Here is a 46603-nt window from a genome sequence, read left to right as displayed (position 1 = left end):
ACCCGTTGATGGGACGAACCTCCGTGGGTGGTGGGCTGGCCGCGCAGTTCCCCGCGCCCCTGAGGGGCCCTGGCGGGCCCCACGGGCTAGAGGCTGGCGACGACGCGATCCGCGAGGACGTAGACGGTTTCGTCGCCGAGGGCGAAGGTCAGGGCGTGGGCGCCGGGCAGGCGCGAGGAACCGAGCAGCCGCACGTCCTCGCCGCGGTCCACCGCCTCACGGATCTTCGCGCCGGTCGCCGGGTCCCCCGGCGCTATGCACAGGGTGGTCTCGTCCTCGAAGACGTAGACGTCCAGCGTGCCCATCGGGCCCGGGCGCACGTCGCGCAGCGCCGTGCCGACGTCGACCAGTTCCATCAGCCGCAGGTCGGTCCACTCCGGGGTGGGCGTGGGCTGGGGGACGAACCCGGGCTGCGCGGGGTGCGGAGCGGTGGTGCGGCGGTCGCCCTCGGTGATCATGTCCTCGAGCGCGGACTTCAGCGCGTCCGCGAACTCCGGGTCCAGCGTGCCCTCTTCGTCCACGTAGCCACGCGGGGCGGGGAGGAACAGGGTGTTCCGGTCGAAGAGGGATTCGCCCGGCGGCTCGACGGTGTCGGCCTCGGCGCGGGCCTCCTGCTCCGCCCAGAAGGCCCGGGCCTCGGCGATCTCCCGCTCGCGCTCGTCGGCCAGGGCCGCGGAGACGGCCGAGCGCACGGTTGACTCGAGGCGGCGCGCAAGGGCGCGCTGGCCGATGAACGCGGCGCACGCCACGGCGGCCACGAACAGCAGCAGGACGAGAAGCAGGACGGTCACGGGAGGCACCCCTTGCGGGAGTCGTTCAGGCGGTCACCCCAACAGTGCCGCACCGGGGGGATTCCCGGCACAGGGAAATGTCCCTCTCATATGTGACCTGTGACAATCCCGGGCGGAATTTGGCAACGCTGCGGAATCATGCGGTCGCGGAACGTATAAAAACCTGCTCGAATATCACCGAGAATGGCCGGATCCTCGCGCAACGTGATCCGGCCATTCCCCGACGGCAGTACCGCCAAACGGGTAATGCTGAAGTTTCTATGAGAGCCGCTCGATGACCATGGCCATGCCCTGCCCGCCGCCGACGCACATGGTTTCCAGGCCGAACTGCTTGTCGTGCCACTGCAGCGAGTTGATCAGCGTGCCGGTGATCCGGGCGCCGGTCATGCCGAAGGGGTGGCCGACCGCGATCGCGCCGCCGTTCACGTTGACCTTGTCGAGGTCGAAGCCGAGGTCGCGGTAGGAGGGGATCACCTGGGCCGCGAAGGCCTCGTTGATCTCGACCAGGTCGATGTCCGCGGCCGTCAGGCCCGCCCGGCGCAGGGCCTGCTGGGATGCCTCGACCGGGCCGTAGCCCATGATCTCGGGGGAGAGGCCGGAGACGCCGGTGGAGACGATCCGGGCCAGCGGGGTCAGGCCCAGCTCGCGCGCCTTGGTGTCGGACATGATCACCAACGCCGCCGCGCCGTCGTTCAGCGGGCAGCAGTTGCCCGCGGTGACCCGGCCGTCCGGGCGGAAGACCGGCTTGAGACCGGAGACCGCCTCCAGCGTCACGCCCGCGCGCGGGCCGTCGTCGGTGGCCACGACCGTGCCGTCCGGCAGCGTGACCGGGGTGATCTCGCGGGCCCAGAAGCCGTCCTGGATCGCCTTCTCGGCCAGGTTCTGCGAGCGGACGCCGAACTCGTCCATCTCCTCGCGGGTGATCCCCTTGAGCCGGGCCAGGTTCTCCGCGGTCTGGCCCATGGCGATGTAGGCGTCCGGGACCAGGCCGTCCTCACGCGGGTCGTGCCAGGAGTCCGCGCCCTGCTCGGCGACGCGGGCCGTGCGCGCCTCGGCCTCGGCGAACAGGGGGTTGTGGGTGTCCGGCAGCGAGTCCGAGTTGCCCTTGACGAAGCGGGAGACCATCTCGACGCCGGCCGAGATGAAGACGTCGCCCTCGCCCGCCTTGATGGCGTGCAGGGCCATCCGCGAGGTCTGCAGCGAGGAGGAGCAGTAGCGGGTGATCGTGCAGCCCGGCAGGTGGTCCATGCCCATCTGCACGGCCACGATGCGGCCCAGGTTGTTGCCCTGCTCGCCGCCGGGCAGGCCGCAGCCGAGCATCAGGTCGTCGATGTCCTTCGGGTCCAGCTCGGGGACCTTGGCCAGGGCGGCCTGGATGATCGTCGCGGTCAGGTCGTCCGGCCGCAGGTCCTTGAGCGAGCCCTTGAAGGCCCGGCCGATGGGGGACCGGGCGGTGCTGACGATGACGGCTTCGGGCATCGGAACTCCTCGGGGCGCGTGTGCGGGACAGGGACCTGCGCCAGAAGCTACCGTCAGGTAGCACCCAGATCGGCGCCGACCCCGTGTGAGTTGTCTGACGTAGACAGCTGACGCTCCGCCAGATTCCGTCCGCGGCGCTGCAGCAGGGACGCCCAGCGGCCGCGCGGGCCGGAGCCCGCTCCCTGGACCTCGGCGCCGGACACCTCGGTGCCGGCCTGCCGGGCGGCCGCGGCCGCGGCCTGGGCGACCGGGAGCACTGCGGACTGCTCGGCCGCGTCCGCCGCCGGGACCGGCCACAGGTCGAGTGCCGCGCAGAGCGTGGGCAGCAGCGCCATGCTGGCGGTGGCGTAGCCCTGGGCCGAGGGGTGGTACCGGTCCGAGGCGAACATCTCCGGCCGGCCGCGGAACTCCGGCCCCAGCAGGTCGCCCAGCGAGACGCTGCGCGCGCCCGCCTCCACCACGGCGATCGTCTGCGCGGCGGCCAGCTGGCGGCTGGCCCGCCGGGCCAGCCAGCGCAGCGGCGGCCGGACCGGCTCGATGGTGCCCAGGTCCGGGCAGGTGCCGACGACGACCTCGGTGCCCGCCGCCCTCAGCCGCCGCAGCGCGTCGCCGAGCAGCCGGACCGACTCGGCCGGCTTGAGCCGCTGGGTGACGTCGTTGGCGCCGATCATCAGCAGCGCCAGATCGGGCACGCGCTCGCCGCCGAGGACCTCGGTGACCTGGCTGTCCAGATCCGCGGAGGTGGCCCCGTTGAACGCGGACACCTGCAGTCTGACGGGCCGTTCGGCGATGGAGGAGATGCCGCCCGCGAGCAGCGCGCCCGGCGTCTCCCGGCCGCGGTTGACGCCGAACCCCGCCGCGGTGGAGTCGCCGAGGACGGCGAGCAGCAGCGGCGGCTCGCCGTTGTCGGCGAACTCGGGGCCGTAGAGGCCGTCCGCGCGCGGCGGCTCGCCCTGGAGCGTGTTCAGCGTGTGCTCGGCCAGCTTGGCCTCGGTCAGCAGCAGACCCGCCAGGCCGACGCCCAGCAGACCGATGCCGCCGCCGCCGTAGGCGGCGGCTGCGGCGATCCGGCGGGCAACGCGTGCTCTTGACATGACCACCCCCGGTGAAGGACTCCGGTGACGTCCTGTAAGGGACGTACCCATTGAGCATGCCCCACTACGCTGGCAGGTACGGGGCCGACAGACCGTGCAGCTCCGTGTATTTCCGGCGAACCGCGGAGGAACCCGTGCGGTACCACGACTCGATCATCGACCTGGTCGGCAACACCCCTCTGGTGAAACTGAACAAGGTCACCGAAGGCATCCAGGCCACTGTTCTCGCGAAGGTCGAGTACTTCAATCCCGGCGGCTCGGTCAAGGACCGCATCGCCATGCGGATGATCGAGGCGGCCGAGGCCTCGGGCGAGCTCAAGCCCGGCGGCACGATCGTCGAGCCGACCAGTGGCAACACCGGCGTCGGCCTGGCGATCGTGGCCCAGCAGAAGGGCTACAAGTGCATCTTCGTCTGCCCGGACAAGGTGTCCACTGACAAGATCAACGTGCTCCGGGCCTACGGCGCCGAGGTCGTCGTCTGCCCGACCGCCGTCGCCCCCGAGCACCCGGACTCCTACTACAACGTCTCGGACCGCCTGGTCCGTGAGACGCCGGGCGCGTGGAAGCCGGACCAGTACTCCAACCCGAACAACCCGGCCTCGCACTACCACTCCACCGGCCCCGAGCTGTGGGAGCAGACGGACGGCCGGATCACCCACTTCGTCGCGGGCGTCGGCACCGGCGGCACGATCTCCGGCACCGGCAACTACCTCAAGGACGTCTCGAAGGGGAAGGTCCAGGTCGTCGGCGCGGACCCGGAGGGCTCCGTCTACTCGGGCGGCACCGGCCGCCCGTACCTGGTCGAGGGCGTCGGCGAGGACTTCTGGCCGACCGCCTACGACCCCAAGGTGGCCGACCGGATCGTCGCCGTCTCCGACAAGGACTCCTTCCAGATGACCCGCCGCCTGGCCAAGGAGGAGGGCCTGCTGGTCGGCGGCTCCTGCGGCATGGCCGTGGTCGCCGCGCTGGAGGTCGCCAAGGAGCTCGGCCCGGACGACGTGGTCGTCGTCCTGCTGCCGGACTCCGGCCGCGGTTACCTCAGCAAGATCTTCAACGACGACTGGATGCAGGACTACGGCTTCCTGGAGGAGGCCGGCGACGAGGCCACCGCCGGGGACGTGCTGCAGCGCAAGGACGCCCTGGAGCACGAGGGCATCCCGCAGTTCGTCCACATGCACCCGAACGAGACCGTGGGCGAGGCCGTCCAGGTGCTGCGCGACTTCGGCGTCTCGCAGATGCCGGTGGTCTCCCCGGGCGCCGGCCACCCCGACGTCATGGCCGGCGAGGTGATCGGCTCGATCGTCGAACGCGAGCTGCTGGACGGCCTGTTCGCCAAGCGCTTCTCCCTGGAGGAGCCGCTGGGGCAGCACATGTCCGCGCCGCTGCCGGTGGTCGGCTCCAAGGAGTCGGTCAGCTCGCTGATGGCCGCGCTGGAGAAGTCCGACGCCGCCGTGGTCCTGGTGGACGGCAAGCCGCAGGGCATCGTGACCCGGCAGGACCTGCTCTCGTTCCTGGCTGACCGCAAGTAGCCCGCCGGGGCGGTCCGGGGGCCGCGCTCCGGGCCCGGCAGACGACGCGCAGGTGGCGAGCGGTAGTTCGACTGCTCACTGTGCTGTCGCGCAATCGGTACACCCGCGTCACGCACCGGCAGCACGGGCTTAACACGGCTCCGGCATCGTAGTGGTCACGGCAAGAAGCCGAGCGTGGTGACAGCAGCAGTCCGGAGCGGCTCCCGGGCACCGCGGTCACCTCGGGCGCGTCGGTCCGGCCCTGACCCGGCCGGCCGCGTCCCGCCCGTGGGGACGCCGTCGTCCCGCCCCCGTCGACAGACGGGGTGCGGCGGCCCCACGGCGCCAGCTCCGCGTTCCCGGGTGGGGGAATCCGTCGGAGACAGCAGGGCCGGCCCTTCGGGGCCGGCCCTGACTGGTTTTCAGCGGCCGTCCGTCAGAAGGCGGTTGGCTCCCAGAGCGCGTTGCGACGGCGCAGCACCACGAACAGGCCCGCGCCCGCGAGCAGGCAGCCCGCCCCGCCGATCGCGTAGGAGGCGACGTCCGGCTGCTGGTGGGGTTCCTGGGCCACCGCCTGGGTGACCCGGCCGGAGTCCTGGCTGACCGGGTGGGGCAGCGCGGCCGCGGTGGGCCGGCTGTCGGCGGGGCCGATCGCCAGCGAGCCGACGGCGGCGAGGCCGGCCGCGGCGGCGATCATCGGCAGTCGAGAGGGCAAGGCGCGCTCCTGTGGTCCGAACGTCCGACCGGGGGCGGAGGGTTTCGACGATGCTAATCAGCCGTGGCCGCTTTGGATAGGCTCCGCCTCATGAGTACTGAGAGCAGCGAGGCCGCGCCCCGCTACGTCCGTCTGCAGATCGAGCTTGTCGCCGAGGTGGTGGACGAGAAGGCGCTGCAGGTCGCCGCACTTGAGCAGGTCAACAACGACGAGTTCCTCGAGCCCGAGGAGCGCGCCGAGGCCATCGAGGCCATCAACGTCGACCCCGCCGGGGCCGTCGCCCACTTCATCGACCCCGTCGCCCTGCTGGAGGGCATCCCCGGCGTCGAGCTCGCCGAGGCCAGCTGGGAGACCCAGCCGGTCGACTACGACCCCGACAACGAGGACTGGGAGGTCTACGAGGAGGAGTGACTCCTCCTCGTAGACCCCGCGCAGCACCAGGGCCTGTCCGGCGGATCACTCCGGACCGGCCCGCGTCGTCCTCCCCGCCTTCGCGCGGGAGGCGCCCCCTGGTGCGGCCGGCTCCGAGGCGGCGGAGCGCCCTCGTACGGGACGTACCCGGGCGTTCCGCCGACGCGGGATGGCGGCACCTCCCGGCCGGAGGCCGGGGGAGGGGCGCCTGGCGGTGCGGGCCGGGAAGATCCGCCGCACAGGCCCCAGGAGACCCGTCCCGCCCCGGCCCCGGGGTGAGGCGGGTCTCCTTCTCGTTCCGGCACGGGCTCCGCTCGTGGAATCCGTGTTATGTCTGATTGGTCGGGATCCGACGGACAGGACGGTCGAGCGAGGAGCGGGGCGATGGCGGCAGCGGGGCAGTGGAGTCGACGGGCCGTGGTCGCGGGCCTGGCCAGTGCGCCGGTGCTGCTCACGGCGGCCTGCTCGAGCAAGTCCTCCGGCAGCCCCAAGGGCGGTGCCGGCGACGGCGGTTCGAGCCCCACCACCTCCACGGCGCAGCTGACGGTCACCCCGGCGGACGGCGCCCGCGGCGTCGACATGGGCTCCGTCGTCAAGCTGGTCGTCCGCGGCGGCACGGTCCAGTCCGCGACCCTGACGGCGGTGCCGTCTCCGGCGGGCAGACCAGCTGGGCCAGCACCGGGAGGCTCGCCTCCGGCACCTCCTACACGCTGACCGCGAAGATCCTGGACAGCAAGGGGACGCCCTCGACCAGCACCACCCGTTTCACCACCGGCAAGCCGGCCAGGACCTTCGTCGGCTACTACACGCCGGAGGACGGCAGCACGGTCGGTGTGGGGATGCCGGTCTCGATCACCTTCGACCACCCCGTCAGCAGCGCCCACCGGGGCGCGGTGGAGAAGGCGATATCCGTGACGGCCTCCCCCGCGGTGGAGGTCGTCGGCCACTGGTTCAGCCCGACCCGCCTCGACTTCCGTCCGGAGGAGTACTGGGCGGCGGGGACGAGGGTGACCGTCAGGCTCCGGCTCAAGGACGTCGAGGGCGCGGACGGCCGCTACGGCGTCCAGTCCAAGGACGTCGTCTTCACCATCGGGCGCAGCCAGACCAGCGTGGTGGACCTGGGCACCCGGACCATGACGGTCACCCGCGACGGCAAGGTCACCCAGCGCTGGAAGGTCTCCGGCGGCAGTCCCCAGCACACCACCTGGGGCGGGAAGATGGTGATCTCCGAGAAGTTCCTGCAGACCCGGATGAACTCGCAGACCGTCGGCCTCGGCGGCGAGTACGACATCAAGGACGTGCCGCACGCCCAGCGGCTGACCACCTCGGGCACCTTCATCCACGGCAACTACTGGTCGCCCGCCTCGGTCTTCGGCAACGAGAACGTCAGCCACGGCTGCGTGGGCCTGCACGACGTCAAGGGCGCGGGGGACCCGTCCACGCCGGCCGCGCGGTTCTACAACAGCTCGATCACCGGGGACGTGGTCGAGGTGCGCAACTCCGGGGACCGGACCGTCGACCCGGCCAACGGCCTCAACGGCTGGAACCTGTCCTGGGCCGACTGGAAGGCCGGCAGCGCCCTCTGACGCGCCGTCAGCCTCGTCGGCCCCGTCGCTTCGTGGTCACAGCCCGATCGCGTGGTGCAGGTCCTGGTAGCTGGGCCAAGGGCCCCAGCCCGAGGTGAAACCCCGCTCCGCGTCGGACCAGGTGCCCGCGTCCGAGGCCGACGCGAGCTGCTGGGCCGCGGGGATCTCCTCCCGGAGCGCGGACGCGAGCGCGGCGGCGCTGTCCCGCACCGCCATGCCGCCGGTGGTCACCCGGTCCAGGAAGGCCGCCTCGGTGCCGTCCACCGTGACCAGTTCCTCGGCCAGGGCCACCCCGGCCTGCCACTTCTCCGGCGGCAGCGCGGCGATCTTGCGGTGCAGCAGCACCGACTCCGACGTCGGCCGCAGCAGCGCCAGCTGCGCGGAGGTGTAGCCGGAGAGGCTGCGGGCGTCGCCGCTCCACGGCTGCCCGGTGGCGTCGGCCAGCACGCAGAGGCTGTCGCGGATGCCATGGCCCCAGTCGTCCCTGGTCGGCGGGTAGGCGTAGAAGACGACGTCCGGGGAGAGCGCCCCCGGGTCCGGCACGGCCGCGGCGACGGCCCGGGCGCAGTCCACGACCGAACGCCGCATGGTGGCCCCGTCGCCCGGGTAGCCCCCGTGCCCGCCGTCCAGCTGCGGCCGGGCCACGATCTGCCCGTCGTGCTGCCCGGCGCAGCCGACGACGTCCACCTGGCCGGTGGCGTTGTCCGGCTCGTTGTAGCAGACGCCGGTCCGCATGGCCGTGATCAGGCCGTGCCGGGTGCCGACGTAGGCGGCCGCGCCGATCACCGCGACCATCGCCACCAGCGTCCAGCCCGCGCAGACCGAGAGCGCGACGACCGCCAGCCGCTTCCCGCGCTGGTCCCGCCTGGGTATGCGGAACAGCGCGACGATCCCGAGGACCACCCCGACCGGGACCAGTGCCAGCACCGCTGCGACCAGGCTGGTGACGGCGGCCGCGCTCGTTTTCTTCACCGCGCGAGCGTATCGAACGCCCACCCCGGGGCCGGTCACGTTTCCGCGTCCCCGTGGTGACGACTCGTCACCCGGGCGCGCGGCAGGGCGCTCCGCGCAAATCGGACTACGCTCAGGCCCCATGAGCGACCAGCACAGCACACACGGCGCACACGGCTTCGAGACCCTGGCCATCCATGCCGGGCAGGAGGCCGACCCGCAGACGGGCGCCGTGGTCACCCCGATCTACCAGGTGTCCACCTTCAAGCAGGACGGCGTCGGCGGCCTGCGCGGCGGATACGAGTACAGCCGGTCGGCGAACCCGACCCGCACCGCCCTGGAGGAGAACCTCGCCGCGCTGGACGGCGGCCGCCGCGGCCTCGCCTTCGCCTCCGGCCTGGCCGCCGAGGACACCCTGCTGCGCACGGTGACCAAGCCCGGCGACCACATCGTCATCCCCAATGACGCCTATGGCGGCACCTTCCGCCTCTTCTCGAAGGTGCTGTCCCGCTGGGGAGTTGAGTGGTCCGTGGCCGACACGCACCACGCCGAGCAGGTGCGGGCGGCGATCCGCCCGAACACCAAGGTCGTCTGGGTGGAGACGCCCAGCAACCCGCTGCTCGGCATCGCGGACATCTCCGCCCTCGCGCACATCGCCCACGAGGCGGGGGCGATCCTGGTCGTCGACAACACCTTCGCCAGCCCCTACCTGCAGCAGCCGCTGGCGCTGGGGGCGGACGTGGTCGTCTACTCCACGACGAAGTACATGGGCGGCCACAGCGACGTGGTCGGCGGCGCGCTGGTGACCGACGACGCCGCGCTGGGCGAGGAGTTGGCGTACCACCAGAACGCGATCGGCGGCGTGGCCGGGCCCTTCGACGCGTGGCTGGTGATGCGCGGCATCAAGACGCTGGGCGTCCGGATGGACCGCCACAGCAGCAACGCCGCGAGGGTCGCGGAGTTCCTGCAGAGCCACCCGAAGGTGGCGCAGGTGCTCTACCCCGGACTTCCCGAGCACCCGGGCCACGAGATCGCGGCGAAGCAGATGCGGGCCTTCGGCGGCATGGTGTCGTTCCGTCACAAGGACGGCGAAGAGGCGGCGGTGCAGGTCTGCAACCGCGCCAGGCTGTTCACCCTCGGCGAGTCGCTGGGCGGCGTCGAGTCCCTGATCGAGCACCCGGGCCGGATGACGCACGCCTCCGCGGCGGGCTCCGCGCTGGAGGTCCCGGCGGACCTGGTCCGGCTGTCGGTGGGCATCGAGTCGATCGACGACCTGCTGGCGGACCTTTCCGAAGCGCTCAAGTAGCCGGTGGCAACGCCCCGTCAGGGGCGCGGGGCTGCAGCTGACTCGCGGCTCCGCCGCGCGGGCGCGAGCAACACACCACTCGGGGAGGTTCGGCCCCATCTGCGGGTCGAGCCTCCGTGGGGTGGGGGCTGGTCGTGCGGTGTCCTCGCGCCCCTGCGGGGGGTTGCTCAGGGCTTGAAGAGTTTGATGGCGTCGTTGAAGCGCGTCAGCAACTCGCAGAACTGCTCGCGGTCCTGGGGCGTCCAGCCCTCCGTCAGGCGACCGATCATCTCCTGGCGCGACGCCCGGACCTCCTCCAGCCGCTTCCGCCCCAACGGCGACAGTTCCAGCAGCACGGCCCGGCCGTCGTCCGGGTTGGGGACGCGTTCCACCAGGCCCGCCTCGACCAATGGAGCGACCTGCCGGGTCACCGTGGAGGAGTCCACCCCCATCGACTCCGCCAGGCCCTTGACCCCGATCGGCGCCGTCCAGTCCAGGCGGTTGAGCACCAGGAACGCCGCCCGGTCCATGGAGTTGCGCTGGTCGCCCACCCCGCCCATACGGGCCTGCTCCGCGCGCCGGGCGAAGACGGCCACCTGGTACTGGAGACGGTCGTAGACGTCGGTGTCTGCTGTGGTCATCGTGGTCACGATCTGCTGGGGAATGCCTGACGACTGCGGTGCAACGAGAGTAGCCGCCGCAGGCCCTAGGCTGAACCCATGGACGCCACGGCCATCACCCTGGACGACGTGCGCGGAGCGCAGAAGATGCTGGCCGGGGTGGCCCGTGCCACCGAGATGCACGGCAGCCGGCACCTCTCCTCGCTCGCGGGCGCGCCCGTGCACCTCAAGTGCGAGAACCTGCAGCGCACCGGCTCGTTCAAGCTGCGCGGCGCGTACATCCGCATCGCCGGGCTCTCGCCCGTCGAGCGCGCCGCGGGTGTCGTCGCCGCGAGCGCGGGCAACCACGCGCAGGGGGTCGCGCTGGCGGCGAGCATCCTCGGGGTCCGCTCCACCGTCTTCATGCCCGCCGCGGCACCGCTGCCGAAGGTGGCCGCCACCCGCGAGTACGGGGCCGAAGTCCGGCTGGTGGGCGAGAACTTCGACGCCACGCTGGCCGCGGCGCTGGAGTACGCCGAGACCACCGGGGCCGTCTTCATCCACCCCTTCGACCACCCGGACGTCATCGCCGGGCAGGGCACCGTGGGGCTGGAGATCCTGGAGCAGTGCCCGGAGGTGGGCACCATCCTGGTCGCCGTCGGCGGTGGCGGGCTGCTCGCCGGGATCGCCGCCGCGGTCAAGCCGCTGCGGCCCGGTGTCCGGGTCCTCGGCGTGCAGGCCGCCGGGGCCGCCGCGTTCCCGCCCTCGCTCCGCGCGGGGCGTCCGGTCGCCCTGGAGCGCTTCGGGACGATGGCCGACGGCATCCAGGTCGGCCGCCCCGGGGACGTCCCGTTCGACGTGGTCAGCAGGCTGGCCGATGGCGTCCTGACGGTCAGTGAGGACGCCATCGCCGCCGCCCTGTTGCTCTGCCTGGAGCGCGCCAAGCTCGTCGTCGAGCCGGCCGGCGCGGCCACCGTCGCGGCGCTGCTGGAGCACCGCGAGGAGCTGCGCGGGCCGGTCGTCGCGGTGCTCTCCGGGGGCAACATCGACCCGCTGCTGATGCAGCGCGTGCTCGCCCACGGCATGGCCGCCGCCGGCCGCTACCTGTCGCTGCGGGTGCGCATCCCGGACCGCCCCGGCGTCCTGGCCGGGCTGCTCGGCGCGGTCTCCCGCGCGGACGCCAACGTCGTCGACGTGGCCCACGTGCGCACCGACCCGAAGCTGGGGCTCGGCGAGGTCGAGGTGGACCTGCAGCTGGAGACCAAGGGCCCCGACCACTGCGCGGCCGTGAGGGGCGCGCTGCGCGGCGAGGGCTACGCGGTGGTGTCCGGGAGCTGACGCTCCCTCAGTTGCCGGATTCCGGTCGCATGATGCGTCTGTTCGGGGGAGGCTGGGGCGCATGACGCTGGCTGTGGAGGCAGAAGGACTGGTCAGGACCTTCGGTGACGTGCGCGCGTTGGACGGGGTGGACCTGACTATCCCCGAGGGGACGGTGCTGGGGCTGCTCGGCCCGAACGGGGCCGGCAAGACGACCGCGGTGCGGGTGCTCACCACGCTGCTGCGGCCCGACTCCGGGCGGGCCGTGGTCGCCGGGATCGACGTGCTCAAGCACCCTGACCAGGTGCGCAGCAGGATCGGGCTGTCGGGCCAGTACGCGGCGGTGGACGAGTACCTGACCGGTCTGGAGAACCTGCAGATGGTCGGGGAGCTGTACCAGATGAGCGCCCGTCAGGCGAAGGCGCGGGCCCGGGAGCTGCTGGAGCAGTTCAACCTCACCGACGCGGCCGGGCGCACCGCCAAGACCTACTCCGGCGGCATGCGCCGCCGCCTCGACCTCGCCGCCGCCCTGGTGGTCCGGCCGCCGGTGATGTTCCTGGACGAGCCGACGACCGGGCTCGACCCGCGCAACCGGATGGCGCTGTGGGAGGTCATCGAGACGCTGGTGGCCGAGGGCACCACGCTGCTGCTGACCACGCAGTACCTGGAGGAGGCGGACCGGCTGGCCCACGACATCGCGGTGGTCGACCACGGCAAGGTGATCGCCCGCGGCAGCGCCGACGAGCTCAAGGCGCAGACCGGCGGCGAGCGGGTCGAGGTGGTCATCGCGGACGGATCCCAACTGTCGCGTGCCGTCCAGGTGTTGAGCCCCTACGCGAAGGGCGAGCCCTCGGTCGAACCGCACACCCGCCGGATCACCGTCCCGGTCAGCGGCGGCGCGGCGGTGCTCGCCGACGTGATCCGCGAACTGGACGCCGGCGGCATGGAGATCCAGGACATCGGCCTGCGCCGGCCCACCCTGGACGACGTGTTCCTCTCGCTCACCGGCCACGCCACCGAACAGGCCGAGGCCGAGCCCGAGGCGGAGGAGGTCGAGGCATGACCGCGACGACCACGCCCCCGCTCGTCGGGGCCCCGGCCCCGACCCGCCGCGGCGCGGGCCGGATGCTGCGCGACTCCTGGGTGGTTGCCAAGCGGAACCTGCGCCGGATGCTGCGCATCCCCGAGATCGTCGTCTTCGGGCTGATGCAGCCGGTGATGTTCGTCCTGCTGTTCACCTATGTGATGGGCGGCGCGATCCGGGTGCCGGGCATGAGCACCGACCCGGATGCCTACAAGCAGTACCTGATGGCCGGCATCTTCGCGCAGACCGTCACCTTCGCGGTGGCGGGCGCGTCCGCGGGCATCGCGGAGGACATGACCAAGGGCCTGGTGGACCGGTTCCGCTCGCTGCCGATGGCCCGCTCGGCGGTCCTGGTCGGCCGGACGCTGGCGGACCTGGTGCAGACCGCGTTGACGGTGGTCGTGCTGGCCCTGGTGGCCGCGGCGATCGGCTGGCGCTTCCACAACGGCGTGCCGAAGGCCCTGGCCGCGTTCGCGCTGCTGTTGCTGCTGGGCTACGCCTTCTCCTGGATCGGCGCGCTGATCGGCCTCTCCGTGCGCAGCCCGGAGGCGGCGACGTCGGCGGGCCTGATCTGGCTCTTTCCGCTGACCTTCATCTCGAACGCGTTCGCCCCGGTCCCGAGCATGCCCGGCTGGCTGCAGGCGGTGGCCTACTGGAACCCGTTCAGCGCGACGGTGCAGGCGTGCCGGGAGCTCTTCGGCAATCCGACTGGCGTCGCCACCGACCAGTGGCCCATGCAGCACGCCATTCCGGTGAGCATCGGGTGGTCGCTGCTGATCCTGGCGGTCTTCTCCTGGCTCTCCGTCAGGAAGTACCGCTCGGCGACCGCCTGAGCCCCCGCCCCGCCAGGGGCGCGGGGATCCCCCACCCTTGGGGCGGGAGGTGCCCCCACCCTTCGGGCGGGAGGTGCCCCCACCGCGACAAGCCCACCACTCACGGAGGTCCGGCCCCGTGTGGCGGGTCGAACCTCCGTGAGTGGTGGGCTGGTCGCGCAGTTCCCCGCGCCCCTGAGGGGGCTGCAACGGAACGAAGTCAGCCGGTGTACGGCTTGGCCGAGAGGATGCGGACGGACGCCTTGCGTCCGTTCGGCAGCTCGTAGGTCGCGTCGTCCCCGACGCTCCTGCCGTCGATGGCCCGGCCGAGCGGGCTCTGGGGGGAGTAGGTCTCCAGGTCCCCGGAGGCCGCCTCCCGCGAGCCCAGCAGGAAGGTGGCGGTGTCGTCCTCGTCGCCGTCGAACGCGATGGTCACGACCATGCCCGGGCCGACCACGCCGTTGTCGGCGGGGGCCTCGCCCACCTTCGCGCGCTCCAGGAGCTGGGTGAGCTGACGGATGCGCAGCTCCATCTTGCCCTGCTCCTCGCGGGCCGCGTGGTAGCCGGCGTTCTCCTTCAGGTCGCCCTCCTCACGTGCCTGCTCGATCTTCTGGGCGATCTCGGCGCGTGCAGGACCCGACAGATGCTCCAGCTCGGCGCGGAGCTGGTTGTACGCCTCCTGCGTGAGCCAGGTGACGTTGTCGCTGGTCTGGGTCACAGGGTGCTCCTCGTAGGTACTGGTTCGGAATAAAGCACATCGCCCGCTCCCGGTCTTCCGTCTCCGAGAGGGGCGAAACCCCGAGGGTAACAATTTCTCGGCGTCAGGAGCAGCCCACGAGCTCGCCCGTCGTGCCGCGGGCCGTCGTGCGCAGGTGGACGACGGTGGTCACGTCCCCGCTCCCGGGCGCCAGGGTGACCGTGGTGCGGCCCACCTCGGAGCCGTCCTCCGCCCGTGAGCGGACGGTGCAGCTGGCGCTGCGGCCGGCGTCCTTGCTGACGCTGATGCGGATGTCCATCTGCGTGTCGGACACCGCGTGGAAGGACACGACCTCGCCGGAGACCGTGGACCGGGACACGTACAGGTAGCCGATCACGGCGATGAGCGCGAGGAAGACGCCGACCACGGCCAGGTAGACCACCCGTCCGCGGCCCGGCGCCGAGCGCGCGCGGCCGTAGCGGTCGGCCGGGGGGCGTACGCCTTCGGTCGTCGTGGTCATCGGTCTTTCGCCTCCTTCGGGGCAGCGCGGAATTACCGGGCTGCCTCCGTCCGTCACTATAGGTGCCGAGACCGACGAGGAAGGGCACTGGGTTGTGACTGAGCAACTGCGCATGATGGCCGTGCACGCGCATCCGGACGACGAGTCCAGCAAGGGCGCGGCGAGCATGGCGATGTACGTGGACCGCGGCGTCGACGTGCTCGTGGCCACCTGCACGGGCGGGGAGCGGGGCTCCGTGCTCAACCCGAAGCTGCAGGGCGACCCGTGGATCGAGGAGCACATCCACGAGGTCCGGGCGAAGGAGATGGACGCGGCCCGGGAGATCCTGGGCGTCAGGCAGGCGTGGCTGGGCTACGTGGACTCGGGCCTGCCCGAGGGAGACCCGCTGCCGCCGCTGCCCGAGGGCTGCTTCGCGCTGCAGCCGGTGGAGGAGGCCGCGGGCACGCTGGTGAGGCTGATCCGCGAGTTCCGCCCGCACGTGATCACCACGTACGACGAGAACGGCGGCTACCCGCACCCCGACCACATCATGACCCACAAGATCACCATGGTGGCCTTCGAGGCGGCCGGCGACCCGGACGCCTACCCGGAGGCGGGGGAGCCCTGGCAGCCGCTCAAGCTCTACTACAACCACGGCTTCTCGCTGGAGCGGATCAAGGCGCTGCACGAGGCCATGGAGCAGCGCGGCCTGGAGTCCCCCTACAAGGAGTGGATCGCCCGCTGGGAGGAGTCGGACCGCAAGCCGCGGGAGATCACCACCAAGGTGCCCTGCGGGGACTGGTTCGAGGTCCGCGACCGTGCGCTGATCGCCCACGCCACCCAGATCGACCCCGACGGGCCGTGGTTCCGCGTCCCGCTGGAGATCCAGCGGGACGCCTGGCCGACGGAGGACTACGAGCTGGTCCGCTCGCTGGTGGACACCACCCTGCCGGAGGCCGACCTGTTCGCCGGGATCGCCGACGCGGTGGGTGCCGCCAAGATCTCCGAGCGCGCCTGAGACGATGGAACGGTGAACACCGCCATGCACTCCGCCGTGGTCCAGCTCGCCGCGGACACGGCCAACGACAAGGTCACGCCGGGCATCCTCGGCTTCATCGTCTTCGCCGCGCTGGGCGTGGGCACCTGGTGGCTGCTCAAGGCCATGAACCGCTCCCTGGGGAAGGTCGACTTCGCCGAGGAGCCGGAGGAGCCCACCGACGCGAAGTGAGCCCCTGGGCAGCGCACGACCGCGCGCTGCGGCGCACGCCGTACTGCCCAGGGCTCGTTATTGCGCATAACTTGCAACTGCGTGATCGCTGCCTCTAGCGTGTCCCCGGTAAGGGTGACGAGGAGGGGCGGCGGCATGACCACGATCGCGCGGATCAAGGGCTCACTCACCGGTCCCGAATGGGCACGTGTCGGCGGCATGGCCGCCTTCGTGCTCGCCCTGCACGTCGTCGGCTGGGGCGTGCTGGTGCTGATGGTCGCGCCGCAGCACTACCAGGTCGGCACCCAGGTCTTCGGCGTCGGCATGGGCCTGACCGCCTACACCCTCGGCATGCGGCACGCGTTCGACGCCGACCACATCGCGGCGATCGACAACACCACCCGCAAGCTCATGACGGGCGGTCAGCGGCCGCTGTCCGTCGGCTTCTGGTTCTCCCTGGGCCACTCGTCCGTCGTCTTCGGGCTCTGCCTGCTGCTGTCGCTCGGCGTCCGCGCGCTCGCCGGGCAGGTCGAGCGGGACGACTCCTCGCTGCACAACACCCTCGGCATGGTCGGCACCTCGGTGTCCGGCCTCTTCCTGCTGCTGATCGGCCTGCTGAACCTCGCCGTGTTCTGGGCCATCGTCAAGGTCTTCCGGCGGATGCGCTCCGGCGACTACAGCGAGACGGAGCTGGAGGAGCACCTGAACCGGCGGGGCTTCATGAACCGGCTGCTGGGCCGGGTCACCCGGGGCGTCAGCAAGTCCTGGCACATGTACCCGGTCGGGCTGCTCTTCGGCCTCGGCTTCGACACCGCCACGGAGATCTCGCTGATGGTGCTGGCCGGCGGCGCCGCGGCCTTCGCGCTGCCGTGGTACGCGATCCTCACGCTGCCGATCATCTTCGCGGCGGGCATGTCGCTGCTGGACGCGATCGACGGCTGCTTCATGAACTTCGCCTACGAGTGGGCCTTCTCGCAGCCGGTCCGGAAGGTCTACTACAACCTGGTCGTCACCGGGCTCAGCGTCACGGTGGCCCTGGTGATCGGCGGGATCGAGATCGTGTCGCTGCTGTCGGAGAAGCTCGACATCACCTCCGGGCCGCTGGCGTGGATCGGCGGGATCAGCCTGGACAACGTCGGCTACTGGATCGTCGGCCTCTTCGTGCTCACCTGGGCCGTGGCGCTGGCGGTCTGGCGGCTGGGCCGGGTCGAGGAGAAGTGGACCGCCGGACTCCAGGGCAGCGAGGCGAACTGACGCCCCGTCGGCCCGCGCCGCCCGCACCGGGCGAAACGAACATGTCACAGTGCCTTCACGACCGGTGGTGGCACACCTCTTGACGCCGGGTCAGCGGACCCACTTCTCTTGCGTTCTGTATCGCCTCCCCCGTTGTCAGATCAGCACCCCCGATCTGAAAGGCGTCAGATGCAGAACACCGGTCCACGACGCCGCGCGCTTCTCGTCGCGGCAGCGACCCTCCCCCTCATAGCAGCCGCCGTGGCCGCCGGAGCGCCCGCGCAGGCGGCCGCGGGCGGGCACCGCTCGGCTCTCGCCGGCACCCGTCCCGCCTGGGCCGAGCCCGGCGCCGACCAGGGACGGACACCCTCCGGCGCCCAGGTCACCGCCCGCGTCTACCTCGCCGGCCGCGACAGCGCCGGGCTGCAGGCCCTCGCCCGCAGCGTCTCCGACCCCGCCTCCCCCTCCTACGGTCGCTTCCTGACGCCTGCTCAGGTCGACCAGCGGTTCGGCGCGACACCGCAGCAGGTCGCCGCCGTCCGGTCCTGGCTGACCTCCGCCGGCCTCACCGTCTTCGCGGCCGACCGGCACAGCCTCACCGTCCACGGCACCGTGGCCGCCGTGCAACGGGCCTTCGCCGTCCAGCTGCGCAACTTCCGCAAGGGCGGCCACACCTACCGTGCCCCCGACCGGGACGCCTCCGTGCCCGCGTCGGTCGCCTCCGCGGTGCTCTCCGTCACCGGCCTGAGCAACGCCCCGCACAAGGCGGGGCACGACGACACCCTGCCGCCGCCGGACGCCGCCTTCGTCAACGCCGGTCCGCTGTCCGCCTACTACGGCGAGAAGACGGCGACCACCCTGCCGCAGTTCGGTGGCGTGGCCGCCCCCTACGCCGTCAAGGGCTACACCGGCCGCCAGCTGCGCTCCGCCTACGGCGCCGCCGCCACCGGACTGACCGGCAAGGGCGTGCGGGTCGCGATCGTCGACGCCTACGACTCGCCGACCATCGCCTCCGACATCGCCACCTACGCCGCCCGCAACGGCGACCAGGCGTACCGCGCCGGGCAGTTCAGGGATCAGCCGATGGGCGACTGGACCCACACCGACACCTCGGACACCGGCTGCGGCGCGGCCGGCTGGTACGGCGAGCAGTCGCTGGACATCGAGGCGGTCCACGCCATGGCCCCCGACGCCGGGATCACCTACGTCGGCGCCAGCTCCTGCTACGACGACGACCTGATCGCCGCCCTCGACACCATCGTCGACCAGCGCTCGGCCACCATCGTCAGCAACTCCTGGGGCGAGCCCGAGCTCGCCTCCGACCCCTCGCTGGACGCCGTCTACAACCAGCTGTTCCAGCGCGGGGCGGTCGAGGGCATCGGCTTCTACTTCTCCAGCGGCGACAACGGCGACGAGGTCGCCAACACCGGCACCAAGCAGAGCGACATGCCCGCCTCGCTGCCCTGGGTCACCGCGGTCGGCGGCACCTCGCTGGCGGTGGGCCGGAACGGGCGCTACGAGTTCGAGAGCGGCTGGGGCACCGACAAGTTCACCCTGTCGGCGGACGGGAAGTCGTGGACCCCGGTCGGCTACCTCTACGGCGCGGGTGGCGGGACCAGCGCGCGTTCGGCGCAGCCCTGGTACCAGCGCGGGATCGTCCCCCGCTCCCTCTCCGGGGCCACGGCCGGCGCCGTCGACCGCGTCGTCCCGGACATCGCCGCGGACGGCGACCCGACGACGGGCTTCCTGGTCGGCCAGAGCGAGACCTGGCCGGACGGCTCCATCGCCTACGGCGAGTACCGCATCGGCGGCACCTCGCTGGCCAGCCCGCTGATCGCGGGCGTCCAGGCGCTGGCCCAGCAGGCCGCCGGGCACCCGCTCGGCTTCGCCAACCCCGCCATCTACGCCCGCTACGGAACGGCGGCGTACCACGACGTGGTCGATCCCAAGGGCCAACTGGGCAACGTCCGGGTGGACTTCGTCAACGGACTGGACGCGAGCGGCGGCCTGAAGTACTCGGTGCGCAGCTTCGGCGACGACTCCTCGCTGAAGGCGACGACCGGCTACGACGACGTCACCGGCGTCGGCTCGCCGACGGCGTTCTACCTGCTGTCGTACCTGAACTCCCGCCGCTGAGGCGGCTGTCCGCCGCGGGCCCCCTGATGCAGGGGCCCGCGGCGGACCCGTTCAGCCCAGGCTGTCCCGAAGGCGGCGCAACGTCGCTGCCGCGTCCGGGAGTTCGGCGGCGTCGGCCTCGGCGGCGGCCTTGTCCAGCCGCGCCCGGGCCGCGTCCGCACGGTCCAGGCCCCGGCCTTCGACCAGAGCGGCCATCCGCAGCGCCTCGAAGCGCGGCGGCGCGTCCGAGTAACCGGCGCGCTCGTAGACGGCCACGGCCTGCTCGAAGGCGTCGAGCGCGGCGGCCGGCTCCCCGGTGGCGGCGTGCACGCGGCCGCGGGTGTACCAGCACTGCGCCTCGTCCACCTCCACGCTGACGAACTGCGCGCGGGCGGCCTCGGCGAACTCCTCGCGGAGCGCGTCGGCCCGGTCGAGGTAGCCGAGCGCCTCGGTGACCGCGTCGTTCCCGCGCGCGTCCACGGCCTCGACGGCGAGGGTGCGCAGCGTGTCCGTCAGATCCGGGAGGTCCGGCGCCTCGGCGTTGGACGCGAGTGCCCGGTCGAGGGCGGCGCGGGCGCCGTCCCAGTTCCCGGCCAGCGCGAGGGCTCCGGCCGCTCCGGCCGCGGCGCTGGTCAGCGGCGCCTTGTCGGGCCAGCGGCTGACGGCGTCCGCCAACTGCAGGAACTCCGCGGCGGCCGCCCGGTGCTCCCCCAGCGACAGCAGCGCGTTCGCCAGATCCACCCGTATCTGCGCCGTCAACTGCGCCTCCGTGTCCGGCGCCTCCGCCGTCCGGGCGGGTTCGGCCGTGCCCCCCAGGGCTGCCCCCGCCGGACCCGCTGCGCGCGCCACGGGGGCGGACCGGGGGTCGGAATCCGTGCCCCGCTCCGGGGAGGCAGAGGGGTCCTGCGCCGCAGGCGCGGATGCGCTCGCGGCGGCAGCGGAGTCGGCCTGGCTGGGGGCGGTGCCGCTCGGCTCCTCCGTGGGAGCGGGGCCCCCGACGCCGGGCGCGGTGGGCGGGTGCGGCCGGACGGTCGCCGAATCGGCTGTCCCCTCTCCGACGGCCGCCGCCGGAGCCGGAGTCGGGGCCACTGCCAGGCCGTGGGAGGTCGCCGGAGCGGGCGGGAGCAGGGACTCCAGGACGGCGACGGCGTCGCCGAGGGAGCCCTGGGCGCGGAGGGCGCGGCTGAGTTCCCAGCGGGTCTCGCGGGCCTGTTCGGGCCGGCCCTCGCGGTCCAGGCGGGCCGCCGCCTCGGAGAAGGCGCGCACCGCCGTACGGTACTGGCGGGTGCGCAGCGCCATGCCGCCCAGCATCCGGTGCAGCGGCGTCAACTCCTGCGGCTCCGTCTCGGGGTGCGCCTCCGCCAGGCCGCGTTCCAGCTCCGCCATCGCCTCGGCCTCGCGGCCCTGGCTGCCCAGCGCGAGCGCGAGCAGCAGCCGGCCCCGGGGGACCCGCCAGCCCCACCCGTGCTCGGCGAACAGCTCCAGCGCCCGCCGCGCCGACGCCTCGCCCTCCGCGGGCTCGCCGTGCAGGGCCTGGAACTCGGCCAGCACCTCGTACGCCACCGACGCCTGAAGCGGACGTTCGGCCGCCGCGCCCTCGGCGATCAGCGCCCGGGCCTCCGCCTGGAAGACCCCCGCCCAATGGGCGTGCTCCTCCGGGCCGTTGGCTCGCCGCGCGGCGTGCCGGGCGGTGAAGACGCGGCTCTGACGCACCACCAGCTTCCGGCTCAGCAGCTCCTGCGCCGCCTCCGGGTCGTCCTCACCCGCACCCGCCAGCGCGGCGAAAGCCGCCAGCTGGGCGTCGAACGCGGGCCACGCCGCCTCGACGGCGGCCATCGGGTCCGGGGCGTCGTCGCGGGTGGCTTCGGCCCAGGTGAGCCGGGCCTCGGCGGCGAGACGGCGGGCGGGCCGGCCGGCCCGCCGGTAGTGCTCGGCGGCTTCCCGCAGCCGGGCCGTGCAGGTGTCGGTGTCCTCCGCGTTGGCCGCCCGCTGGGCCAGCTCCGAGGCGATCTCGCCGCGCAGCAGCTCGTCGACGACGGGGGAGTCCGCGTCGGACCCGGCCGCCCGTTCCAGCACCGCGTCCCACACCACCCGGGCGCGGGGATGCCCGCTGCGGTCCAACCGCCGTGCCTCCGCCACGAGTTCCGCGAAGTCCTCCGGCAGGGCGGCGGCGCCTCCGGTCGCTGCCGTCTGCGCCGGGACCGCGGGGACAGCGGCGGAGGAGACGGCGGCCAGCGCCTGCGTCTGCACGCCCAGGTTCAGCCGGTCGGTCAGCGGGGCCCTGGTCAGCTGCCCGCGCCGCCGCGACGACACCCCGTCGTTCCCGTTGCGGGCGTCGAACCGGGCGGCCAGGGCGTCCGCCTCGGCGGCCACCGTGGCGCGCAGCTCCGCCACCGTCCACTCGCGGCCCAGCGGCCCGGCGCACGGCAGCTCGCCGTGCCCGGTCGCGACCAGGCGGGCCAGCAGCACCTCCACACCCGTCAGGAACTCCAGCCGGCTGGACGGAGCCGCGGTGAAGCCGAACAGCCCCCGGTTCTCCGCCAGCAGTTCGAGACCGCGCGCCTCGTTGCCGGTCAGCGCGCAGAACTCCAGGTGCTGCCCGACCGTGCTCAGCTCCGCCTCCCTGCCGCGCACCTTGCGGTACCCGGTCAGGTGCGCGGCCCGGGCCTCGTCCAGGCGGCCCAGCCGCAGCAGCGGGAGCAGGGCCAGCGCCTGGCTGCTGTGCGGCTCCTCGTCGCAGCCGCTCTCGCCCTCGAAGGTCGGCCGCAATTCGGCGAGACCGCGCTCGTCCTCACCGCGCCCGAAGTGGTACCCGGCCCGGGCCCGGGCCTCGCAGGCCGCGCAGTCGCTGAACCGCGAGCGACCGCGCGTCGCCCACAGCTCGTACGCCGTGTCCTCGTTCTCGCCCAACTGGCGTGCCACGAAGTAGTCCAGGCCGTAGACCGGGCCCAGGTCGTGACCAGCCTCCCGGTACCGGCGGCGCATCTCCGCGATCCAGCCGCGGACCGAGCTCAGCGGCACGTCCGGGGTCGACAGCAGCCCGGTGCCGACCCACTTGAAGAACCAGAAGAGCTGGTACGACTCGTACTCGTCGAAGGACTCCGGGCTCTCGTCCCACAGCCGCAGCAGCCGGGCGAAGGCGACCGGGTACTTCACCGCCTCGCCGCTGCCGTGGTACGCCCGCATCAGCTCCACCAGGGCCGAGACGGTGACCTCCGGATCGCCGAACGCCTCGGCGGCGTCGACCAGTTCCTCCGCGACGGCGGCCGTGGCCCGGCCCTTCGGGCGGTCCCGGTTCTCCCGCAGCGCCTGGAAGAACTCCTCCTTGGTGGTGGGTGCGCTCATGCCCCGGCCTCCCCCTGAGCCGTGCCGGCGGCCTGGGTCGCGTACTCCAGCAGGCCCATGAAGGAACGGTTGAGCAGCGCGTGGTCGGCCGGCCGCAGCGGACGCCGCGACAGCAGCAGCGCCTGCCCGTAGAGGGCCTCGATCGCCGTCTCGGCCAGCTGCGCGTCGGCCGTCCGGGAGACGTCGGCCAGCTTGCGGATCAGCGGGTTGAGGTGGTTGAGGATCAGCTGCGCCCGGGGCGCGGAGGAGCTCAGCGAGCCGAGGATGCCGGCCCACAACTCGTCTGCCCCTGCGGACAGTTCGGCGCGGCGGCGTTCGTGCCGGGCCTCGCGGTTGTCCACCAGCATGGCCGGCACGCCGACCGGCTGGAAGGACCGCAGCGCCACGTCCGTCTCGAAGCGGTCCGCGACCGCGCGGGCGCGGGCCAGGAAGGGTGCCGCCGCCAGCTCGGCGGCGGGATCGACCGCGTCCAGGTGGGCGCTGACGGTCTCCGGGTCCAGGTCGGCCACCGTGCTGCCGGGCCGCACCTCCGGGAGCCGGTGCACCAGCTCCCGGTCGTAGACGTAGCCGCCGTTGACCACGCCGAGCCCGGCCGCGGCGGCGATCGGCGCGACCTGGCGGAACTCCTCGACGGTCTGGGTGACCAGCACCACCGGGTGGCTGCGGGCGAACTCGTCGAGGCTCACCGTGCCGTCCGTCGTCTCGAACGGCAGCCAGGGCAGCAGCAGTTGCAGCAGCTTGTCGTCGTACCGGGCGAGCGCCTTGACGGCGAGGTGGTGCACGTCCAGGAAACGGCGCAGCAGCGCCAGGTCGGACGCGGCCAGACCGGTCAGCCACTCACGGATCCGCTCGCCGATGGCGTCGCGCACCGCCGCCAGGGTCTCGTCCTCGTACAGCGCCTCGCGCGAGGCGGTGGGCCGCAGGCCGGTGGTGTCCACCACGCAGGCGACGAAGAAGGCCCAGTCCGGGACGAGTTCGGTGGCCTGGTCGGACAGCAGCATGCCCTTGAGGTGCACCCGGTTGCCGGACCGCCGGGTCGGATGCGCGGGCGTGGGCAGCACGAAGGCCACGCCCTTGAGGCCGACCAGCGGGATGTCCAGGTCGATGGTGTCCAGCGGGGCGAAGTCGAAGACCGCCTTGCCGTACCCGGCCAGCGCCTCGCGTCGGGCCAGCGGCGAACCGTACTGCCGCTCCCACACCGGCGGGGTGTCGTTGACCCGGCTCTCGGTGCCGTCCCGGTCCACCACGGTGACGTCGTAGCGCAGCAGCGAGCCGAAGTGGCGGGCGAGTTGCAGCACCCGGCCGGGCTCCAGCCACTCGCTGCCCTCGGCGCGCGGCGTCAGCGTCACGGTGGTCCCCGGCTCCGGCACGCTGCCGGCCGGCAGCCGGCGGATGCCGTACGTGCCGTCGCTGCGGCCACGCCACTCGACGGCGGGCGCGCCCGGCTCGCGGGCGCTGCGGGACACGACGGTGATCTCGTCCGCGACGACGAAGCAGGCGAGCAGGCCGATGCCGAACTGGCCGATGAAGTCGGCCCGGGCGGCGGACAGGTCCAGGCCGCCGTCGGCGCCGCGCTTGGACGAGCGGCCGATGGTGGCCAGGAAGGTGTGCACGTCCGCCTCGGTGAGGCCGACGCCGGTGTCCGCCACGGTGATCCCGCCGCCGACGCCGGTGCGGATGGTGATCCGCGCCTCGGCCGCCGGGTCCAGCAGCCGCCGCGCGGTGATCGCGTCGACGGCGTTCTGCATCAGCTCGCGCAGGTAGACCCGCGGGGACGAGTAGAGGTGGTGCGAGAGCAGGTCGACGAGGCCCCGCAGGTCGACCTGGAAGGCGTGCTCCGGCTGCTGGTCAGTGGTCACGGCTGCTTGCCCTTCTTGCCTTTCTTGCAGTCCTGCCGGGCCCGGGCGAACACCCGCCCCGGGTCTCCGGCGTAGGCCCACGGGAAGCGGGTCGGATGGTCGCCGATGCGCTGGAACAGGTCGTGGCCCGACGCGAAGTCGCCCGCGAGCCAGAACGCCATGGCGAAGGCGTTGAGCGCCGGGTACGGCGGGACGGTGGGCGTGTACGCGGGGTGCAGCACCGAGCCTTGTGCGGCCTCGCGCAGCTCGGCCCGTACCTCGGGGGTACGGATGTAGGCCGCGTCCTGGCCGCTCGGGAGGTCCAGCCAGTGCTCCAGGTGCGCGTACGCGGTGAGCACCCCGAGGCCGCTGCCGGACGGCGCGTTCTTGCGGGCGGTGCGGGCGAACGCGTGCATCTCCTCGTGGGAGCCGCCCCACTTGCGGCAGATCTGCTGCAGCTGCGCCGCGTGCAGCCCCGTGTGCAGCGGCGCCCGGCGCACCCCCGCCTCGAAGCGGCGCCGGGTCACGTCGTGGCCGTGCTCCAGTCCGCGCGAGGCGGTGGTCAGGAAGACCCATGGCGCGGCCGACTGCGGATCGGCCTCGGCCGCCGCGTACAGGTGCTCCTCCGCCGTGCGCAGCCGCTCGTGGAAGGTGCGGAACTGATCCTGTGTCACCTGCGAGGCCCGGGCCCCCGTGCGCGCCTGCCAGGCCCAGGCGACATGCCGGGCCCCCGAGACCGTCAGCACCAGCGGGTCGTCCGGGTGCTTCTCCGGCAGCCTGAGCAGGAACACGCCGCCGAGCTCCTCGATCCCGCTGATCAGCCAGGTCAGCCGTTCGAAGTCGCCCCGCTCCCGCACCGGCCCGAGGATGCCCGCGGCCGTGGGCCAGTCGGTGGCCGCCACCGCCCGCTGCAGCGCGGCCAGTTCCGCGTCCCCCTGCGTCTCGTCCACCGGCACGGGCTTCGGCCCCCGGGCCGCAGACGACTGCCCCCGGTTGGCGATCGCCCGCATGGCGACGAAGGCCCCGATCGCGGCAGGCCCCAGCAGCGACAGATTCGACACGCATTCCCTCCCCAGCCGGAACGTCAGTTCGCTCGCCCGGCAGCCGCAGGCTAGCGGACGCCTCCGACACCGCGACAGCGGGTTCTGCCCGGCCCCGCCGCAGGTGGGAGAGTGGGGGACATGAACCGCTTGGCGAGCGTCCAGTCCCCGTACCTGCTGCAGCACGCCGACAACCCGGTCGACTGGTGGCCGTGGAGCCCCGAGGCCTTCGCGGAGGCGGAGCGCCGTGACGTGCCGGTGCTGCTGAGCGTCGGGTACGCCGCATGCCACTGGTGCCACGTCATGGCCCATGAGAGCTTCGAGGACGCCGAGGTCGCGGCGTATCTGAACGAGCACTTCGTCGCGGTCAAGGTGGACCGCGAGGAGCGGCCGGATGTGGACGCCGTCTACATGGAGGCGGTGCAGGCGGCCACCGGGCAGGGCGGGTGGCCGATGACGGTGTTCCTGACGCCGGGGAAGGAGCCCTTCTACTTCGGCACCTACTTCCCGCCGAAGCCCGGCCACGGGCTGCCCTCGTTCCGGCAGGTGCTGGAGGGGGTCGCCGCCGCGTGGCGGGAGCGGCGCGGGGAGGTCGAGCAGGTCTCCGCGCGGATCGCCGCCGACCTGGCCCACCGGGCCGGGGTGTACGCCGGCGTGGCGGGGCAACGCCCGCCCGGCGCGGACGACTTGGCCGCCGCCGTGGTCGCGCTCGCGGGGGAGTTCGACGAGCGTCGCGGCGGCTTCGGCGGCGCGCCCAAGTTCCCGCCGTCGATGGTGCTGGAGTTCCTGCTGCGCCAGGGCGGCGACGAGGCGCTGCGGATGGCGGGGCGCACCTTCGAGGCGATGGCCCGGGGCGGGCTCTACGACCAGCTGGGCGGCGGCTTCGCCCGCTACTCCGTGGACGCGGCCTGGGTGGTGCCCCACTTCGAGAAGATGCTGTACGACAACGCGCTGCTGCTCCGCGCCTACCTGCACTGGTGGCGGCGGACCGGCGCGCCGCTCGGCCGCCGGGTCGCTGAGGAGACGGCCGACTTCCTGCTGCGGGAACTGCGCACCCCGGAGGGCGGGTTCGCCTCCGCGCTGGACGCGGACTCCGAGGGCCGCGAGGGCGCCTTCTACGTCTGGACGCCCGCGCAACTGGTCGAGGCGCTGGGGGAGGAGGACGGCGCCCGCGCCGCGCGCGAGCTCGGCGTCACCGAGGCGGGGACCTTCGAACACGGCAGCTCGGTGCTCCAACTCCCGGAAGCGGAGAGCCTCTTCGCCCGGGATCGGCTCTTCGCGGCACGCGAGCGGCGGGTACGCCCCGGTCGGGACGACAAGGTGGTCGCGGCCTGGAACGGCCTCGCCGTCGCCGCGCTGGCCGAGGCGGGCGCCCTGCTCGGCCGGCCCGACCTCCTCGACGCCGCGCGAGCCGCGGCCGCGCTGCTGCTCCGCGTCCACCGCACGCCCGACGGTCGGCTGCTGCGCACCTCCCGCGACGGGCACGCGGGCCAGAACCCGGGCGTGCTGGAGGACTACGGCGACGTCGCGGAAGGCCTGATCACCCTGTACAGCGTGACCGGCGAGGCCGAATGGCTGGATGCAGCAGGCGAGTTGCTGGAGACGGTGCTGACGCGGTTCACCGACGAGGCGTCAGGAGCGCTCTACGACACGGCCGCCGACGCGGAGCGGCTGCTGCGCCGCCCGCAGGACCCCACCGACAACGCCGCCCCGTCCGGCTGGACGGCCGCGGCCGGCGCGCTGCTGTCGTACGCGGCGCTGCGCGAGTCGGAGCGGCACCGGGTCGCGGCGGAGCGGGCGTTGGGCGTCGTCACGGCGCTGGCCACGCGCGCGCCCCGCTTCATCGGCTGGGGCCTCGCCGTCGCGGCGGCCCTCCTGGACGGTCCGCGCGTGGTCTCCCTGGCGGGCGACACGGGCCCGCTCCGGGCCGCCGCGCTGCGGGCCAACGCCCCGGGCGCGCTGGTCGCGGTGGATGCCGAGCGCCCGCTCGTGGACGGCCGCCCCGCGGCGTACGTCTGCCGCGCCTTCGTCTGCGAGGCCCCCGTCACGGACGCCGCCGTGCTGACCGACAGGCTCAACCCGTAGGGGGCGCCGGGGACATGCCCCGGCGCCCCCTCGGGCGGGTTCCGGGAGCAGCCGTCAGCCGACGACGGCGACCGGGGCGTCCCAGGCGTCCTTGTCGAGGGTCGCGCCCAGCGTGGCGTCGCCGGCGTTCAGGGCGTACTGGTGGGCGATCCGGTGCGCGGGCCAGGAGGCCGGGAGGAAGGACAGGTTGGTCGTCACGTCCTGGCCGTCGTTCTGGGCGTACCACCAGATGTCCGGCAGGTTCGGCCCGGTGGCGGTGACCACCTCGTACAACCCCTGGTTGGACACGGCGCTGTACGTGGAGCTGCCGTAGAAGCCGGCCCAGTAGCCGTGCTGGTGCACCGCGAGCACCCACGCCCGGGTGTAGGCGAGCACCGCGTCCGTGCTGGAGGCGCTCGTCCCCTCCCAGTTCTCCATGTCGAGGTAGATCGGGCTGCCCGCCCTGATCCCGAGGGCGGCGGCCGACGAGACGGCGTTCAGGCCCTCCGTCGTGCCGAGCGCCGCGGCCTGCGTGGGGTCGGTGGGGATCTTCTCGATGTCGGTTTTGCTGTCGGGTGCCTGCGCCCCGATGTAGATCGGGATGATGCCGGTCCCGGCCGCGGCGACCGACGCCACCCAGTCCTTGGTCAGGTTGGGCTGGCGGCAGTTCCGGTTGCCGTCGTTCGCCGTCGGCGAGGACGCGGCCTTGCCGATGTAGACGCCGACGGCCTTCCACCCGGCCGACTTCATCGCGCTCATCGTCGTGGCCGAGGGCGCGGTGCAGGTGTCGAAGGCCTCGCCGGTGAGCACCTTGGGCGCGGCCAGCCGCACCGTCACGCTGTGGCCGGTCGAGGTCGCTCCGTAGCTGAGCGCCGTGGCCGGCAGCACCGCGCGGAGCGACGTGCCGCCCCAGGCGGGTGCCGCGAAGGAGAAGACCGTCGCCAGGCGGCGCGTGGAACTCCCGGCCACCGCAGCCGAGTTGACGACACGGGAGGTGACGTTCAGCCACTTCCCGCCGCTGTACTTCTGGAGGTACACGGTGCGCCGCGCCTCCGTCGTCGTGCCCGTGAAGGCGAGGCTCGCGGTGCCGCCCCAGGTGACGCCTGCCGGCACCGCCAGGTTGGCGGTGGTGGCGTTGCGGTGCGTGGTCGCGACCGCACTGGCGCTGATGCGGGACTTGTACGCCCCGCTGACCGGCACGTACACGTGCACGGAGAACCTGCCCGCCAGCGTGCTGACGGTGTTGAGCTGGTACCGGTGGTACCGGTCGGTCCGGCCGGACGCGATGGTGGTCCAGGTCGTGCCGGTCCACCGCTGGAAGTAGACGGTGCGACCGACGGGGCCGGAAGCCGTGCCGGAGGCGCGCAGGTAGAAGCCCGCGGCGGACGAGTAGCTGAGCGAGAAGCTCAGCGTGGTGCTCCGGGTGGGCGTGGCCGCCTGCGCGGCCACCGCGCCGGGGCCGGTGAGGGCGGCCAGCGCGGCGGCGGTGAGCAGCGCGGAGGCCGAGGCGGCGCGAGACGCCGGTGTCACGTGATCCCCCTGTCGACAGGACGAACGACCGGGTCTGCTCCCGGTCGTTCGAAGGCGGCTCATCGTACGACGGCGACGGGGGCGTCCCAGGCGTCCCGGTCGACGGTGACCGTCCTGCCGCCGTAAGTCTCCTTGGAGTTCACGGTGTACTGGTGGCCGCGCCGGTGCCCGGTCCACTGGCCGCCGCTGCCGGGCCAGCCGGACACCGTGTCGGCGGCGCCGTCGTAGTCCGCGTACCAGAGGGCGTCGGGCAGCCCGGGGGTGCCCGCGTTCTTCGCCGCGATGATCGCGTTCGTGCCGCTGTGGCTGTAGCTGTAGTAGCCGGCCCAGTAGCCCCGGGCATGGACGGCCGCCACCCAGGCGCGCACGTACGAGGTCACCGCCTGGACGCAGGCGGCGTCGCTCGTGTCGTAGGCCTCCATGTCGAGGTAGACCGCGCTGCCCGCGCGCATGCCGAGCGCCGCCGCGTCGGCGACGGCCTGGGCGCCGTCCGCGCTGCCGCTGCCCATGGTGCCGCCGCAGTCGGCCTGGGAGCCGGCGTAGAGGGGGATCAGCTCCCAGCCGGCGGCGTGGACCGAGCTCACCCACGAGGAGGTCAGGTTCGCCTGCCCGCAGGCACGGGTCGGGCCGCCGATGTAGACGGCGGCCGCGCCGTAGGGGGAGGCGGAGCGCCAGGCGGTCATGGTGGCCAGGGAGGGGGCGGTGCAGGCGTCGAACGCCTTGCCGGTGAAGACGTGCGGCGCGGCCAAGCCGGAGGTGGAGACCGTCGGCACGTCCGTGGCCGCCGTCGCCGTCCCGCTCGCCCTCGTCCTCGCCCGCGCTGAGGCGGACCCGGTGGCCGAAGCCGAGGCGGACGCCGACGCGGAGCCGGGCCGTGACGCCGTCGCCGACGCGCCACCCGATCCTGACGCCGTGCCGGGCACCGGGGCGGACGGCTCCGCGGTCACCGCCGCTGCGGCGGCGGTCCCGGCACCCGGGGCCGGGCCGTCGTCCCGCTGCGCCGCGGCGAGCGCGGCACCGCCCGCGAGGGAGAGCACGCTGAGTACGGTGAGCAGGACGGCGCGGTTCCGTATCGACACAGCTGAGTGGATATCACCTGGCGTTCCGGAAGGGCCAATTCAGCCCTCCGGGAAGAAGGCCGCCGCCGCGGTCGGGCTGCCGCGTTCCGGCCGCCGTGGTCAGATGGCCACGAGGGACACTCCCACGAACTGGACCACGAACGCGCCCAGCGTGCACGCGTGGAAGACCTCGTGGAAGCCGAACCAGCGCGGCGAGGGGTTGGGCCGCTTGAGCCCGTAGATCACGCCGCCGATCGAGTAGAGCGCCCCGCCGACGATGATCAGGGTGACCACCGCCGCGCCGCCGGTGTGCAGGAAGTCGGGCAGGAAGAAGACGGCCGCCCAGCCGAGGGCGATGTAGCAGGGGGTGTACAGCCAGCGCGGCGCGCCGGCCCAGAACACCCGGAAGGCGATCCCGGCCAGGGCTCCCGCCCAGACCAGCCAGAGCAGCACCTCCCGCCGGCCGCCGTGCAGCAGCAGGAGGGTGAACGGCGTGTAGGTCCCCGCGATGATCAGGAAGATGTTGCTGTGGTCCAGCCGCCGCAGCACCGCCTCGCCGCGCGGCCCCCAGTGGAAGCGGTGGTAGACGGCGCTGACCCCGAAGAGCATCCATGCGGAGGCGCTGTAGACCGCACAGGCGACCCGGGCCTGGGTGGAGTCGGCCAGGCAGATCAGCACGATCCCCGCGGCGACGGAGGCGGGGAACATCCCGGCGTGGAGCCAGCCCCGGAGCTTGGGCTTCACGGGCGCGGAGAGAAGCGCGGGGAGAGGCTCGGGCGCGGGCTCGGCGGCGGTCGCAGTCATGTTCGGAGCATACCTACGACCCCGTAGGTTACCTACTGGTAGGACGTGTTGCTCGTCACGGTGACTGGGATGGCTTGCCATGTTGTGTCCGGCTTTGCCCGGGCTTCGTGTCAGATTGACTAAACCTCGTCACCGCGAACGCCGTATGTCGCTTCCTCTGCAAGGGCGTTACGCTGCAAAAACCCTCAACCCCTCACCGGTTCGATCAAGGATGATCGGCCGGGAAACGGAGCGATCGTGACGAACGAGAACTCTGCCCTCAAGGCTGCCCCCACGCGGCACGAGCGGTTGCTCGCCTGGGTGCAGGAGATCGCAGAGCTCACCCAGCCGGACCGGATCGAGTGGTGCGACGGATCCGAGGAGGAGTACCAGCGGCTGTGTGAACTCCTGGTCGACAAGGGCACTTTCCGCAAGCTCAACCCGGAGAAGCGCCCCAACTCGTACTACGCGGCCAGCGACCCCCGGGACGTGGCGCGCGTCGAGGACCGCACCTTCATCTGCTCCGAGAAGGAGGAGGACGCGGGCCCGACCAACAACTGGAAGGCGCCGGCGGAGATGCGGGCGATCTTCGGTGACATCTTCAAGGGGTCCATGAAGGGCCGCACCATGTACGTGGTGCCGTTCTCCATGGGTCCCGTGGGCTCCCCCCTCGCCGCCTACGGCGTCGAGATCACCGACTCCGCCTACGTCGCCGTCTCCATGCGCACCATGACCCGCATGGGCCAGCAGGTGCTGGACTTCCTGGGCACTGACGGGGACTTCGTCAAGGCCGTCCACACGCTCGGCGCGCCGCTCGCCGAGGGCGAGCAGGACGTCCCGTGGCCGTGCAACGAGACCAAGTACATCTCGCACTTCCCGGAGTCCCGCGAGATCTGGTCGTACGGCTCCGGCTACGGCGGCAACGCGCTGCTGGGCAAGAAGTGCTACGCGCTGCGCATCGCCTCCACGATGGCCCGTGACGAGGGCTGGCTCGCCGAGCACATGCTGGTCCTGAAGCTGACGCCCCCTCAGGGCGAGGCCAAGTACATCGCCGCCGCCTTCCCTAGCGCCTGCGGCAAGACCAACCTGGCCATGCTGCAGCCCACCATCCCGGGCTGGAAGGTCGAGACGGTCGGCGACGACATCGCCTGGATGCGCTTCGGCGCGGACGGCCGCCTCTACGCGATCAACCCCGAGGCCGGCTTCTTCGGCGTCGCCCCCGGCACCGGGCGCGACACCAACGCCAACGCGGTCGACTCGATGTACGCCAACACCGTCTTCACCAACGTGGCGCTGACGGACGACGGCGACGTCTGGTGGGAGGGCCTCACCGAGGAGCCCCCGGCCCACCTGACCGACTGGCGCGGCAACGACTGGACGCCGGCCAGCGGGACGCCCGCGGCGCACCCGAACGCCCGGTTCACCGTCCCGGCGGCCCAGTGCCCGACCATCGCCCCCGAGTGGGAGGACCCGGCGGGCGTCCCGATCTCCGCGATCCTCTTCGGCGGTCGGCGCGCCTCGGCGGTGCCGTTGGTGACCGAGTCCTTCGACTGGCAGCACGGCGTCTTCCTGGGCGCCAACGTCGCCTCCGAGCAGACGGCCGCCGCCGAGGGCACGGTCGGCAAGCTGCGCCGCGATCCCTTCGCGATGCTGCCCTTCTGCGGCTACAACATGGGCGACTACTTCGCCCACTGGCTGGAGGTCGGCGAGGCGACGGACGCGGCCAAGCTGCCGAAGATCTACTACGTCAACTGGTTCCGCAAGAACGCGGACGGCAAGTTCGTCTGGCCCGGCTTCGGCGAGAACAGCCGTGTGCTGAAGTGGATCGTCGAGCGCCTCCAGGGCGAGGCGGAGGGCGTCGAGACCCCGATCGGCATCCTGCCGACCCGGGACGCCCTCGACCTCGAGGGCCTGTCCATCGCCGAGGACGACCTGGACCTCCTGCTGACGGTGGATCAGGACATCTGGAAGCAGGAGGCCGCGCTCATCCCCGAGCACCTGGAGCTCTTCGGTTCCCACACGCCCAAGGCCTTGTGGGACGAGTACGAGCGTCTCGTTTCCCGCCTCGGATAACCCCCTTTAGGGGCGCGGGGAACTGCGCGAGCAACACCCCACCCGGGGAGGTTCGACCCCATGTGCGGGCCGGACCTCCCCGGGTGGGGTGTTGCCGCGCTGGGGGCACCTCCCGCCGTGGGGGCACCCCCGGCCGAAGGCTGGGGGAGGGTGGGGGATCGTCGCGCCCCTAAAGTGCGGTTGCATCCATCACTTGGCACGCCAGTACCGCGGAGCGGGTGTCCTGCTGGGCCGCCGCGACGACGAGGGCGCGGGCGGCGAGGTCGTGGGTGTGGGCGAGCAGGTCCGTCGCGTGCGGTCGCGGGGACGCGGCCGGCGCCGCAGGCGCCAGCTGCGCGATCCGCTCCGCGAGCCGTTCGGCCGCCTCCGCGAAGTCGCCGCGGCCGGTCGTTCGGGCCAGCTCCTCGGTGGCCACGCGCAGCGCGGTCAGATGGGCGGCGAGCAGCGCCTCCCGGTGGGAGTCGCCCACCCGCGGCGCAGCCGCCTGCTCGCTGTTGTGCACCCGCTGCGCGGGCGCACTGCTTCTGGACGGCTCGTACATGAGCCCATCCTAGCTTGGACTGTGTCTAAAGTACGTTCCGGTCCAGTTACGGCTGGCTGTAGCCGTCCAGGAAGGTGCCGATCCTGGTCACCGCCTCGGCCAGGTCCTCGGCCCGGGGCAGGGTGACCAGCCGGAAGTGGTCCGGATCCGGCCAGTTGAAGCCGGTGCCCTGGACCACGTAGATGTGCTGCTGCTTCAGCAGGTCCAGCACCATCTGGGCGTCGTCCTTGATCTTGTAGACCTTCGGGTCCAGCCGCGGGAACGCGTAGAGCGCGCCCTTCGGCTTGACGCAGCTGACGCCGGGAATGTCGTTGAGCATCTTCCAGGCGATGTCCCGCTGCTCGCGCAGCCGTCCGCCCGGCAGGATCAGGTCCTTGATCGACTGACGGCCGCCGAGGGCCGCGGCGACCGCGTGCTGCGCGGGCATGTTCGCGCACAGCCGCATGCTGGCCAGGATGGTCAGTCCCTCGATGTAGCTGCGGGCGCCCTCCTGGGGGCCCGTCAGGGCCATCCAGCCGGAGCGGAAGCCGGCCACCCGGTAGGCCTTGGACATGCCGTTGAAGGTCAGGCAGAGCACGTCGGGCGCGAGTGAGGCGAGGCTGGTGTGCTCGGCCTCGTCGTAGAGGATCTTGTCGTAGATCTCGTCCGCGTAGATGATCAGCTGGTGCCGGCGGGCGATCTCGACGATGCCCTCCAGGAGCTCGACCGGGTAGACCGCGCCGGTCGGGTTGTTCGGGTTGATGACCACGATGCCGCGGGTGCGGTCGGTGACCCTGGCCTCGATGTCGGCCAGGTCCGGGAACCAGTCCGCCTGCTCGTCGCAGCGGTAGTGGACGGCGGTGCCTCCGGCGAGGGAGACCGAGGCGGTCCACAGCGGGTAGTCCGGGGCGGGCACGAGGATCTCGTCGCCGTCGTCGAGGAGGGCCTGCATGGCCATCTGGATCAGCTCGGAGACGCCGTTGCCCATGTAGACGTCATCCACGGTGAGGCCGTGCAGGCCGCGCTCCTCGTAGTGCATGACGACCGCACGGCGGGCGGAGAGCAGGCCCTTGGAGTCGCCGTAGCCGTGCGCGGAGGAGAGGTTGCGCAGGATGTCCTGCAGGATCTCCGGCGGTGCCTCGAAGCCGAAGGGGGCAGGGTTGCCGGTGTTCAGCTTCAGGATGCGGTGGCCCTCGTCCTCCAGCCGCATGGCCTCGTCGAGGATCGGGCCGCGGATGTCGTAGCAGACGTTGGCGAGCTTGCTGGACTGGGTGACCTGCATGCCCAGCAACTTTACGGCTTCGTCACATGGTCGGCCGGGTGATTTACGCCATGTGAGACGGCCGCCCCGTCGGCCGCCCTGGGGCCGACCACGCGCGGCGGGCGGTCCCAGGGGCCGGGCCGGACCTCCGCGGACAGCGGGACTCCGGGCAGCCCTCCGTGCGCGTCGGGGAGCCGGTACTTCGGACGGGCCAAGGCGGCCGCGAGGCCAGGGGCCCAGCCGAGGGCTGCTCCCCAGCACGCGCCGGCCACGGCGCCGAGGAACGGGTAGCCGGCCCAGCCGAGAGGGCCCGACATGGTGAGGCGGGATTCCACCAGCCCGCGGAAGACCCCCGCCACCGCCCCGGCGAGGACCAACGCCCCCCAGCCCGCGGCGAGGCGGTGCCGGCGTGAGGAGCGCCGCCAGACCCGGATGTGACGGCCCATCACCGCGCCCACCACCAGCACCAGCACCAGCGCCGCGAAGTCCTCGCAGGCCAGCATGGTCCAGCCGGTTCCGCCCAGCGGCACCAGGCGCAGCGGCGGAAGCAGCAGCGGCGTGCCGATCTCCGCCGGGGCGAGCTGTACGGGGACGGCCGCCACCGCCCAGCGCCACAGGGGCGTGATCCCGAGGAGCAGCACGACGGTCAGGGTCGCGGCGCAGGCCGCGCGGACGACGGGGCGCCGGTCGGGGCGGGACATGAGCGGGACTGTAGCCCGAAATCCCTTCCCACCAGGCGGGTTGATACACAATCAGGACACTCCCCGGCCTCCGCGTGATCCCGTGCCGGGCCAGGGAACCTTCACCCCGCCGCGCCGGCTGTCGTGCACAGGCTCCCCCAGCCGCCGGCCGGGAGGTGCCCAGCCTGCGTTGGCGAAGCGTCCACGGACCTCCGTAGGAGGGCGAACGGCTGCCTGACGCGGCACTAGGATCAGCACACCGGGTGGGGACTGGGGGGTTCGGGTGGGGCGCAGGCTGCGGAACGCGGTCGTGGCGTTGCTGGTGCCGGCCTGTGCCGCCGGCCTGCTGGCGCTGGTCGGGCCGGACGGGCCGGGCGCGCCGGGGCAGCGCTTCCTGACAGACGCGCAGGGCCGGGCGCTGTTCCTCTACGGGGTGAACGACACCGTCGGCGCCGTCACCGGCTCCGGGAGCGTCGCCGCCGAACAGCGGCTGCTGGGCACCGACTTCGTCCGGCTGCAGCTGGCCGGGGCCGACCCGGCCTCGCTGCGGGCGGCCGCGCAGCGGGTGCGCTGGTACGCCCGGCAGGGCAGCTACGTGCTGCTGGTGCTGCCGTCCCCTGGCCCGGCCGGGGACCTGGCCTGGTGGGACGGGTTCTGGAGCGGTGACGGCGCGGGCGGCGCCACGCGGCGCGCGTATCTCGACGCCTGGGCCGCCGTGTCCCGCTACTTCGCCTCGGACGCCACCGTCGTCGGCTACGACCTGCTGGACCGGCCCTGGGGCGGCTCCCTGCCCGGGCCGGTCTTCGAGGCCGGTCCGCTCGCGGGCTTCTACCAGGAGCTGATCGGGCGGGTCCGGCAGGCGGACGGGCGGCACTGGCTCTTCGTCGAGCCCGCCGCCATCGCCGGCCGGGGCATGGCGTCCGCCCTGCCGCACCTGGACGACCCGCGGCCGGGCGGGGCGCGCCTCGGCTACGCGCCGCAGCTCGCGCCGGTGACCCTGGAACGCGGCCGGTACCAGGACGACAACGCCTTTCTGACGGACCGTTTCCTCGCCTCCTGGGCCGTGCAGGTCCGCCGCACCGCGCGCAGGCTGGGGGCGCCCGTCGTCGTGGGGTCGTGGAGCACCGACGTGTCGCTGCCCGAGGCGCACCTCTACCTGGACCGGGTGCAGCAGGTGCTGGGCGACCTGCTGGCCGGCGAGGCCTGGTGGACGGCGCAGCCCGGGCCGCGCTCGCCCTGGGCGGCACCGGGCAGGCCCGCGGACTTCGCCTCGGTGCTGGCCACGGTCTACCCCCGCGCGGTCGCGGGGCAGCCGCTGGCCTTCTCCTACGACAAGTCGGTCTCCACCGTCACGCTGACCTGGCGCGACCTCGCGGGGGTGCGCGGCCGGACCGAGGTCTACCTCCCGCCCGGCGACTTCCCCGGACCGCTCCAGGTCGAGCTGGACGGCGGCGACTCGGGCGCCACGTCCTGGGACCCGAGCCGCCACGTGCTGTCGGTGACGGTGGTTCAGGCCACCGGCGCCGTACACCAGTTGCGGATCACGCCGGGGCACTGAGCCGCGTCGCTCAGAAGAACGTCCGGATGTAGTCGACGACCGTACCGGTGGCGTCCACCTCCGGGATCAGCTGCCACTTCTCGAAGGCCGTGCACGGGTGCGAGAGGCCGAGGCAGACCCAGTCGCCCACCTGGAGCGGGTCGGTCTCCGGCACGGACAGGAAGCCGTGCTGGTCGGAGAGCTTGGTGAAGGAGATCCCCTCCGCCGCACGGACCTTGCCCTCGGCGTCCCGCACCTCCAGCGGCAGCGGCAGGCCCAGGTCGTAGGGGACGTCCCGCTTGCCGGCGTTGACCAGCGCCAGCCCCGGCTCGGGACGGGACAGCACCTGGGTCCACAGCCGTAGCGCGGGCCGCAGCTCGCGCAGCGGGGTGATCGCGGCGTAGTGCAGGTCGTCGTGGGTGACGTAGGCGCCCGCGCGGAGCAGCCGCAGCACCGGCCGGGACAGCCGCAGGGCCTCCTCGGTCAGCGCCGCGGCGACCAGGTCGAAGTGCTCGCTGCCGCCCGCGCTGACCACGATCTCGTCCGCCTGGGCGAAGCGCCCGGCGGCGTCGAAGCGGTGGGCGGTGGCGACCAGGCCGTCCAGCCAGCGGCGCACATGCGTGCGCGCGGCGTCGGCGCCCGGCAGGGTGCCCTCGTAGCCGGCGACGCCGACCAGGCGCAGGTGGCGCGAGGCGGCCACGGCGTCGGCCACCGCGTCGGCCTCGGCCTCGGTCCGGACGCCGGTGCGCGAGCCGTGGGCGCCCAGCTCGACCACGACGTCGAGGGGCCGGTCCAGCGCCGCGTCCATCAGCTCGACTCCGCGCGCCGAGTCGACGTAGCAGACGAAGCGGAAGGACGGGTCGGCGTCCAGCTCCGCGGCGATCCAGCGCAGTGCGGCGGCCTCCACCAGCTCGTTCGCCAGGAAGATCCGTTCGACGCCGAAGGCCCGGTACATCCGCACATGGGTGGGCGTGGCCGCGGTGATCCCCCAGGCGCCGAGCGCGAGTTGACGGTCGTACAGCTGCGGGGCCAGCGGCGTCTTGCCGTGCGGGGCGTGCGCCAGACCGTGCTCGCGGGCCCAGCGGGCCATCAGCTCCAGGTTGTGCGCCAGCGCCTCGCTGTCCAGGGTCAGCAGCGGCGTGCCGAACTCCCCGTCGAACAGGCCCAGCCGGGCCTCGCGCAGCTCGGCGACCGTGCGGCCGTCCGCCGGGAGGGACTTGAAGCGCCAGTCCACGCGCTCGTCGTTCAGATCCATACCGGGAAAGGTACTGCCCGCCCACGGTGGGGGTCGTGGACGGGCAGTACCGCTCTGAGGGTTGCGACTCGCAGGTGTTCTCGCAGGTGCTACGGCAGGGCGTGGGTGAAGACGCCCTCGTTGTTGGCGAACTGGTTGCCGTTGGAGGCGTCCCAGTTGGTCGACCAGGTCATCACGCCGCCGATGGACGGCCAGGTGGTGCTGGGCTTGAAGGTGCCGCAGTTGGTGCCCTTGGCCAGGCAGTTGAGGGCGTTCTCGACCACGGTGGGCGAGACGTAGCCGCTGCCGGCCGCCTGGCTCGAGGCCGGGACGCCGATGCCGACCTGGGAGGGGCTCAGGCCCGCCTGGATCGCGGTGCAGGAGAGGGAGGTGATGAAGTCCACCGTGCCCTGGCTGTAGACGCCGCCGTCACAGCCGTTCATGGAACCCGAGTTGTAGAACTGGGTGTTCATGATGGTCAGGATGTCCTTGATCTGCAGCGCCGTGGCCAGGTAGTCCGACGAGGAGTTCAGCACGTCGATGGTCTGCGGCGCCATCGTCACGACCAGGCCGGAGCCCGCCTTGCTCGCCAGCTGGTGCAGGGCCGAGGACATGTAGGTCGGGTTGATGCCGTTCTCGAGGTCGATGTCGACGCCGTTGAACCCGTAGGTCTGCATCAGGCTGTAGACGCTGTTGGCGAAGTTGGTGGCCTTGGCGGCGGAGTCCACCGTGATGGTGCCGTTCTGGCCGCCGACGGAGATGATCACCTTCTTGCCGGCCGCCTGCTTGGCCGCGATGTCCGCCTTGAACTGGGCCGCGGTGTAGCCGCCCAGCTTGCTCGCCAGGGTCGGGTCGAGGGTGAAGGTCACCCCGCCCGGGTTGCTCGGGTCGGCGTCGGCGAAGGCCACCGCGATGATGTCGTACTGCGAGCTGACGTCGCTGATCTTCTGGTCGGTGGCGCCGTTGTCGAAGTCCTGCCAGTAGCCGGTGACCAGGTGCTTGCCCGTGCCGGAGGTCGGCGAGGAGCTGGGCGACGAGCTCGGGGAGGAGCTGGGGGAGGAGCTGGGGGAGGAGGACTGGCTCGGGCTGGCCGACGCGCTCGGCGAGGAGGACTTGCTCGGGCTCGCCGAGGCGCTGGCGGACGCGCTGGCCGAGGCCGAGGCGGACGCGCTCGGGCTGCTGGACGCCCCCGCGGCGCCGCTGAGCACCACGTCGTCCGCGTAGTAGGTGGCCTGGCCGTACCAGCCGTGCAGGTAGACCTTGACGCTGGTGGTGCTCGCGCCGGTGGTGAACGTGGTGGTCAGCTGGTTCCAGGAGGAGGAGCTGGACCAGGTGCTCGGATCGGTGGTGCCGGTCCCGGTCGCGCCCAGGTAGACGTACGGGCCGTTGACCCAGGCGCTCAGCGTGTAGGTCGAGTTGGGCTGGACGGAGACGGTCTGGGTGCACTGGGCGTTGACGGAGCTGGTGGGGGTGGCGGCCAGCGCGTAGGAGCCGTCGTACTTCGTGGTGCTGCTCACCGTGGCGGTACCGGCGTCGCAGCTCCAGCCGGAGGTGGACCCGGCCTCGAAGCCGGCGTTGGTCAGCAGGTTGTTCGCGGCGGCGTTCGCGCCGCCGCTGAACGCGACGAGTCCGGTGACGCCGAGTCCTATCGCGGCGGTACAGGCGAGTGCCGCGTTCACGGCACGACGGGGGGAAGCCATGGCAGTCAGATCCTCAACTGTGGGGGAAGGAGGAGGGACTTGGGGATGAAGCTTGTCCCACAAGTTGGACTAGACCACCATCTCTGTCAAGGGGTCAGAACCGCACTTAATCCTCAGTTAAGGCCGACTGTGCTGCGCCTTTGGGGACAACCTGGTTCAGACCACAACTGGAGCGCCCCGCTCCGAACCCGAGCGGGGCGCTGGTGTGGTGACGAACGGTCAGCGCGGTCAGGCCTCGCTGGACTTCGCCCACAGGTTGAGGTCGGCGTCGGTGGCGTAGCGGTCGATCTCCGCCAGCTCCGCGTCCGTCAGCGGCGCGCCCTGGACGGCGGCGACGTTGGACTCCAACTGCGCCACGGAGGAGGCGCCGATCAGCGCGGAGGTCATCCGCGGATCGCGCAGCAGCCAGCTCAGCGCCAGCTGGGCGAGGGACTGGCCGCGGGCGGCGGCGATGTCGTTGAGCTTGTTCAGCTTCTGGAGCATCTGCTCGGTGAGGCTGGCCGGGTCCAGCGACTTGCCCTGGGTGGCCCGCGAGCCCGCCGGGATGCCCTTCAGGTAACGGTCCGTCAGCAGCCCCTGCGCGAGGGGCGCGAAGCCGATGCACCCGGCGCCCGCCTCCTCCAGGGTGTCCAGCAGCCCGTCGTCCTCGATCCAGCGGTTCAGCATCGAGTACGACGGCTGGTGGATCAGCAGCGGGACGCCCAGCTCCCGGAGGATGGCCGCGGCCTCGCGCGTCTTCGCCGCGCTGTAGGAGGAGATGCCCACGTACAGCGCCTTGCCCCGCTGGACCGCGGACGCCAGCGCGCCCATGGTCTCCTCGAGCGGGGTCTCCGGGTCGAAGCGGTGCGAGTAGAAGATGTCGACGTAGTCGAGGCCCATCCGCTTCAGCGACTGGTCGAGGCTGGCGGTGAGGTACTTGCGCGAACCCCACTCGCCGTACGGGCCGGGCCACATGTCGTAGCCCGCCTTGGTGGAGATGACCAGCTCGTCACGGTACGGGCGGAAGTCGGCGGCGAGGATGCGCCCGAAGTTGGCCTCGGCGGAGCCGTAGGGCGGCCCGTAGTTGTTGGCCAGGTCGAAGTGGGTGACCCCGAGGTCGAACGCCCGCCGCAGGATCGCCCGCTGCGAGTCGAGGGTGCGGTCGTCGCCGAAGTTGTGCCAGAGGCCGAGCGAGATCTCCGGCAGCTTGAGGCCTGAACGGCCGGTCCGCCGATACCGCATGGTTCCGTCGTACCGAGCCTCAGCCGCCCGATAGGGAGCGGGGATCATCGAGGTTCCTCCCTGGGGGAATTTGTGTGGACGCTGAACAATATGGCGCACCGTCCGGGAGGGCACTCGCCAGGGGCGCGAGGATCCCCCACCCTCGGGCGGGAGGTGCCCCCACCGCGGGCAATCCACCACTCGGGGAGGTCCGCCCCCTGTGCGGGTCGAACCTCCGAGGGTGGTGGGGCTGGTCGCGGTGGGGGCACCTCCCGCCGTGGGGGCACCCCCGGCCGAAGGCTGGGGGAGGGTGGGGGATCCTCGCGCCCCTGGGGGGTTGCTGTCAGCCGGTAGGCTGAAGCGCCGGGGGCGAGCGCGCACAGGAGGGGCTCCTCAGATCATGGACGTGGGCAAGGTCGTCCGCCATTCGCCGCTGCTGCGGAAACTGGTCTACGGGCTGTACGGCAGGCGCGTCGAGGCGCACCTGGACCCCGCCAAGGCGCCCCGTCACGTGGGCGTGATGCTGGACGGCAACCGCCGCTGGGCCCGTTCGCTGGGCATGTCCACCGCCGACGGCCACCAGAGCGGGGCCGACAAGATCCCGGAGTTCCTCGGCTGGTGCGAGGAGACCGGCGTCGAGGTGGTCACCCTCTGGCTGCTGTCCACCGACAACCTCAACCGCCCCGCCGCCGAACTGGTCCCGCTGCTGGGCATCATCGAGCAGGCGGTCCGGGACATGGCTGCCAACCCCCGGTGGCGCGTACACCCGGTCGGCGCGCTGGACCTCCTGCCCGACTCCACCGCCGCCACCCTCAAGGAGGCCGAGCAGGCCACCGCCGAGCACCAGGGCCTGCTGGTCAACGTCGCCGTGGGCTACGGCGGCCGGCACGAGATCGCCGACGCCGTCCGCAAGCTGCTGCAGGAGCAGGCCGCCCAGGGCACGCCGCTGGAGCAGGTGGCCGAGATGATCGACGTCGAGCAGATCGCCCGCCACCTCTACACCAGCGGCCAGCCGGACCCGGACCTGGTCATCCGGACCAGCGGGGAGCAGCGGCTGTCGGGCTTCCTGCTCTGGCAGTCCGCGCACTCGGAGTTCTACTTCTGCGAGGCCTACTGGCCCGCCTTCCGCAAGGTGGACTTCCTGCGCGCGCTGCGCGACTACGCGCAGCGCAACCGCCGTTACGGCGGCTGATCACGGTCGGATGTCGGCGGAACGTCAGTTCCGGCAGTTCATCCAAGGTTTGGCATGGCATCAGGAATCACGGGGCATATCCCTGGCAGACCGTGACCTCGGCCAGCGGGGCCGGTGGGCGCGGTAAACGCGGATGGCAGCGGGCCATCCGCCCGGGAGGCCCTGTGGTCAGTTCCAAGAGCCGCCGGAGCATGCACGACCGGCGCACGTACGTCCTCGACACCAGTGTCCTGTTGGCCGACCCCATCGCGATGACGAGGTTCGAGGAGCACGAGGTCGTGCTGCCCGTCGTCGTCGTGACGGAACTGGAGGCCAAGCGGCACCACCCCGAACTCGGCTACTTCGCCCGGCAGGCGCTGCGCCTGCTGGACGACTACCGGGTCCGGTACGGCCGCCTCGACGCGCCCATCCCCGTGGGCGACCTGGGCGGGACCCTGCGGGTCGAGCTGAACCACACCGACCCCTCCGTACTCCCCGCCGGCTACCGGCTGGGCGACGCCGACAGCCGCATCCTCGCGGTCGCGCGCAACCTCCAGGCGGAGGGCTTCGACGTCACGGTGGTCTCCAAGGACCTGCCGATGCGCGTCAAGGCCAGCTCCGTCGGTCTGCTGGCCGAGGAGTACCGGGCCGAGCTGGCGATCACCTCCGGCTGGACCGGTATGTCCGAACTGGCCGTGTCCGCGGAGCAAGTTGACGCCCTGTTCGCCAACGACACGGTGGACATCGCGGACGCCGCCGAACTCCCGGTCCACACCGGCCTGGTGCTCACCTCCGAGCGCGGCCGCGCGCTCGGCCGGGTGACGTCGGACGGCCGGGTGCGGCTGGTCCGCGGCGACCGCGAGGCCTTCGGCCTGCACGGCCGCAGCGCCGAGCAGCGCGTCGCCCTGGACCTGCTGCTGGACCCGGACGTCGGCATCGTCTCCCTCGGCGGCCGGGCCGGCACCGGCAAGTCGGCGCTGGCCCTGTGCGCCGGCCTGGAGGCGGTGCTGGAGCGCCGCCAGCACCGGAAGGTGATGGTCTTCCGGCCCCTGTACGCGGTCGGCGGCCAGGAGTTGGGCTACCTCCCCGGTAGCGAGGCCGAGAAGATGGGCCCGTGGGCCCAGGCGGTCTTCGACACGCTCTCGGCGGTGACGACGCCCGACGTGATCGAGGAGGTGCTCTCCCGCGGGATGCTGGAGGTGCTGCCGCTCACCCACATCCGCGGGCGCTCGCTGCACGACGCCTTCGTGATCGTGGACGAGGCCCAGTCCCTGGAGCGGAACGTCCTGTTGACGGTCCTCTCCCGGATCGGCCAGGGGTCGAGGGTCGTGCTGACCCACGACATCGCCCAGCGGGACAACCTCCGGGTGGGGCGGTACGACGGCGTGGTCGCCGTCGTCGAGAAGCTGAAGGGCCACCCCCTCTTCGCCCATGTGACCCTCTCCCGCTCCGAGCGCAGCCCCATCGCCGCCCTGGTCACCGAGATGCTCGACCTGTAGCCCCTTGGGGGCGCGAGGATCCCCCCTCCCCCAGCCTTCGGCCGGGGGTGCCCCCACCGCGACCAGCCCACCACTCGGGGAGGTCCGGACCCGTGTGCGGGACGAACCACCGCGGGTGGGGTGTACTCGCGGTGGGCCTCCCGCCGTGGGGGCACCCCCGGCCGAAGGCTGGGGGAGGGTGGGGGATCCTCGCGCCCCTGGGGCTACGCCCCAAAGGGGGCCGGGATGGTAACGGTCTGTTAGATCATCTGCTGGCGTATCGTCAGATCCGGATCGCCCGGAAGGGTGTGACGTTCGACACGGGGGAGGAGATTGCGCGCGGGAAGCGCCGTGCGGCATCGTGTGGGATTTGTCAGGCCCCGCGTGCCGTCCCAGCCCCATCGGGGCGCGCGCCGCCCGATCCACACGTGGTCCGTCTCGGCGGTCCGCGCGGGCCAGCGCCTCCGTGACCGTGCGACAGGAGGCCAGTGCCAGGGGCGTGGTTCGCACGCGAGGTCACCATGCGGGCGACGCTGGAAGGATTCCGTGTGAGCCGGATCTCGGTTCGGGGCATGGCCGTGGCCTCCGCCACCGCCGTCACCGCTGTCGGCGCCGTGGTCGGCGTCGCGTCGGGCGAGCAGCAGCCGACCCAGGTGGTCGACGCCGCGGGGTCGACGACCCTGCTGGCCGACATCTCCTCGGGGCAGCAGGCCCAGACGGTCAGCGACCACATCAGCGCACAGGCCGACGCGCAGCAGTCCGCTGCCCAGGCCGCCGCGCAGAAGGCCGCCGCAGAGGCCGCCCGGATCAAGGCCGCGAACGCCGCCAAGGCCAAGGCCGCCGCCGAGGCCCGCGCCCAGCAGCAGGCCGCCGCGCGTGCCGCTTCCCGCGCCACGCTCGCCAAGGCGTACACCAAGGGCAGCGTCCAGGCGATGGCGCTGTCGATCATAGGAAGCGAGACGCAGTACGTCTGCTTCTCGAACATCGTCACCCGCGAGAGCGGCTGGAACTACACCGCGGAGAACGCCGCGTCCGGGGCCTACGGCCTGGTGCAGGCGCTGCCCGGTTCCAAGATGGCCTCGGTCGGCGCCGACTGGCGGACCAACCCGGCCACGCAGATCAAGTGGGGCCTGAACTACATGAACTCCCGCTACGGCAGCCCGTGCGGCGCGTGGTCCTTCTGGCAGGCCCACAACTGGTACTAGGCCCTCGCGTCCCCTGGACGTGGTGAAGCCCCCGATCCCTGTCCGATCGGGGGCTTCGGTCACTTCTCCCACGGATGAGACCGCGTGTGCGGGACGGTCTCGCCGGTAGTCGTCCCCCGCTGCTCAGGACGCTAAACCGAAAAGCTGTGAAATGTCGGATCAGGCCGAAGGGGGCCGGTCCGCGGACCGGGTAGCGTTCGTGGCGTCGGTTCGGCCGGAAGGGGCGTTCGGTGGTGTTCAGGCGGCTGTCCCAACGCGTGCAGCGCTCGGAGCTGGTGCAGCGCGAGGAGGCGGCGGAGTTGGATCGGGAGGTGCCGGCGTCGGCGGCCGCGGTGCCGCACGCGCCCCGGCCGGTGGATCCGTATCCGGCCCGCCCGGACCATCCCGCCGAGGTGGTCCCGTGGACGCTGCGGGTGGCCGCGGAGGCCATCTGGCGACTGCTGCTGGTCGGCGTCGCGATCTACGTGCTGCTCCGCGTGGTGGACAAGCTCCGCATCGTGGCGCTGGCCTTCGTGGCCGCGCTGCTGATCAGCGCGCTGCTCCAGCCCACCGTCGCCTGGCTGCGCTCCAAGGGCGTGCCGCGCGCGCTGGCGACGATACTGACGTTCCTCGGCGGCATCATCGGGATCGGGCTGGTCGGCTGGTTCGTCTACTGGCAGGTCAGCACCAACCTGGACCAGGTCACCAGCCACATCCAGGACGGCATCACCCAGATCCGGAACTGGCTGACGCATGGCCCTATGCATCTGACGGACAAGCAGATCAACCAGTTCGCCAACCAGTTGCAGCGGGCGGTGGGCACCAACAGCGACCAGATCACGTCCTTCGGCTTCAGCACCGTGGGCATTGTGGTGGAGATCGTGACCGGGGTGTTCCTGACCGCGTTCTGCACGTACTTCCTGCTCTACGACGGCCGGAAGATCTGGAACTGGGTGCTGCGGCTGTTCCCGGTCCGCTCCCGCATGGCCCTCGCCGGCGCGGGCCCCCGCGCGTGGACGACGCTGACCGCGTACGTGCGGGGGACGGTGCTGGTCGCCTTCATCGACTCGGTGTCGATCGGGATCGGCATCTGGCTGCTGGGAGTGCCGCTGGCGGTGCCGATCTCCGTGCTGATCTTCCTGGGCGCCTTCGTCCCCCTGGTCGGCGCGCTGGTCACCGGAACGATCGCGGTGCTGGTCGGCCTGGTGACGCACGGGATCGTGACGGCGGCCCTGGTGCTGGCCGTGCTGCTGGGCGTCCAGCAGATCGAAGGCCACCTGCTCCAACCCCTGATCCTGGGCCGGGCGGTGCGGATCCACCCGCTGGCGGTGATCCTCGCGGTGACCTCGGGGTCCATCATCGGCGGCATCGGCGGCGCCGTCGTCGCGGTTCCGCTGGTGGCCGTGACCAACACGGTGGTCGGCTACCTGAGGGCCCGTCAGCATGTCGACGACGACGTGAGAGCCGCACTCTCGGCAGCACAGTCGGACGCCCTTTAGGGCGCGGGGACCGCGCGACCAGCCC

The 46603-nt window shown here is 72.4% G+C and carries 38 protein-coding genes; 18 read left to right on the top strand and 20 right to left on the bottom strand.

All coding sequences use genetic code 11. The features are described from left to right. Nucleotides 1-86: 86 nt before the first annotated feature. From ACFP3V_RS17595 to ACFP3V_RS17585, 3 genes are all read right to left on the bottom strand, one after another. Nucleotides 87-791, bottom strand: a complete 705-nt coding sequence (locus tag ACFP3V_RS17595; RefSeq protein ID WP_380584448.1) for a hypothetical protein — start codon at nt 789-791, stop codon at nt 87-89. A 258-nt stretch (nt 792-1049) separates the two neighbouring features. Beyond that, the gene (locus tag ACFP3V_RS17590; protein ID WP_380584446.1) at nt 1050-2270 is read right to left on the bottom strand and encodes an acetyl-CoA C-acetyltransferase; all 1221 of its coding nucleotides are present in this window, start codon (nt 2268-2270) and stop codon (nt 1050-1052) included. Between the two features lie 53 nt (nt 2271-2323). Further along, a complete protein-coding gene (locus tag ACFP3V_RS17585) occupies nt 2324-3364 on the bottom strand; it encodes an SGNH/GDSL hydrolase family protein (RefSeq protein ID WP_380584444.1) in 1041 nt (346 codons plus the stop codon). A 134-nt stretch (nt 3365-3498) separates the two neighbouring features. On the opposite strand from ACFP3V_RS17585, the gene ACFP3V_RS17580 reads away from it, so the two are divergent. After that, a complete protein-coding gene (locus ACFP3V_RS17580; protein ID WP_380584442.1) occupies nt 3499-4893 on the top strand; it encodes a cystathionine beta-synthase in 1395 nt (464 codons plus the stop codon). 415 nt (nt 4894-5308) lie between these two features. On the opposite strand, the gene ACFP3V_RS17575 is transcribed toward ACFP3V_RS17580, so the two are convergent. Continuing rightward, nucleotides 5309-5587 carry a hypothetical protein gene (locus ACFP3V_RS17575; RefSeq protein WP_380584441.1) on the bottom strand — a complete coding sequence of 93 codons (279 nt, stop codon included), beginning with the start codon at nt 5585-5587 and terminating at the stop codon, nt 5309-5311. Between the two features lie 90 nt (nt 5588-5677). On the opposite strand from ACFP3V_RS17575, the gene ACFP3V_RS17570 reads away from it, so the two are divergent. Both ACFP3V_RS17570 and ACFP3V_RS17565 read left to right on the top strand, forming a co-directional pair. Then, nucleotides 5678-5998, top strand: a complete 321-nt coding sequence (locus ACFP3V_RS17570; protein WP_380584439.1) for a hypothetical protein — start codon at nt 5678-5680, stop codon at nt 5996-5998. Nucleotides 5999-6399: 401 nt separating this feature from the next. Continuing rightward, nucleotides 6400-7584, top strand: a complete 1185-nt coding sequence (locus tag ACFP3V_RS17565) for a L,D-transpeptidase (RefSeq protein ID WP_380584437.1) — start codon at nt 6400-6402, stop codon at nt 7582-7584. Nucleotides 7585-7620: 36 nt separating this feature from the next. On the opposite strand, the gene ACFP3V_RS17560 is transcribed toward ACFP3V_RS17565, so the two are convergent. Then, nucleotides 7621-8556, bottom strand: a complete 936-nt coding sequence (locus tag ACFP3V_RS17560; RefSeq protein ID WP_380584435.1) for a DUF4190 domain-containing protein — start codon at nt 8554-8556, stop codon at nt 7621-7623. Nucleotides 8557-8677: 121 nt separating this feature from the next. Between ACFP3V_RS17560 and ACFP3V_RS17555 the strand changes: the two genes are divergently transcribed. Continuing rightward, the gene (locus ACFP3V_RS17555; protein WP_380584433.1) at nt 8678-9841 is read left to right on the top strand and encodes a cystathionine gamma-synthase; all 1164 of its coding nucleotides are present in this window, start codon (nt 8678-8680) and stop codon (nt 9839-9841) included. Between the two features lie 167 nt (nt 9842-10008). Here ACFP3V_RS17555 and ACFP3V_RS17550 read toward each other — a convergent pair whose 3' ends face one another. Next, nucleotides 10009-10461, bottom strand: a complete 453-nt coding sequence (locus ACFP3V_RS17550; protein WP_380584431.1) for a MarR family winged helix-turn-helix transcriptional regulator — start codon at nt 10459-10461, stop codon at nt 10009-10011. Between the two features lie 78 nt (nt 10462-10539). On the opposite strand from ACFP3V_RS17550, the gene ilvA reads away from it, so the two are divergent. From ilvA to ACFP3V_RS17535, 3 genes are all read left to right on the top strand, one after another. Next, nucleotides 10540-11757, top strand: a complete 1218-nt coding sequence (ilvA, locus tag ACFP3V_RS17545) for a threonine ammonia-lyase (RefSeq protein WP_380584430.1) — start codon at nt 10540-10542, stop codon at nt 11755-11757. Between the two features lie 61 nt (nt 11758-11818). Beyond that, a complete protein-coding gene (locus ACFP3V_RS17540; RefSeq protein WP_380584428.1) occupies nt 11819-12799 on the top strand; it encodes an ATP-binding cassette domain-containing protein in 981 nt (326 codons plus the stop codon). Further along, nucleotides 12796-13653 (top strand): ABC transporter permease, encoded by an 858-nt coding sequence (locus ACFP3V_RS17535; protein WP_380584426.1) that lies wholly within the window; start codon nt 12796-12798, stop codon nt 13651-13653. Before ACFP3V_RS17540 ends, ACFP3V_RS17535 begins: the two co-directional genes overlap by 4 nt. 199 nt (nt 13654-13852) lie before the next feature. On the opposite strand, the gene greA is transcribed toward ACFP3V_RS17535, so the two are convergent. Next, on the bottom strand, nt 13853-14350 hold the full coding sequence (greA, locus tag ACFP3V_RS17530) for a transcription elongation factor GreA (protein WP_380584424.1): 498 nt from the start codon (nt 14348-14350) through the stop codon (nt 13853-13855). Between the two features lie 103 nt (nt 14351-14453). Further along, complete coding sequence (locus ACFP3V_RS17525; RefSeq protein ID WP_380584422.1) at nt 14454-14849, bottom strand: DUF4307 domain-containing protein; 396 nt, start codon at nt 14847-14849, stop codon at nt 14454-14456. 94 nt (nt 14850-14943) lie between these two features. Between ACFP3V_RS17525 and mca the strand changes: the two genes are divergently transcribed. The 4 genes from mca to ACFP3V_RS17505 all read left to right on the top strand — a co-directional run bounded on the left by mca (nt 14944) and on the right by ACFP3V_RS17505 (nt 19404). After that, complete coding sequence (gene mca, locus ACFP3V_RS17520; protein WP_380584420.1) at nt 14944-15846, top strand: mycothiol conjugate amidase Mca; 903 nt, start codon at nt 14944-14946, stop codon at nt 15844-15846. 12 nt (nt 15847-15858) lie between these two features. Beyond that, nucleotides 15859-16056 (top strand): hypothetical protein, encoded by a 198-nt coding sequence (locus ACFP3V_RS17515; protein ID WP_380584418.1) that lies wholly within the window; start codon nt 15859-15861, stop codon nt 16054-16056. Between the two features lie 135 nt (nt 16057-16191). Continuing rightward, nucleotides 16192-17289 carry a Nickel transporter NicT gene (gene nicT, locus ACFP3V_RS17510; RefSeq protein WP_380584416.1) on the top strand — a complete coding sequence of 366 codons (1098 nt, stop codon included), beginning with the start codon at nt 16192-16194 and terminating at the stop codon, nt 17287-17289. A gap of 168 nt (nt 17290-17457) precedes the next feature. Next, complete coding sequence (locus tag ACFP3V_RS17505) at nt 17458-19404, top strand: S53 family peptidase (protein WP_380584414.1); 1947 nt, start codon at nt 17458-17460, stop codon at nt 19402-19404. A gap of 51 nt (nt 19405-19455) precedes the next feature. Here the strand turns inward: ACFP3V_RS17505 and ACFP3V_RS17500 are convergent, their stop codons facing one another. Genes ACFP3V_RS17500 through ACFP3V_RS17490 form a run of 3 tightly spaced genes read right to left on the bottom strand, consistent with a single transcriptional unit; the run spans nt 19456 to nt 25627 of the window. Next, complete coding sequence (locus ACFP3V_RS17500; RefSeq protein ID WP_380584412.1) at nt 19456-22728, bottom strand: hypothetical protein; 3273 nt, start codon at nt 22726-22728, stop codon at nt 19456-19458. Beyond that, nucleotides 22725-24587, bottom strand: a complete 1863-nt coding sequence (locus tag ACFP3V_RS17495) for an HSP90 family protein (RefSeq protein ID WP_380584411.1) — start codon at nt 24585-24587, stop codon at nt 22725-22727. Before ACFP3V_RS17495 ends, ACFP3V_RS17500 begins: the two co-directional genes overlap by 4 nt. Then, nucleotides 24584-25627: a hypothetical protein gene (locus tag ACFP3V_RS17490; RefSeq protein WP_380584409.1), complete on the bottom strand. Its 1044-nt coding sequence runs from the start codon at nt 25625-25627 to the stop codon at nt 24584-24586. The genes ACFP3V_RS17495 and ACFP3V_RS17490 overlap by 4 nt, the downstream gene beginning before the upstream one ends. A gap of 120 nt (nt 25628-25747) precedes the next feature. Between ACFP3V_RS17490 and ACFP3V_RS17485 the strand changes: the two genes are divergently transcribed. Next, a complete protein-coding gene (locus ACFP3V_RS17485) occupies nt 25748-27691 on the top strand; it encodes a thioredoxin domain-containing protein (protein ID WP_380584407.1) in 1944 nt (647 codons plus the stop codon). A gap of 54 nt (nt 27692-27745) precedes the next feature. On the opposite strand, the gene ACFP3V_RS17480 is transcribed toward ACFP3V_RS17485, so the two are convergent. The 3 genes from ACFP3V_RS17480 to trhA all read right to left on the bottom strand — a co-directional run bounded on the left by ACFP3V_RS17480 (nt 27746) and on the right by trhA (nt 31062). After that, nucleotides 27746-29200 carry a glycoside hydrolase domain-containing protein gene (locus ACFP3V_RS17480; protein ID WP_380584405.1) on the bottom strand — a complete coding sequence of 485 codons (1455 nt, stop codon included), beginning with the start codon at nt 29198-29200 and terminating at the stop codon, nt 27746-27748. Nucleotides 29201-29259: 59 nt separating this feature from the next. After that, nucleotides 29260-30279, bottom strand: a complete 1020-nt coding sequence (locus tag ACFP3V_RS17475) for a glycoside hydrolase domain-containing protein (protein ID WP_380584403.1) — start codon at nt 30277-30279, stop codon at nt 29260-29262. Between the two features lie 99 nt (nt 30280-30378). Next, nucleotides 30379-31062: a PAQR family membrane homeostasis protein TrhA gene (gene trhA / locus ACFP3V_RS17470; RefSeq protein WP_380584401.1), complete on the bottom strand. Its 684-nt coding sequence runs from the start codon at nt 31060-31062 to the stop codon at nt 30379-30381. A gap of 237 nt (nt 31063-31299) precedes the next feature. Here trhA and ACFP3V_RS17465 point away from each other — a divergent pair, with 237 nt between their 5' ends. Continuing rightward, nucleotides 31300-33114: a phosphoenolpyruvate carboxykinase (GTP) gene (locus ACFP3V_RS17465; protein ID WP_380584399.1), complete on the top strand. Its 1815-nt coding sequence runs from the start codon at nt 31300-31302 to the stop codon at nt 33112-33114. A gap of 169 nt (nt 33115-33283) precedes the next feature. Here the strand turns inward: ACFP3V_RS17465 and ACFP3V_RS17460 are convergent, their stop codons facing one another. Genes ACFP3V_RS17460 through ACFP3V_RS17450 form a run of 3 tightly spaced genes read right to left on the bottom strand, consistent with a single transcriptional unit; the run spans nt 33284 to nt 35596 of the window. Continuing rightward, nucleotides 33284-33655: an SCO4983 family protein gene (locus ACFP3V_RS17460; protein ID WP_380584397.1), complete on the bottom strand. Its 372-nt coding sequence runs from the start codon at nt 33653-33655 to the stop codon at nt 33284-33286. 46 nt (nt 33656-33701) lie between these two features. Continuing rightward, a complete protein-coding gene (locus tag ACFP3V_RS17455) occupies nt 33702-34916 on the bottom strand; it encodes a pyridoxal phosphate-dependent aminotransferase (protein WP_380584395.1) in 1215 nt (404 codons plus the stop codon). 11 nt (nt 34917-34927) lie between these two features. Next, nucleotides 34928-35596 (bottom strand): hypothetical protein, encoded by a 669-nt coding sequence (locus tag ACFP3V_RS17450; protein WP_380584393.1) that lies wholly within the window; start codon nt 35594-35596, stop codon nt 34928-34930. Between the two features lie 289 nt (nt 35597-35885). Here ACFP3V_RS17450 and ACFP3V_RS17445 point away from each other — a divergent pair, with 289 nt between their 5' ends. Next, nucleotides 35886-37133, top strand: coding sequence for a glycoside hydrolase family 5 protein (locus ACFP3V_RS17445; RefSeq protein ID WP_380584391.1), 1248 nt, complete (start codon nt 35886-35888; stop codon nt 37131-37133). Between the two features lie 10 nt (nt 37134-37143). Here the strand turns inward: ACFP3V_RS17445 and ACFP3V_RS17440 are convergent, their stop codons facing one another. From ACFP3V_RS17440 to mgrA, 3 genes are all read right to left on the bottom strand, one after another. After that, complete coding sequence (locus tag ACFP3V_RS17440) at nt 37144-38367, bottom strand: alanine racemase (RefSeq protein ID WP_380584389.1); 1224 nt, start codon at nt 38365-38367, stop codon at nt 37144-37146. Nucleotides 38368-38456: 89 nt separating this feature from the next. Further along, nucleotides 38457-40046 carry a chitinase gene (locus ACFP3V_RS17435; RefSeq protein WP_380584387.1) on the bottom strand — a complete coding sequence of 530 codons (1590 nt, stop codon included), beginning with the start codon at nt 40044-40046 and terminating at the stop codon, nt 38457-38459. A 228-nt stretch (nt 40047-40274) separates the two neighbouring features. Continuing rightward, nucleotides 40275-41315: an L-glyceraldehyde 3-phosphate reductase gene (gene mgrA / locus ACFP3V_RS17430; RefSeq protein ID WP_380584385.1), complete on the bottom strand. Its 1041-nt coding sequence runs from the start codon at nt 41313-41315 to the stop codon at nt 40275-40277. A gap of 331 nt (nt 41316-41646) precedes the next feature. On the opposite strand from mgrA, the gene ACFP3V_RS17425 reads away from it, so the two are divergent. The 4 genes from ACFP3V_RS17425 to ACFP3V_RS17410 all read left to right on the top strand — a co-directional run bounded on the left by ACFP3V_RS17425 (nt 41647) and on the right by ACFP3V_RS17410 (nt 46578). Next, nucleotides 41647-42438 carry an isoprenyl transferase gene (locus ACFP3V_RS17425; protein ID WP_380584383.1) on the top strand — a complete coding sequence of 264 codons (792 nt, stop codon included), beginning with the start codon at nt 41647-41649 and terminating at the stop codon, nt 42436-42438. 164 nt (nt 42439-42602) lie between these two features. Next, the gene (locus ACFP3V_RS17420) at nt 42603-43916 is read left to right on the top strand and encodes a PhoH family protein (RefSeq protein WP_380584381.1); all 1314 of its coding nucleotides are present in this window, start codon (nt 42603-42605) and stop codon (nt 43914-43916) included. A gap of 527 nt (nt 43917-44443) precedes the next feature. Next, nucleotides 44444-45100 (top strand): aggregation-promoting factor C-terminal-like domain-containing protein, encoded by a 657-nt coding sequence (locus ACFP3V_RS17415; protein WP_380584379.1) that lies wholly within the window; start codon nt 44444-44446, stop codon nt 45098-45100. A 230-nt stretch (nt 45101-45330) separates the two neighbouring features. Continuing rightward, complete coding sequence (locus ACFP3V_RS17410) at nt 45331-46578, top strand: AI-2E family transporter (protein WP_380584377.1); 1248 nt, start codon at nt 45331-45333, stop codon at nt 46576-46578. Nucleotides 46579-46603 lie beyond the last annotated feature (25 nt).

Source organism: Streptacidiphilus monticola, assembly GCF_042658505.1.
Lineage (GTDB): Bacteria > Actinomycetota > Actinomycetes > Streptomycetales > Streptomycetaceae > Streptacidiphilus > Streptacidiphilus monticola.
The sequence above is the reverse complement of the archived record's forward strand: the minus strand, read 5'-3'. Positions and strand labels throughout refer to the sequence as shown.

Excerpts from the sequence above, each read along its gene's own strand:
- ACFP3V_RS17590 (WP_380584446.1), bottom strand. The coding sequence starts at position 2,270 with ATGCCCGAAGCCGTCATCGTCAGCACCGCCCGGTCCCCCATCGGCCGG.
- ACFP3V_RS17585 (WP_380584444.1), bottom strand. The coding sequence starts at position 3,364 with ATGTCAAGAGCACGCGTTGCCCGCCGGATCGCCGCAGCCGCCGCCTAC.
- ACFP3V_RS17570 (WP_380584439.1), top strand. The coding sequence starts at position 5,678 with ATGAGTACTGAGAGCAGCGAGGCCGCGCCCCGCTACGTCCGTCTGCAG.
- ACFP3V_RS17555 (WP_380584433.1), top strand. The coding sequence starts at position 8,678 with ATGAGCGACCAGCACAGCACACACGGCGCACACGGCTTCGAGACCCTG.
- ACFP3V_RS17550 (WP_380584431.1), bottom strand. The coding sequence starts at position 10,461 with ATGACCACAGCAGACACCGACGTCTACGACCGTCTCCAGTACCAGGTG.
- ilvA (WP_380584430.1), top strand. The coding sequence starts at position 10,540 with ATGGACGCCACGGCCATCACCCTGGACGACGTGCGCGGAGCGCAGAAG.
- ACFP3V_RS17540 (WP_380584428.1), top strand. The coding sequence starts at position 11,819 with ATGACGCTGGCTGTGGAGGCAGAAGGACTGGTCAGGACCTTCGGTGAC.
- ACFP3V_RS17535 (WP_380584426.1), top strand. The coding sequence starts at position 12,796 with ATGACCGCGACGACCACGCCCCCGCTCGTCGGGGCCCCGGCCCCGACC.
- ACFP3V_RS17525 (WP_380584422.1), bottom strand. The coding sequence starts at position 14,849 with ATGACCACGACGACCGAAGGCGTACGCCCCCCGGCCGACCGCTACGGC.
- nicT (WP_380584416.1), top strand. The coding sequence starts at position 16,192 with ATGACCACGATCGCGCGGATCAAGGGCTCACTCACCGGTCCCGAATGG.
- ACFP3V_RS17505 (WP_380584414.1), top strand. The coding sequence starts at position 17,458 with ATGCAGAACACCGGTCCACGACGCCGCGCGCTTCTCGTCGCGGCAGCG.
- ACFP3V_RS17500 (WP_380584412.1), bottom strand. The coding sequence starts at position 22,728 with ATGAGCGCACCCACCACCAAGGAGGAGTTCTTCCAGGCGCTGCGGGAG.
- ACFP3V_RS17485 (WP_380584407.1), top strand. The coding sequence starts at position 25,748 with ATGAACCGCTTGGCGAGCGTCCAGTCCCCGTACCTGCTGCAGCACGCC.
- trhA (WP_380584401.1), bottom strand. The coding sequence starts at position 31,062 with ATGACTGCGACCGCCGCCGAGCCCGCGCCCGAGCCTCTCCCCGCGCTT.
- ACFP3V_RS17460 (WP_380584397.1), bottom strand. The coding sequence starts at position 33,655 with ATGTACGAGCCGTCCAGAAGCAGTGCGCCCGCGCAGCGGGTGCACAAC.
- ACFP3V_RS17455 (WP_380584395.1), bottom strand. The coding sequence starts at position 34,916 with ATGCAGGTCACCCAGTCCAGCAAGCTCGCCAACGTCTGCTACGACATC.
- ACFP3V_RS17450 (WP_380584393.1), bottom strand. The coding sequence starts at position 35,596 with ATGTCCCGCCCCGACCGGCGCCCCGTCGTCCGCGCGGCCTGCGCCGCG.
- ACFP3V_RS17440 (WP_380584389.1), bottom strand. The coding sequence starts at position 38,367 with ATGGATCTGAACGACGAGCGCGTGGACTGGCGCTTCAAGTCCCTCCCG.
- ACFP3V_RS17435 (WP_380584387.1), bottom strand. The coding sequence starts at position 40,046 with ATGGCTTCCCCCCGTCGTGCCGTGAACGCGGCACTCGCCTGTACCGCC.
- mgrA (WP_380584385.1), bottom strand. The coding sequence starts at position 41,315 with ATGATCCCCGCTCCCTATCGGGCGGCTGAGGCTCGGTACGACGGAACC.
- ACFP3V_RS17425 (WP_380584383.1), top strand. The coding sequence starts at position 41,647 with ATGGACGTGGGCAAGGTCGTCCGCCATTCGCCGCTGCTGCGGAAACTG.